At 70.1% G+C, this 45,568-nt stretch carries 45 protein-coding genes, 1 tRNA gene and 4 pseudogenes; 25 read left to right on the forward strand and 25 right to left on the reverse strand.

All coding sequences use genetic code 11. The features are described from left to right. Positions 1-43: 43 nt before the first annotated feature. The gene (locus tag ACWENR_RS10055; RefSeq protein ID WP_007457244.1) at positions 44-475 is read right to left on the reverse strand and encodes an SsgA family sporulation/cell division regulator; all 432 of its coding nucleotides are present in this window, start codon (positions 473-475) and stop codon (positions 44-46) included. Between the two features lie 304 nt (positions 476-779). Here ACWENR_RS10055 and ACWENR_RS10060 point away from each other — a divergent pair, with 304 nt between their 5' ends. Both ACWENR_RS10060 and ACWENR_RS10065 read left to right on the forward strand, forming a co-directional pair. After that, positions 780-1,325: a TIGR02611 family protein gene (locus tag ACWENR_RS10060; protein ID WP_452276714.1), complete on the forward strand. Its 546-nt coding sequence runs from the start codon at positions 780-782 to the stop codon at positions 1,323-1,325. An 82-nt stretch (positions 1,326-1,407) separates the two neighbouring features. Further along, positions 1,408-1,479, forward strand: a tRNA-Val gene (locus tag ACWENR_RS10065). Positions 1,480-1,581: 102 nt separating this feature from the next. Here ACWENR_RS10065 and ACWENR_RS10070 read toward each other — a convergent pair. Continuing rightward, positions 1,582-2,102, reverse strand: a pseudogene (locus tag ACWENR_RS10070) (tyrosine-type recombinase/integrase); the annotation flags it as partial. 256 nt (positions 2,103-2,358) lie between these two features. On the opposite strand from ACWENR_RS10070, the gene ACWENR_RS10075 reads away from it, so the two are divergent. Continuing rightward, the gene (locus ACWENR_RS10075) at positions 2,359-3,120 is read left to right on the forward strand and encodes a DUF6928 family protein (protein WP_452276671.1); all 762 of its coding nucleotides are present in this window, start codon (positions 2,359-2,361) and stop codon (positions 3,118-3,120) included. 638 nt (positions 3,121-3,758) lie between these two features. On the opposite strand, the gene ACWENR_RS10080 is transcribed toward ACWENR_RS10075, so the two are convergent. After that, positions 3,759-4,679 (reverse strand): hypothetical protein, encoded by a 921-nt coding sequence (locus ACWENR_RS10080; RefSeq protein WP_452276672.1) that lies wholly within the window; start codon positions 4,677-4,679, stop codon positions 3,759-3,761. 211 nt (positions 4,680-4,890) lie between these two features. Between ACWENR_RS10080 and ACWENR_RS10085 the strand changes: the two genes are divergently transcribed. Beyond that, positions 4,891-7,365 (forward strand): hypothetical protein, encoded by a 2,475-nt coding sequence (locus tag ACWENR_RS10085; protein WP_452276673.1) that lies wholly within the window; start codon positions 4,891-4,893, stop codon positions 7,363-7,365. 257 nt (positions 7,366-7,622) lie between these two features. Here the strand turns inward: ACWENR_RS10085 and ACWENR_RS10090 are convergent, their stop codons facing one another. Further along, on the reverse strand, positions 7,623-8,183 hold the full coding sequence (locus ACWENR_RS10090) for an SMI1/KNR4 family protein (protein WP_452276674.1): 561 nt from the start codon (positions 8,181-8,183) through the stop codon (positions 7,623-7,625). Between the two features lie 282 nt (positions 8,184-8,465). Continuing rightward, on the reverse strand, positions 8,466-9,215 hold the full coding sequence (locus ACWENR_RS10095; RefSeq protein WP_452276675.1) for a helix-turn-helix domain-containing protein: 750 nt from the start codon (positions 9,213-9,215) through the stop codon (positions 8,466-8,468). Between the two features lie 127 nt (positions 9,216-9,342). Here ACWENR_RS10095 and ACWENR_RS10100 point away from each other — a divergent pair, with 127 nt between their 5' ends. Then, positions 9,343-9,537: a hypothetical protein gene (locus ACWENR_RS10100; protein WP_452276676.1), complete on the forward strand. Its 195-nt coding sequence runs from the start codon at positions 9,343-9,345 to the stop codon at positions 9,535-9,537. Next, positions 9,524-10,726 (forward strand): helix-turn-helix domain-containing protein, encoded by a 1,203-nt coding sequence (locus ACWENR_RS10105; RefSeq protein ID WP_452276677.1) that lies wholly within the window; start codon positions 9,524-9,526, stop codon positions 10,724-10,726. Before ACWENR_RS10100 ends, ACWENR_RS10105 begins: the two co-directional genes overlap by 14 nt. Positions 10,727-10,935: 209 nt before the next feature. Here the strand turns inward: ACWENR_RS10105 and ACWENR_RS10110 are convergent, their stop codons facing one another. Beyond that, entirely contained in the window at positions 10,936-11,322 is a 387-nt protein-coding gene (locus ACWENR_RS10110; RefSeq protein ID WP_452276678.1) for a hypothetical protein, read from the reverse strand. A gap of 916 nt (positions 11,323-12,238) precedes the next feature. Further along, positions 12,239-12,733, reverse strand: a complete 495-nt coding sequence (locus tag ACWENR_RS10115) for an Lrp/AsnC family transcriptional regulator (protein WP_452276679.1) — start codon at positions 12,731-12,733, stop codon at positions 12,239-12,241. A gap of 92 nt (positions 12,734-12,825) precedes the next feature. Here ACWENR_RS10115 and ACWENR_RS10120 point away from each other — a divergent pair, with 92 nt between their 5' ends. Both ACWENR_RS10120 and ACWENR_RS10125 read left to right on the forward strand, forming a co-directional pair. Next, positions 12,826-13,791: an alcohol dehydrogenase catalytic domain-containing protein gene (locus ACWENR_RS10120; protein ID WP_452276680.1), complete on the forward strand. Its 966-nt coding sequence runs from the start codon at positions 12,826-12,828 to the stop codon at positions 13,789-13,791. A 292-nt stretch (positions 13,792-14,083) separates the two neighbouring features. Then, positions 14,084-15,325 (forward strand): MFS transporter, encoded by a 1,242-nt coding sequence (locus tag ACWENR_RS10125; protein WP_452276681.1) that lies wholly within the window; start codon positions 14,084-14,086, stop codon positions 15,323-15,325. A 173-nt stretch (positions 15,326-15,498) separates the two neighbouring features. On the opposite strand, the gene ACWENR_RS10130 is transcribed toward ACWENR_RS10125, so the two are convergent. The 4 genes from ACWENR_RS10130 to ACWENR_RS10145 all read right to left on the reverse strand — a co-directional run bounded on the left by ACWENR_RS10130 (position 15,499) and on the right by ACWENR_RS10145 (position 19,072). Continuing rightward, positions 15,499-15,918, reverse strand: a complete 420-nt coding sequence (locus tag ACWENR_RS10130) for a hypothetical protein (protein ID WP_452276682.1) — start codon at positions 15,916-15,918, stop codon at positions 15,499-15,501. Between the two features lie 258 nt (positions 15,919-16,176). Continuing rightward, a complete protein-coding gene (locus tag ACWENR_RS10135; RefSeq protein WP_452276683.1) occupies positions 16,177-16,764 on the reverse strand; it encodes an exonuclease domain-containing protein in 588 nt (195 codons plus the stop codon). Positions 16,765-16,979: 215 nt separating this feature from the next. Beyond that, positions 16,980-17,324, reverse strand: a complete 345-nt coding sequence (locus tag ACWENR_RS10140) for a DUF6086 family protein (RefSeq protein WP_452276684.1) — start codon at positions 17,322-17,324, stop codon at positions 16,980-16,982. A gap of 275 nt (positions 17,325-17,599) precedes the next feature. Then, positions 17,600-19,072, reverse strand: coding sequence for an MFS transporter (locus ACWENR_RS10145; protein WP_452276685.1), 1,473 nt, complete (start codon positions 19,070-19,072; stop codon positions 17,600-17,602). A gap of 175 nt (positions 19,073-19,247) precedes the next feature. On the opposite strand from ACWENR_RS10145, the gene ACWENR_RS10150 reads away from it, so the two are divergent. The 5 genes and pseudogenes from ACWENR_RS10150 to ACWENR_RS10170 form a co-directional block, all read left to right on the forward strand. Continuing rightward, positions 19,248-20,054: an SDR family NAD(P)-dependent oxidoreductase gene (locus ACWENR_RS10150; protein WP_452276686.1), complete on the forward strand. Its 807-nt coding sequence runs from the start codon at positions 19,248-19,250 to the stop codon at positions 20,052-20,054. A 171-nt stretch (positions 20,055-20,225) separates the two neighbouring features. Beyond that, a complete protein-coding gene (locus tag ACWENR_RS10155; RefSeq protein ID WP_452276687.1) occupies positions 20,226-21,764 on the forward strand; it encodes an FAD-dependent oxidoreductase in 1,539 nt (512 codons plus the stop codon). 98 nt (positions 21,765-21,862) lie between these two features. Further along, complete coding sequence (locus ACWENR_RS10160; protein ID WP_452276688.1) at positions 21,863-22,444, forward strand: RNA polymerase sigma factor; 582 nt, start codon at positions 21,863-21,865, stop codon at positions 22,442-22,444. Beyond that, complete coding sequence (locus ACWENR_RS10165; protein WP_452276689.1) at positions 22,441-23,262, forward strand: MGMT family protein; 822 nt, start codon at positions 22,441-22,443, stop codon at positions 23,260-23,262. Before ACWENR_RS10160 ends, ACWENR_RS10165 begins: the two co-directional genes overlap by 4 nt. Before the next feature lie 110 nt (positions 23,263-23,372). Then, positions 23,373-23,522 (forward strand): annotated as a pseudogene (locus ACWENR_RS10170) (metal-sensing transcriptional repressor); the annotation flags it as partial. 118 nt (positions 23,523-23,640) lie between these two features. Here the strand turns inward: ACWENR_RS10170 and ACWENR_RS10175 are convergent. Continuing rightward, the gene (locus tag ACWENR_RS10175) at positions 23,641-24,045 is read right to left on the reverse strand and encodes a MerR family transcriptional regulator (RefSeq protein ID WP_452276690.1); all 405 of its coding nucleotides are present in this window, start codon (positions 24,043-24,045) and stop codon (positions 23,641-23,643) included. 109 nt (positions 24,046-24,154) lie between these two features. Between ACWENR_RS10175 and ACWENR_RS10180 the strand changes: the two genes are divergently transcribed. The 4 genes and pseudogenes from ACWENR_RS10180 (at position 24,155) to ACWENR_RS10195 (ending at position 26,768) form a co-directional block, all read left to right on the forward strand. After that, on the forward strand, positions 24,155-25,117 hold the full coding sequence (locus ACWENR_RS10180) for an alpha/beta hydrolase (RefSeq protein ID WP_452276691.1): 963 nt from the start codon (positions 24,155-24,157) through the stop codon (positions 25,115-25,117). A 26-nt stretch (positions 25,118-25,143) separates the two neighbouring features. After that, positions 25,144-25,584: pseudogene (locus ACWENR_RS10185) on the forward strand (DUF7507 domain-containing protein); the annotation flags it as partial. Between the two features lie 23 nt (positions 25,585-25,607). Beyond that, positions 25,608-26,057, forward strand: a complete 450-nt coding sequence (locus ACWENR_RS10190) for a hypothetical protein (RefSeq protein WP_452276692.1) — start codon at positions 25,608-25,610, stop codon at positions 26,055-26,057. A gap of 180 nt (positions 26,058-26,237) precedes the next feature. Continuing rightward, a complete protein-coding gene (locus ACWENR_RS10195) occupies positions 26,238-26,768 on the forward strand; it encodes a GNAT family N-acetyltransferase (RefSeq protein ID WP_452276693.1) in 531 nt (176 codons plus the stop codon). Positions 26,769-28,128: 1,360 nt separating this feature from the next. Here the strand turns inward: ACWENR_RS10195 and ACWENR_RS10200 are convergent. The 3 genes from ACWENR_RS10200 to ACWENR_RS10210 are packed head-to-tail and all read right to left on the reverse strand — an operon-like array spanning position 28,129 to position 30,782. Next, on the reverse strand, positions 28,129-28,908 hold the full coding sequence (locus tag ACWENR_RS10200; RefSeq protein ID WP_452276694.1) for a GNAT family N-acetyltransferase: 780 nt from the start codon (positions 28,906-28,908) through the stop codon (positions 28,129-28,131). Positions 28,909-28,956: 48 nt separating this feature from the next. Next, positions 28,957-30,249 carry an MFS transporter gene (locus ACWENR_RS10205; protein ID WP_452276695.1) on the reverse strand — a complete coding sequence of 431 codons (1,293 nt, stop codon included), beginning with the start codon at positions 30,247-30,249 and terminating at the stop codon, positions 28,957-28,959. After that, complete coding sequence (locus ACWENR_RS10210; RefSeq protein ID WP_452276696.1) at positions 30,246-30,782, reverse strand: ArsR/SmtB family transcription factor; 537 nt, start codon at positions 30,780-30,782, stop codon at positions 30,246-30,248. The genes ACWENR_RS10205 and ACWENR_RS10210 overlap by 4 nt, the downstream gene beginning before the upstream one ends. A gap of 164 nt (positions 30,783-30,946) precedes the next feature. Between ACWENR_RS10210 and ACWENR_RS10215 the strand changes: the two genes are divergently transcribed. After that, positions 30,947-31,639 carry an MOSC domain-containing protein gene (locus ACWENR_RS10215; protein ID WP_452276697.1) on the forward strand — a complete coding sequence of 231 codons (693 nt, stop codon included), beginning with the start codon at positions 30,947-30,949 and terminating at the stop codon, positions 31,637-31,639. A 135-nt stretch (positions 31,640-31,774) separates the two neighbouring features. Here the strand turns inward: ACWENR_RS10215 and ACWENR_RS10220 are convergent. From ACWENR_RS10220 to ACWENR_RS10230, 3 genes and pseudogenes are all read right to left on the reverse strand, one after another. Next, positions 31,775-32,185, reverse strand: a pseudogene (locus ACWENR_RS10220) (MFS transporter); the annotation flags it as partial. After that, positions 32,152-32,757 (reverse strand): MFS transporter, encoded by a 606-nt coding sequence (locus ACWENR_RS10225; RefSeq protein WP_452276698.1) that lies wholly within the window; start codon positions 32,755-32,757, stop codon positions 32,152-32,154. The gene ACWENR_RS10225 and the pseudogene ACWENR_RS10220, both read right to left, overlap by 34 nt. After that, positions 32,729-33,409 (reverse strand): SDR family oxidoreductase, encoded by a 681-nt coding sequence (locus ACWENR_RS10230; protein ID WP_452276699.1) that lies wholly within the window; start codon positions 33,407-33,409, stop codon positions 32,729-32,731. The genes ACWENR_RS10225 and ACWENR_RS10230 overlap by 29 nt, the downstream gene beginning before the upstream one ends. Before the next feature lie 55 nt (positions 33,410-33,464). Here ACWENR_RS10230 and ACWENR_RS10235 point away from each other — a divergent pair, with 55 nt between their 5' ends. The 4 genes from ACWENR_RS10235 to ACWENR_RS10250 all read left to right on the forward strand — a co-directional run bounded on the left by ACWENR_RS10235 (position 33,465) and on the right by ACWENR_RS10250 (position 37,667). After that, a complete protein-coding gene (locus ACWENR_RS10235) occupies positions 33,465-33,836 on the forward strand; it encodes a winged helix-turn-helix transcriptional regulator (RefSeq protein WP_452276700.1) in 372 nt (123 codons plus the stop codon). A 165-nt stretch (positions 33,837-34,001) separates the two neighbouring features. Beyond that, positions 34,002-35,273: a low temperature requirement protein A gene (locus ACWENR_RS10240; RefSeq protein ID WP_452276701.1), complete on the forward strand. Its 1,272-nt coding sequence runs from the start codon at positions 34,002-34,004 to the stop codon at positions 35,271-35,273. A 246-nt stretch (positions 35,274-35,519) separates the two neighbouring features. Continuing rightward, complete coding sequence (locus ACWENR_RS10245; RefSeq protein ID WP_452276702.1) at positions 35,520-37,061, forward strand: MFS transporter; 1,542 nt, start codon at positions 35,520-35,522, stop codon at positions 37,059-37,061. A 42-nt stretch (positions 37,062-37,103) separates the two neighbouring features. Beyond that, entirely contained in the window at positions 37,104-37,667 is a 564-nt protein-coding gene (locus tag ACWENR_RS10250) for a TetR/AcrR family transcriptional regulator (RefSeq protein ID WP_452276703.1), read from the forward strand. Between the two features lie 182 nt (positions 37,668-37,849). Here the strand turns inward: ACWENR_RS10250 and ACWENR_RS10255 are convergent, their stop codons facing one another. The 5 genes from ACWENR_RS10255 to ACWENR_RS10275 all read right to left on the reverse strand — a co-directional run bounded on the left by ACWENR_RS10255 (position 37,850) and on the right by ACWENR_RS10275 (position 41,196). Next, a complete protein-coding gene (locus ACWENR_RS10255) occupies positions 37,850-38,341 on the reverse strand; it encodes an HXXEE domain-containing protein (RefSeq protein WP_452276704.1) in 492 nt (163 codons plus the stop codon). Between the two features lie 49 nt (positions 38,342-38,390). Continuing rightward, positions 38,391-39,290, reverse strand: a complete 900-nt coding sequence (locus tag ACWENR_RS10260) for a cation diffusion facilitator family transporter (RefSeq protein WP_452276705.1) — start codon at positions 39,288-39,290, stop codon at positions 38,391-38,393. After that, positions 39,290-39,430 carry a hypothetical protein gene (locus ACWENR_RS10265; RefSeq protein WP_452276706.1) on the reverse strand — a complete coding sequence of 47 codons (141 nt, stop codon included), beginning with the start codon at positions 39,428-39,430 and terminating at the stop codon, positions 39,290-39,292. Before ACWENR_RS10265 ends, ACWENR_RS10260 begins: the two co-directional genes overlap by 1 nt. A gap of 272 nt (positions 39,431-39,702) precedes the next feature. Then, a complete protein-coding gene (locus ACWENR_RS10270) occupies positions 39,703-40,107 on the reverse strand; it encodes a RidA family protein (RefSeq protein ID WP_452276707.1) in 405 nt (134 codons plus the stop codon). 84 nt (positions 40,108-40,191) lie between these two features. Next, entirely contained in the window at positions 40,192-41,196 is a 1,005-nt protein-coding gene (locus ACWENR_RS10275) for an Imm1 family immunity protein (protein WP_452276708.1), read from the reverse strand. A gap of 168 nt (positions 41,197-41,364) precedes the next feature. Between ACWENR_RS10275 and ACWENR_RS10280 the strand changes: the two genes are divergently transcribed. Both ACWENR_RS10280 and ACWENR_RS10285 read left to right on the forward strand, forming a co-directional pair. Then, positions 41,365-42,039: a uridylate kinase gene (locus ACWENR_RS10280; protein ID WP_452276709.1), complete on the forward strand. Its 675-nt coding sequence runs from the start codon at positions 41,365-41,367 to the stop codon at positions 42,037-42,039. A 70-nt stretch (positions 42,040-42,109) separates the two neighbouring features. Further along, on the forward strand, positions 42,110-42,700 hold the full coding sequence (locus tag ACWENR_RS10285; RefSeq protein ID WP_452276710.1) for an NmrA family transcriptional regulator: 591 nt from the start codon (positions 42,110-42,112) through the stop codon (positions 42,698-42,700). 171 nt (positions 42,701-42,871) lie between these two features. Here the strand turns inward: ACWENR_RS10285 and ACWENR_RS10290 are convergent, their stop codons facing one another. After that, on the reverse strand, positions 42,872-43,261 hold the full coding sequence (locus ACWENR_RS10290; protein WP_452276711.1) for a hypothetical protein: 390 nt from the start codon (positions 43,259-43,261) through the stop codon (positions 42,872-42,874). Continuing rightward, entirely contained in the window at positions 43,258-44,145 is an 888-nt protein-coding gene (locus tag ACWENR_RS10295) for an SDR family oxidoreductase (RefSeq protein WP_452276712.1), read from the reverse strand. Before ACWENR_RS10295 ends, ACWENR_RS10290 begins: the two co-directional genes overlap by 4 nt. Positions 44,146-44,215: 70 nt before the next feature. On the opposite strand from ACWENR_RS10295, the gene ACWENR_RS10300 reads away from it, so the two are divergent. Then, positions 44,216-45,217 carry an AraC family transcriptional regulator gene (locus tag ACWENR_RS10300; protein ID WP_452276713.1) on the forward strand — a complete coding sequence of 334 codons (1,002 nt, stop codon included), beginning with the start codon at positions 44,216-44,218 and terminating at the stop codon, positions 45,215-45,217. The last annotated feature ends 351 nt before the right edge of the window (positions 45,218-45,568 follow it).

The following is a 45,568-nucleotide window of genomic DNA, read 5'->3' on the forward strand; positions in this document are numbered from 1 at the left end:
CGGCAGATCCGCGCGGCCCCGGACGGCCGGTGTGGCCGGTGGTTCAGCGGCCGGCGAGCAGCCGGTTCACCGCGGTGTCGACGTCCAGGTGCTCGGCCTCGCGGCCGCGCGGGACGACGACGTAGGTGCGCCGCAGGAAGCGCACCAGGACGCTGCGCGGCACCTCGAACAGGGCGTTGCCGTCGGGCGACGACAGCGCCAGCGCGACGAAGTCCCCGCGCGGGGTGGCCCAGGGCCAGACCCGCACGTCGCCGATGCCGGCCGGCTCGTCGAGGCCGGTGACCAGCAGCTCGCGGGCGAAGGACCAGCTGACCGCCTCGCCGCCGGCGGATTCGGCGTGGAACAGGACATGGACCGCATACGGATCAGCAGGGTCGTAACGCAGGCTGGCACGCACCGGCAAGGCGGTGGCGTCAGGCGCGACGAGCCTCAGCGACGTCTCGACCTCGACGGTCGTCGGTCGGATTACACTCATGGACGATCTCCCCCCGGCACCGCTGCGGAACGCGCGTGTCCCGCTTTTCCCATACTCAGGTGCTACTCCTGGCTACGCTCCGCCATACGCTGACTTCACCCAGTGGTGGGAAGGGGGTCGGAAAGTCCGCGTGAATGTGAGGATTCATGTAGGGTTTTCCGGTTCTGCCCAGTGCGCGATCCCGCCCGGCATCGGGTGGTTCAGTCGTCGACTTACTCCGGTAACGTCCAGTCGACCGTTGCAGTGACGGGCGCGAGCCACACTGGGGGAGGAAATGGTGGCGAAACGATCCTCAGTGGATCCGATGGCCGCGCCGGGCCCGCCGAAAGTCGCGGTCGGGGCAGCCGAAAAGCGGGGGTACGGAGTGCCGATGGAGCAGCACGGGCGGTCCGATCGGCCGGGGCCCGACCGGACGGGCGCCGGCGGCACGGCGCTGGCCGAGCGGCGCCCCCGGCCGCGCTGGCGGCAGCGGCTCGCCACCACCCTCGACCTGATTCGCGCCAACCCCACCGGCCGGGTCACCCTCAAGATCTTCATCGCCATCGCGGGCGCCCTCGTGGTGACCATCGGCATCGCCCTCATCCCGCTGCCCGGGCCGGGCTGGCTGCTGGTGATCGCCGGCCTCGGCATCTGGGCCGTCGAGTTCCACTGGGCCCGCCGGCTGCTCGGCTTCACCCGCCGCCACGTGCACAACTGGACGCAGTGGGTGAAGCGCCGGTCACTGACCGTACGGTTCGTGCTCGGCGCCGTCGGCATGGTCTTCGTCGGCACGGTGGTCTGGCTGTCGCTCAAGTACAGCTTCGGCATCGACGTGGTCGCCGAGGCGCTGCACTACCTGGCGACGCACTGACCCCTCGCCCGGCCCGGGGTCCGACGCGCGGACCCCGGATTTCCGGTCCGGTCCCTCGATCAGGTAGAGTCATCGGCGCTGAGGGCGATTAGCTCAGCGGGAGAGCGCTTCGTTCACACCGAAGAGGTCACTGGTTCGATCCCAGTATCGCCCACGCAGGTCAAAGGCCACTTCCCGGAAACGGGAGGTGGCCTTTCTGCTGTCGTACAGCAGCTAAGTACAGCAGCGGTCAGTGGCCGAGTGAATCGCCCAGGCGTTAAAGGGCGTCTCTGGTCGCCTTCGTCGATACCTGGGTGTAGATCTCCATCGTTACCGAGAACTGGCATGCAGGAGCACCTGCATGGCGACTCCTGGGTGGACGTCGAGGTCGGCCAGGAGCGTCGCGCAGATCCTCCTTGCATCGTGAACGGTGATCGGCCTGATCTTCGCCATGTCGTGCCTGGTCTGCCACGACCGTTGGAAGTTGCGCGGCTCGATGGGTGTGCCGTAGCGGGTGGTGAAGACGAGTCCGGTTTCGTGCCAAGCCTTGCCGGCGGCTGCCTCAGCCTCGTCGCGCTGTTCCTGGGCGGAGGCGGCGTAGAGGGGATCCTCGTCTGCTCTGGCGGATTCCAGGAACTTGCGGGCCTCGTCGCTCGACCAGGACTTGCCCCGGCGGCGGCGGACGGTGGCGAGGGTGACCGGCACGGCCGCGTTCTTGGTGATGAGGTCTTCGGCCTGGGCGCGGGTGAGGGCGGCCCGCAGTGCGGCCCGGATGTCGCTGACCGTCCTGATGATGGGCCAGTCAGGGTGGAGGAGCCTGCTTGTCGGCATCCGGCGGGAAGGCCGCGCTGGCGTGCTCGGCGATCGCCGGAGTAGCACCGGATCCCGACACGTCAACCCGCCGTGATCTGCCTGGAGGCGGCTGCCGCCCGTGTCGGGTCTCAACATCTCGGTTACAGATCGGTTTCAGGAAGTCCGTGACACCTTCGGCTAGACGATCCTGTTCGCCAGGCGGCGTGCGGGAGGTGGCTGCCGCTGAACTGTGAGGAGCGACGTGGGCGCGAAGACGGCTCTACTAGCGTTCACCGACGGAGACATCCGTCCCGTGCTGCGTGACGGAAAGCGTGGGGAGCGAGCCGAGACCGAGGCGTTGGTACGTCAGATTCACCCCGGCTACGTCGTCGAGCCCGCCGACGACAACACGTTGCTCGACGGCACCTACCCGCCAGATGAACTCACGTACGCCACTGTGCTGACCGGGGCAGAACTGTATTGCGACCGGCGGCTCATGCTCGATCGCCCGTCTGAGTTGCCGGAGCACCTGCGCCGAGTTGGTGCGGGTAGGCGAATCATCATGCACGGGATGCACTCGGTCGTGGACTGGCTAGGCTTCGCGGTTTGGGAGGACGGCGTGCTGATCAGATCGCTGAGCTTGTCGCCCGACGGCGGCATCCAGGAAAACATCGGCAATCCGTACGACTTCGAACTGCCGTACTGGGCCGGCGAACATCCCGTCGAGCCCGTACCAGGCTGGCACAACCAGGACCCTTACCCGCTGCCGTTCCATCCCCTCGACTTGGGCGAGGAAGCGTTGCGTGCGCTTTTCGGCTTCAGCATCGAGGGACTTCGTTCTCCCGGCGATATCGACGCCGACGCTGTTCACCTGGACGGCTTTCGCGTGACCGACCCGTCCGGTGAGGCACAGCTCGCCCGTGAGGCCGCACACGCGGAGGTGCTACGGAGCATGGGGCCGCCACGGATGTACCGCATGGGACCGGACGGAACGATGCACGAGGTCACCCCCGACAGCTACTGATCCGCCTACCCGCAGACCGGCAAGAGTGTCACGCAGGTCCTGATACCGATCTGTCACGCAATTCCCGAGACGCGGGCAGACGGCTGCCGGCTGCCGGCCAGTGTGGGAGGACTTTCTGTACATCTATCAAGGCGGCCCTGAACAGGCCGCACGCGCCGCCGCCTGGGCGCGCGTCCGTCGCTGCGCTGGCGCTCCGACTCCGGCCACGCAACACACCCGGCGGCTGGCGCGGAGAGCGGAAAGCCCGGAGGGGCCGCCACATGACGACAGCAGCGTTGACCGGGTGAGGGTTGGGCCGGCAGCCGGCCGGGCCGCGCGGCCACGAGCCCGCGCGGCGCAGGGAAGCGCACGCCGGCCGCGTCGGCAGACTGGCGGCGGTCGCGGGGTTGCGGTTACTGCGCCTCCGGCGGGGGCGCTCCGGCTCCAGGATGGCCGGGGCTGCGTCGGCGGGTGCCGGGTCCGTGGGTGGTTGCGGTAGGCCATCCCGCCTGCCATCGACCCGGACCGAGCCGAGCAGACCACCGCCTGACCCGCCAGCGTCCGAGCGTGTGTCAAGGCCGTCTTGACGTGGCGGGCCGGGCGGCGGCCCGCTCCCCAGAGGGCGGGTCGACGGCAGACGGGATGGCGTCGGCCGGTGGCTACTGGAGTTCTTTGCAAACCGGAATTTTGTCGGTTCTCACGCTGCGGCCGAACAACTTAACAAAGATCGGTTCTTTCTCTGTGCGATCATCACAGAGTTGGCGATTAACCACGTCGTCAACGTGAAAGTGTTCAACACCTAAACCGTCGCGGCGAAGGATGGTTACGCGATCATCTTTCTCTTCGAGAACATATCCGATTATCGCCGTCCTCTGGCTGCGTATTCCGATTGATTCGGTTGGAAGCCACATTCCTGGAGGGAAAAGAACCTGCGCAAGGAGAAGGAGTGCTAATCCGCCGTAGATGAAATGGCGTCCCCCGTGCAACATTTTGCGAGCAATGCGACTTCTCCTTAGCATTTCCTTGGAGGGGGTGAACCTCATCTCCGCAGCCACGCTCTCCGAGATGCCGAAGAAGGGCACTCGCGTGCCCGGATGAACCGCCTTGGCGAGAATTCGCCTACGCAGAATCCAGCCGACGGCGTCCGCGACAACTATGGTAACTACAGTTGCTGCGACATACAGGACCACCGTCATCGCCTGCTCGGCATCCAAGAGCATCGCGCCGAATGTGGCCAAGAAAGCCGCTATTCCGACGTGTCGCCACTGTTCAGTCCTAGTCGGGTATTCGGTGAACGACGCATGGAGTGCCAACGACATAGCGCCGAACAAAAAGAGAACTGGGATAATTCCTAAGTATGCGCCAAGTAGCAGACTTTGTATATTGAGTGTGGCGCCAAGTGATTTGATTACTGAAAGATTGCCGTTTGCTACAACGTACATGCGCATGGCGGCGATGAGGAACGGTAGGACTGTTATGGTGAGTCCGATATAGGCAATTCTATGGTCCGGCTTATCCTCTAGGGTTGGGGCGCGCTCTTGGGGTTGGCTGTCGTGGCTGTCTCGGCTGTCGTCAGACACGCCATGCATCGTCGCAGACGTTGTCAATTGCGGGCCGTGATGGCGACCGGGTGTCGTCGGCTAACCAGTTGCGGTTCTGACCGTACTGGCGGTGGGGTAGGCCGGCGGGGGACAGGGAAGCAAGCTTCCCTTCAACTGGTAGGGTCGCTCTCTTTGAGGAACATTGATTAGGCAGGTGGGTGTGTCTCGGCCTCTCCAGCAGGCACTTGGCGTGATCATCACTGCGGTAGGCGCAGCCGCAGTTGGCGCATGGACGAATATTGCAACATCAAAACCCACCGCTGTCGCCAGCGCTGGACTTGTCGCTGCTCTCCTCATACAGTGCGTTGCACAGTTTTTGATAGCTAGATCTGAGCAAACAGTTGCCCCTCCAGCGGAGATCGAACCGGTGCGACCCAGTGCATCAGAACTTCTGATGCAAATGGACAAAGAGGCAACCGTCCGCCTTCGGGAACGGTGGCAAGCGTTACAGCTTTCAGATGAGACAGTCAACAAGCTGCAGGAGGTTGCGCCGAGCTTGTTCTCGGATCTGAATCTGCCGAGCGAGGGCGTTGTCCTCGTTACCGCTGAGCTTGGAACCGGAAAGTCGACCTATGCGGATATTCTTCATAGGAATATGATTCAAGACGCGTATAGCGGAAGGTCAGATTTTTGGCCAGTCTTCCTAGACGCAAGATCCCTTGAAAGAGTGCCGCTGGCGGAGGCAGTAAAGGAACTTCTCCCACCCGTTCCGCCTAGACAGTATGCAGTCATCGTTGACGGCTGCGATGAGCTTGCGCGTGACGCTGCGAACCGGCTTCTCCGTGAATCTCGTCTACTTGTAGGATCCAATGCGGGATCACTCGTCGCGCTGTTTTGTCGCCCGGGTTACCTGACTTGGCGTGATGAGATAACTTTACCCGAACTTGGCAACGAATCGGCGGAGCTCCTGATGGAGGTTGCCTCCGGTCAAGAGCTCCGAGTGTGGCGGCTTCCCGTAGAACTCCGCAAGATTGTTGGTCGCCCTCTTTTTGCGATCCTTGCGGCACGCTATTTCAGTGACCTCAGGCGTGGGCCAACAACTGAGGCAGCCCTGCTAAGGGCGCTTGTGGAGGATGTAATCAGGCGTGACGGAGCGCCGGACGAGATTGTTTTCTCTCAACTCCGAAGGCTGGCTTCGCAAACTATTACGCATGGTGGGCAGGTGCCGGATAGTGAGGCGGGTGCCCTCGATGTAAGAGAATCCCTAATCGCCACACGTCTCGTGGTTTCCCACGCAGGAGTCGTTCGGTTTGCCGCCCCTGTAATTGAGCAGTATTTCGCAGCCCTCGCGCTCCTGCGCAGAGAGGTTGACCACTCCAGTCATTTGCGGTCCCTCGCCGAGTGGGAGCGCTGGCGAGCGGTCTGGGTGGCAGCGATGACCATTGGTAGTTGGCAAGAGCTCCAATCAATCCTCCCCGATCTGATTTCCCGACACCCGGGGGCAGCGGCTTGGCTGGTTGGGGAAACAGTGCCGGTGCCTGAATCAGGACATAACGATGCATCGCAGAACTTACAGCCTCTGCCTCAGTCCGATTTGGAGGCGAGGATGAACCTCGCCTTTCGTGCATGGGCGGCAGCATTTCCGAATATTGCTTTGCGTTTTGGCATGCTTGATGGTGTCGATGGTCGCTGTGTGCGAATCGTCGTAAGGTCATCGTCGGAATCGGGCCTCTACATAGCGGGCTGGTCGGGGTTAGGTGAGCCGACGGAACTGCAAGTCGACCGGTCTCGCGACATCTTCTCGAGAGCCGAACCGGGGTGGCTATTTAGATACGCTGCAAATCACAAGCCTGTCCCAACGTGGCCATGGCGCTTCACGCTTGAGCGTTTTGGAGCGGAGTTGTTCGGCCACCTTAAGCGCCTTCGTTGGAGCCCCGACGTTCCTGCGCTTGCCGCTGAGAAGCAATGGGACCAAATCCAAGTCCTCGCGGCTAGAGTTACCAAGCAAGCCATTCGCAATAAGGACTACGGGGCCGCCATCGAGTTACTGCTACGAGACGTTGACCAGTTGTTAGATATCCTCGGCGAGGAAGCGGCCGGCTGGGACCTGGTCCACGTGGACCGGAGAGTGTTCGAGATCGCCGAACTGCGTGAGCTGAGGCAGTTTTTACGTCACGCGGATCCTCGTGAAATCTTGACCCCTCCTTACCCTGAGCCGGACCTGGGCGGACGGGTAGGCCAGGGCTGGGGTGGCTATAGTGTGGAACAACTCGCTAGGAGAGCCGAGGCTGTCTACCGAGCCGCCTTAAATGGTTACATCGAACTGGCTCAGACCTTGATGCCTGCCGTCGTCCCGACGCTCGGTCTAGGGGCAATATTGCCGGTGCATATGAAGGGCAACGTCGGGGTAAAAGAGAAATCCTTGCCGGTCGCCTTAATGAAATACGACATGTTTCCGTTGTCGGCCGGCCAGGCGAGTCGGGTAGAGATGACGCCAGGCAGCCTGGACGTAGCCAGCGGGGAAGACGAGAGCCAAAGCCGCAAGAAGCAGTGGCGTTTGATTCAGACCTACAGACGCGAGACGGCGGCGTGGGTTGGCTACGTCAGCGGATACTCCAGCCTGGACGTCCACCTAAGAATGCCGGCCACTCGAATCGCAATTCGATGGCTTGCCGACGATTTGCGCCAAATACACGTAGTGAATGAGTTGTTTCCGTATGATTGACGGCTTGCGGTACTTCGGAGTTTGCTGGCCCGGTCCGTAGCGGACGCAAGCGGCCTTCCGCATCTATGCCGGGCGCATGACATGCCGTCTCAAGTTAGCAAAAAGTCAGCAAGAAGCCTTCCAGTATCCAACGCAGGGCAGGGTTCGACCATATCCGGAGTAAACAGGATGGCAGGGAACGGCATCGACTGGGACGCCGTGACATGTGAGATCAACATTCACACCGAAGTGTTCGGTGAGCCGGGAGTTCGGCGGCGTTACATGGCCGCGCGGCTCTTTGCTGCTGGCCAGGGTGGCATGTCGTCCAGGTCCTCGCCTTCCTCGGCTTTGACCCACCAGCCTGTGTCGTTGACATAGTGCTCAAACCATGCCGCGAGGCTGGGTGAGTCGATCCACCAAGCAGCATCGGGATCTCCAGGGTTGGGCTCGAAGAGAAGGACGCTTCCCTGGTCGTTTCGGCAGTCGACGCACGCGTACATGCCGCAACCCCAGGTCAAGATTGGAAGAACGCCTTCCGGCCAGGCCCACTCGGTGCCGGCGTATCTGGTTCGAGCTTGGAGGTAGCACTCCACCGCCTGCTCGGACGTTGGCCCGTCCGTCAGGCTGAGGACCTGGTAGTCGGGACCGAAGCCGCCGTTCGCGAAATCTCTGTAGATTGCCGCCAACAACGGGTGTAGCCCAAACCCCAGTCGCTCCTCAACACTGTCAATCGTGCTCTGGGGAAGTGGAGCGGGCAGGCCGGCGGGAAGGGGCATCATCGGCTCATCCCTGCGAGCCCGCCCAGCGATGCGCGCCAGAAGGTCGGTGTAGTCCGTCACGAAAAGCGATCATGCCGGATACGTGTGTCAGTTCCGTTCGGGTGGGCTGAGGCGACCAACCGTGCCGCAGCTCTCGGAAGGCATTGCTCCTGTCCTGTCCGCTCCGTGTCCAACGTAGGGGGCCGTCAGGGGCGGCTGCCGACAGCAACGAACCCGGACGAGGACAGCCGCCGGGGGTTGAATGCGGACAGTTGCCTGAGGCCGCGGATGCGGACGGACCCCGCCATACGAAGCGCCCAGAACTCACAAGCGAGGGGTCGAGGCTCCTACGCGGTCGCGCGCCTACGTAGCCGACGTGTTGTAGCGATCGAGCGTCGCCTTGGACGTCGAGGCGTCTTGGAAGACAAGCTCCCATGGGCCGGTGTTCACGTCCATGTCCTTACCGAACCCGACCCACTTTCCGGCCATCCGTCGACCCGTGGGCTCGGCGAGGAGTTGGATCGCACCGTGGTACCGGGCACCCCGGTAGTAGCCGGTCGGGTCGGTTTGCTCCACCCATGTGCCGGTGACGACGGCACCGTCGACGGTCAGGTCCAGCGAGAGAGACGACGCCGCCGAGCCGGGCAGGCTGCGTGCGGTCAGTCGATCGCCGTGCTGGAGCAGGACCACGAAGTGCTGTCCGGCGAACGAGTCGCCCCGGCCGCTGGAGTAGTACTGGTAGCGGCTGAGCCACACGCCCTCGTACGACCTGTGGGACGTGGCGGACTTGGACGTCGGCGTCGGCGTGGCCAGGCTGGACATGGGGGAGGACAGATCGTGGCCGCCGCGTTCGTCGTTGGCGACCTCCCCACCGGGCACCGCGGCGAAGCCCAGCAGCGAGATGGGTAGGCCGGTGACGACCTCCAGGGCGCGGGCGTAGACGGGGCGCGGCGCAGCGATCGCGCCGGACTCCCATCGCTGGACGAGTCTTTTGTTGGCGTCGTTGGGCTCACCGACGCGGTGGCCGGCGGCTTGGAGTGCGCGAGCGAAGTCGTCCTGGCTCATACGCATCCCGGTACGGACGGCGCGGAGGGCGGTGTTGGGGGCGACCATGACCGCCACGATAGCGCCATGTCGCCTAAATGTCGTCGGCAATGTGGTCGGGTTGTCGCATCTTGTGCCGTCGCGGTCGGTGACACATTGACGTCAGGGTGAACATGCGACGGTCGAGCGTGCCGCCGTGCTTCTGCTGACGGAGGTGGAGATGCCGAGTAACGGCGGCGAGCCGGCGGTGAGCCGAGGCGAGCAGATCCAGGTGGCCGAGCGGGAGGCGGCCAAGCGACGGCTTCTCGCCGAGGCTGAGGCGGATCGGATACCGGCGGAGGAGACGACCCGAGCGATGCCGGATCGGCGGTGGCAGCGTGGGCAGCGTTGAGCTGTTGCCGGTGGGGCGGCGGGTGGCGTACTGGCGAGGGCGACGGAAGCTGTCGCAGCAGGTGTTCGCCGACCGGCTCGGCAAGTCGAAGAGCTGGGTCGACAAGGTTGAACGTGGCGTCCGGTCGCTGGACAAGCTGTCGACGCTCCAAGAGATCGCCCGCGTGCTGCGTATCGACGCCGCCACGCTGGTCGGCCGCGATGTTGCGCTGGTAGAGGCGGCCGACTGTGTCGAGGGCGTCGACCGGATCAGGGCGGCGCTGTCCCGGTACGAGGTCCCGTTGGGCCAGCCAGTGGCTCGCCGACTGGTGTTGCCGGTGGACCGGATGCTGCGGGATGTGGAGTATGCGTGGACGGCGTTCCAGCATGGCCGCTACCCGCAGGTGACCGACTTGATGCCTGACCTGCTTACCAATGCGCAGCGCACCCAAGCGCAAGCTCCGGTAGCGAGTCGGGTGCTGCTGGTGGGGGCGTACCGGGTCACGGCTGCTCTGCTGGTCAAGCTCGGGGAGGTCGGGCTTGCATGGTTGGCCGCCGACCGGGCGATGCTCGGCGCCACCGGCGAGCCAGAGTTGGTGGCCGCCGCAGCCGTGCAGCTCGGCCAGGTGCTGCGCGCGTCAGGGCGGGCCAGGGAGGCGAAGTCGGTGCTGCTCGCCGCCGCGTACCGGATCGCCCCGCGCGAGGTCGAGCACGGCACACCGGCAGAGCTGTCCCTGTGCGGAACCCTGCTCCTCCAAGCTGCACTGGCAGTGGCACCGGATGGGAACGAGGTCGCCGTCAGCGAGCTGATCGACGAGGCCGCCGGCATGGCAGAGCGGGTCGGAGACGGGCGCGATCATCACCGCACCGCGTTCGGGCCAACCGCCGTTGACCTGGCGCGCGCCGCTGTTGCCGTTGAGACCGGCGACTTCCACGAGGCGATCCTCTGGCACGAGAAAGCCACCGAGCGGGACGGCTGGCGGTGGCTGCCAGCAGAACACCGCGCCGCGCATCTGCTCGGCGTCGCGCGTGCCTACCTGCACGCTGGCGATGCGGTCAGCGCCGCTCGCATGCTGATGGAGGCCGAGCGCACCGCGCCGGCAGAGATCATGTACCGACCTGCCGCCCGGGATGTCCTCGCCGGGGTAGCGCGTGACCCGCGGGCCCCGACCACGATCACGCAGCTCGCCGTCAGCCTCCGGTTGGGCTGAACGGTGAAACCGCCATCTAAGCGGCCAGGAGTACAGCAGCGAAGTGCAGCAACCGCGCCGGCCCGAACCGGCCCGAAAAGCACCTCAGCAGCCCGTCTGACCTCGTATCGAGTTGATCCGGGTCTGCCTGCCCTACGGCGAGACGGTCTGCCGCCCGTCGCCCCACCACATGCTTGACGGATCGGTCCCAGGACATGCTTGACGTTTGGCTAGTTGCCCTGTTCCGTCCTTGTTCGCTTGGGCAACTCCTCAAGGAAGAACGTCACATCGTCCAAGGCAGAGAAGACCCGGCCGTCGAGGTCCGCCCGCTCGGCGAGTTGGCGGACGAGCATGACGGACTCGGGCTCCAGACACCCGAAGCGTCGAGCGAGATGGCCCAAGCAAAGCGACGCTGTGCCGACGAGCCATAGGTCAGCGCTCTCTTGCGCGATCCGGTAGCACCATCGCTCCACGAAGACGCGGTCGTCGTCGTAGAGCGCCAGCCCCACCAACACCGAGTTCGGCGAAAGCGCTTGTTCACTGCCCTCCAGAGCAGCAGTGAGCGCCTCGTCCGCCAGACCGTGTGACACCAGCGGCGGATTCTCGTAGATGTCCACGCCGGGAGGCTACGACAGCACCAAGCACATGGTGAGACACGAGTGTCGAGCCGGTCAGCAGCTCCGATCCCGGAGAACCGGGTCCGTGCCGGGCGAGGTTGGGTCAACTGCGCCATGGGGCGGTGTCCGTCGGGGCGCGGTCCGTGACACGAGAGCCGACTCAGTCCGTCCCGGCAGCGTCCGTACGTGCGTCAAGGTCCGCTTGACGCGGTGCGGGCCGAGCGGCGGCCCGCTCGCCAAGGCGGCTGATCGGCGGCAGACAGTGAGTCTTGAGGCAAGCAGCTACTCAAGCAGTATGCGCGGAGAGGCTCCTACGGAGAGGCGGCCATCTTGGGCGTTCACAGCCGCTGCTCCCACCAAGGGGCGCGGGGGTCGGCCCAGGGATTAGCCAGGGTTCGACTGAGGAACAGATCATCAGCCTCACCGATGACGCGGCGCAGCTCCCGCGCCGCTCGTCTAGGTAGCGACCGCAGAGCAATGTCCAACACTTCCCGATAGTCCGAGGTGCAGCCGCAGGGGCACCCGCCAAAATCGACCAGCAGTTGACGGGCCGGACCTCGCGCTATGCCGGTCCAACCCTGAAGGGCGCGGCCGATATCACCGGGGCGCAACCTATTGTCTTGGCGCTCCAGCCGAACGATGCTGGCGACGACCTTGCCAGAAATCCCCTGGAGGTGCGCACGGGACTTGTGCGCCTGCCGACGACTGGGTTTAGCGGCGCGTAACGCCACAGGCCGCCTACGCGGCACGATCCCTTCGCTGTAGAGCCATGTCGGGAAGTATGACAGACAGAACGACGCTCGCCCGAAGCCAGACAGCGCCTGGAGGGCGTGCCTGAGTGAAGTGACCCCCTGATTCGCCGGAGGATTTGGTGTTTGTGGCTTGACCACCCGCTTCCCGGGGGAGGTTCCCTTCCCTACCCTTGCCTGGCTGGCGGGATCCATCCGGCGATGTCGACGTCACGTGGGTGTACGGGTTCGGAGAGGACGACGCCGGTGGTGGTGTCGCCCAGTTCCGCGAGGCGCTCGATGACCTGCTCCAGGTGCTCCGCGTCCCGCACGGCGATGGTCAGCTCGTAGCAGTTGTGCCCGGTGACATGGACGCAGGACAGCACGTGCCCAATGGTGAGCAGCCGTTCACGCAGAGCCTGGGAGTTGCGGACGGAACGGTGCCGGGGCCGCAGGGACACATGGGCGCGCAGGCCCAGCCCGAGCCGGGCGAGGTCGAGGTGGACTCCGTAGCCCTTGATGACGCCGGAGTCCTCGAGGCGGCGCATCCGTTCGGCGACCGCGGGGCGGCTCAGGGAGACACGGCGGCCCAGCTCGGCGACGCTGATCCGGCCGTCACGGGAGAGCTCGCGGAGGATGGCGAGATCCGCGGCGTCCCACGGTGACGATCTGCCGGTTGCCATGAGAGATCAGCTCCACAACGACGGTCATTGCTCGCCGATGCCGTCGAAGTGGCATGGGCGAAGGGTCCAGCCGCAGCCTACTGCCATCGACCATGAAGGCGACGGTGCTGCACGAGGCTGGCAGGGTGGACGTCATCGAGGTCCCCGACCCGATGATCGAGCATCCTGGTGACGCCGTGGTGAGGGTGTCCCTGGCAGCCGTGTGCGGTTCCGATCTCTGGCCCTACCGTGGCCAGGAGTCGTTCACGCCCGGCGATCGCATGGGCCACGAGTGGGTCGGGCTCGTCGAGGAGGTCGGCGCGGACGTCGCTCGTGTCCGGCCGGGCGAACTCGTCCTGGCCCCGTTCGCCTTCGCGGACGGAACCTGCCCCACGTGCCGCGACGGCTGGCACACCTCCTGCCCGGCCGGCGGCTTCTGGGGTGGCGCCAACGGCGGCGGTCAGGCTGAGGCGGTCCGCGTGCCGTTCGCCGACGCGACGCTCGTCCCGGTGCGTGCGGATGCCGACGCGGAACTGTTGCGCCGACTGCTGCCGCTGACCGACGTGATGGCGACCGGCACTAACGCCGTCTCGCTGGCCGGAGTTCGGCCGGGTACGACCGCCGTCGTCCTGGGCGACGGTGCCGTCGGGCTCTGTGCGGCGCTCGCCGCACGCCGTGCGGGAGCAGACCGGATCATCCTCGTCGGGCGTCACCCCGACCGGAACGCTCTCGCCACACGGATGGGAGCGACTGATGTTGTCTCCGCGGACAATCCCGTGACCGTCGGCCTCATCCGGGAGGCGACCAGGGGTGGCGCGCCCGGTGTTGCCGAATGCGCGGGAACCCAGTCCGCCCTCGACCTCGCGATCGACCTCGCGCCAGGCAGTCAAGATCGCGATCCGGCCCTGACCCGAGTACGGCCGGAGAAGTCGCATGATGCGAAGGAAGCGCACGCCGGCCGGATAGGCGAGGTGGCGGCGGTCACGGGCTGCGGTTACTGCGCCGCGGGCGGGGGCGCTCCGGCTCCAGGTTGGCCGAAGATCGTCGGCCGCCGCCGGGTCCGTGGGTGGTTGAGGTAGGCCCCCGCCCGACGTCGACCCGGGCAAGCCGAGCAGGCCACCGCTCGCAGCATCCGTACGAGCCGTCAAGGTCCAGCTCACGTGGTGGCCCGGGCGGCGGCCCGCTCCACAAGCGAGCGGGTCGCCGGCGCACGGGATGGCAGGTGGGTGGGTCATGCCAGTCCAGCGACACGCACAGGCCATCACACTGCGCCTGGAGTGCAGTAATCTCGCGCCATGACTTCCGGACCGCCCTAGTGACGGTGTGCCCCGCACACCGTCACTGGTCGTCTTCGCTCACCGGGAGTCTTTCATGTCCGCCGAACGTGCGGGCACGTCTTACCGTGCCCTCTTGTCCCTGCCACATGCACTGCGGCTGTTCCTGCCCGCCACCGCCGGCCGCCTCGCCTACGGCGTGCTGCCGCTGGGGATGTTCTTCTCCATAGCCGACGCGAGCGGGTCGCTCGGCACCTCGGGACTGACCGCCGCAGCCCTCAACCTCACCGTCGTACTCTTCGGTCCGTCGCGGGGCAGGCTCGTCGACCGGCTCGGACGCCGGATCCTTCCGGTCATGGCCATCGGGTACGCGCTGAGCACCGCCCTGCTCCTGGTGGCAGCTCACGCCAGGGCACCGCTGCCGGCGCTGCTGGTGCTGGCGGCGTTGACTGGCGCCTGCCCGCCGCCGCTGGGGCCGGCGATGCGCACCGCCTGGGCCGAGCTCACGCCGGAGGGCCCACTTCGGATGCGCGCATTCAGTCTCGACGCCGTCGTCGAGGAAGTGCTGTTCACCGCGGGCCCGTTACTGACCGGGTTGGCGATGGCCGTCGCCGACCCGCAGATGGCGGTTGTCCTCGGGCTTGCCTTGATGATCGGCGGCGGAACGGTGTTCGGGTTCGGCCCGGCGCCCCGTCCCGCCACCGTGCCCCTGGCCGGCGGCGCAGCCGAGGCGGCCGGTGCGCGTGCGGGGGTGCTGCGAACGCCGGGCTTCGTCCCGATGCTGATCACCCTGGCCGGTGTCTTCTGCGCCCTCGGGCTCATCCACATCGCCGTTCCGGTGACCGCCGCGCACGCCGGCAACCCCGCAGCCGCGGGCTGGCTGGTGGCCGGGCTGTCAGCCGGCAGCGCCGCAGGCGGGCTGCTGTTCGGCCGCCGGGCCTGGGCGACTCCGTTCGCCGTCCTCCTGCCGAGGCTCACGCTGCTGCTTGCCGGCCTGGTCGCCGCGTTGACCCTGGCCGGGTCCGTCGAGGTGCTGGCGCTCGGGCTCGTGGTGACCGGAGTGCTCGTCTCTCCCAGCTTGATCATGGCTTACGCCCTGGCGGACGCGCTGGCCCCGCAATCAGCCAGGACGCAGGCCTCGACCTGGGTGAACACCGCTGGCAACGCTGGCGTCACCGCGGGCACGGCGTTGGCCGGGGTGCTCGCCGACCGGGTGCCCAGCTGGCTGCTCTACCTGCTGGCCGCAGTGGCGCTGCTGGCGACCGCAGCAGGCCCCGGTCGGCTGCTCGCCCGCCTTCACCGCGCCGAGCGGCCATCCACCGCCGCGGCGCTGAGCTGACAACCACATAGGCGGCGCGATTGCCGGGCAGAACTGATGTCGCGGCGAAAAGGCTCCCCGGGCCCGCGCCCGGGGAGCCCTTTTCGCGATCTGCCGCTACACGTGCCGTTTTGGACGGGGTGGGAAGATCCGATGTGCGGTGCGGCCCCTCCGCTGGCCGAACCTTGTCGGCCCTACGCCACACCCCGGGCCCGGGCGCAGTTGCCGACCCAGTCGCCGGCGTATTCGCAAACCTCGACGTAGACGTAGTGTCCGTCGGAGAAGATGTTGCCGGTGGACGTGCCACAGACCCCGTTGTTGGACGGGTCGATAACGTCCCACGTCTGGACGTATTCAGTGCCATTGATGATGGTGGTGCCGGAGAACGTGGCCCGGACGCCTCTGCCGTTGGACGAGTTGTCGCACACCGTCAGTTTCTCCTGCGACGGGTAGCCGGACAGGTCAGCGTCGAAGAACGCCGCGCCACCCTTGCCGACGGTGTACAGCCAGCCCACGTTCTGCGGATCCACCGCGGCGTTCGCCTGCGCGGCGACCCCGAACACCAGGATCCCCGTGGTGGCCGCCAGCAGACTCACGCGCCGTAGCCATCTCATCCGCATCTCCTTCGCTCTGTCGCGATGGTCGCGGCCGAGGCGACCAGCGCCAGTTGATCAACTGACGTGAGGGAACCACAGATGTACGGCCCTGTCCATTGCGGACAGCCCTCCGGTGGCGACGCGGCCCGGGCGACGCGTCCGGTCGCGAGCCGCCCATTCGAGGTGCCACGACTCGGGAGCGCGCAGGCGATCGGGCAGCTCACTCAGCGGCGAACCACCCGTCACCCGCGTCGACAACGCTCCTGAGCATGACAGCTAGGCGACCGTGGCGGTGGCCGGCCATGCGCCACGCCCCACCAGATCGAGGACGAGCGCGGCGATGTTCCACGCGTCGTCCTCGCCGCGGTGATGGCGTCCATCCAGCGGCAGCCCGGCGATCTGCAGCGCGTGGTGCATGCCGGGTTTCCTGCGCAGACCGTAGGCGGTGGCGAACACGGCCTTCGCGTTGGTGTGGGTCCGCTCCGTCGGGTAGCCGAACGGGTAGGCCACCCCGTCGGCTCGGCTCTGCCGGGCGAACTGCCGGCGGTCGTACTCGCCCCAGCTCGCCCAGGGACGGTGCCCGGCCTCGTGCTCCTCGACGAGGATCCGGCAGGCCTCGGCGAAGGTGACGCCCCGGTCCACCTCGGCCTGCGTCAGCCCGGTCAGCGCGGTGCAGAAGCCGCTCACCGTCGACCGGGCGGGGCGGACCAGGACGCGGTGGCGGGACAGGCGGCGTCGCGCCGACACGTCGACGACGGTGAGGCCGATCTCGATGATCTCGTGGACGGAGCCGGGCGGCGGCTGTCCGTCCCAACAGGTGGCCTCCACGTCGACGACGTTGAGCAGGGCGGGTTCGCGGCGCATGAGAGCCGAGGATAGGGCGGGCGCCCGGCTCCGGCACCGCGTTTTCGTACGCCCGCACCGTCGCCGCGGACCGGCCGCCCGACGGCGAAGGCCGTCGGCGGCGCGGCAACGGCCGGCGGGTCCGCCGTCAGGCGGCGGGTCTGGTAGGGATCGGGTCCCTGGTGGTCGGGGCACGGGCGGCGGTGCCACGACAGACACCGGGGCATCGGCATCCCTCAGGTGATGCGGTCAAGACCATCCGTGATGTCCTGAAACCGGTCCGGCACCGCCAGCCAGTCACCGCTGGCGCGGTGGTCCAGGAACAGTCCCACCTGGACCACCCCGCGCACCATCACCCTCAGCGGCCAGGAGCCGCTTCGATCCAGGTATGCGAACACGGCGTGCAGGAACGCCCGCAGCGCCTCCGGATCGACGTGCACCTCGTCCTGCCCGGTGTCGTGGATCCCGCTCGGCGTCCCGACAAGCTGCTCAAGCAGCAGGACCTGCCCGCAGAACATCTGCGAGGTACGGAGGCCGCGATCCCAGATCACCTGGTCGCCTACCTTGAAGAGCATTCCCATGACCGCCCCCCCACGTCGTCGGGCGGCCAGCACTCTACTACCAGTAGCTCACTCGCCGGGGGCAGCCGCAAACTGACCGGACGTGGTGGGGCCACGCACCAAGGGCCAGACGGCGGCCGAGGTTACGAGACATCGCCTGGAGAAACACCGGAGAGCAGCCAGGTGAGCGCCACCTGGGTCACCGCGAACGTGGCGGGCAGGGCGACCCGCGCTGTGATCGTAATGGCGCCGAACCTACTTTCCATGCTTGCCGCTGCGCCGTGGTCGACCGCTGCTCAGACCCGTGCCGGCTCCGCCTGGGGGTCCGGATACCCAGCCCCGGTGCCGCCGGACGCGCGGGTCGGACCGACTCGACGCGCCCGGCCCGGCCGCATGCCCAGCTGCGCGGTGAGCGCCACGCAGAGCATCAGCGCCGAGCAACACCAGAAGGCACGCGTCGCACCCTCGGTGAGCGCCGCCGGGCTCGCCGCTCCGCCCGCGCCGTGCCCGGTGCGGCTGTACACCGTCACCGCCAGCGCCAGCCCCAGGGCGGCGCCGATCTGACCGGCGCACTGCACCACGCCGGCGGCGGTCCCGACCGCCCTGGGGCCGACCGTCGACACGGCGGACAACTCGCACGACATCCAGAGGACCGGCAGGCCCGCCCCGACCAGCACGAGCCCGGGCAGCATCCCGGTCGGATAGCCCGAACCCGGGCCCAGGGAGGTCAGCCAGAGCAGGCCCGAGCCGGTCAGCCCGCAGCCGACCAGGCAGGACAGCCGCGGCCCGCGCCGGCCCAGCAGGCGCGAGGACCACCGGCCGACCACGATCACCCCGCCGACGACGGGCAGCAGGGCGCATCCTGCCCCCCACGCGGTGTACCCGTGTGCCTCTCGCAGGTACACGCTGCCCACGAACACCACCGGGCCGGTCGCCGCGGCAACGAACAGCACGCCCAGGGCACCCGCCGCCAGCGACCGGTCCCTGAGCAGCACCACCGGAACGAGTGGCTGCCTGGACCGGGCCTCGCGTCGGAGGAACGATCCGCCCAGCACCACCGCGACGGCCAGCAGCGCCCACGTGGACGGCCCGAGCCCCTGCTCCGCGATGTCCACCAGCGCGTACACCAGGGTCAGCAACGTACCGACCAGGAGCAGCGCCCCCGACGCGGCCACCGACGTGCCCCGCGAGCGCCGCTCCGCACCCAGCTCCAGCCGCCGGCTCCCGGCGAGGGCGCCCAGGGCGAGCGGCACATTCAGCAGGAAGGCCCAGCGCCAGCCCAGGTGCGTCGCCGCGAAACCGCCCACCAGCACGCCCGCGACCGACCCGATCCCCCCGGAGGCGGCCCACAGCGCCAGTCCAGCACGCCGCTGCGCGTCCTCGGGCGCCACGGTCAGCAGTACGCACATGGCCGCCGGCACCATCATCGCCGCCGCCACCGCCTGGCCGGCGCGGGCCGACAGGAGCACCCACCCGGTGGGTGCCACCGCGCAGCACGCCGAGGCGACGGCGAACGCCACGAGCGCACCGCGCAGCAGGCTGCGCGGTGCGTGGCGATCGCAGAGCCGGCCACCGAGCAGTTGCAGCCCGCCGAGGAGGAGCACGTACACGTTGGTCACCCAGTGCGCCTCGGTCAGGCTCATGGACAGCTCGCGCTGAATGTCCGGCACGGCGAGGACGACGAGTCCCGCATCCGCGTTGGCCAGCAGCGGGGCGAGACACACCAGCGGCAGCAGGAACCTGTGCGGCCGGGTCACGGCGGTGGACATGCGGAGCTCCTGGGAGAAGGCGGGACGCGTTGCCGTTGAGAACCCCGCGCTCCGGCGGCCGGTTGCAGCCGGGCCCGTGCAACCCGTTCGCCGCCGTCGGGGTTCCACCACCGACAGCGCACCGCAGGGCTCCACCCGGTTTCCCGGGTGCGGGCCCCGACCCAGAAGGACAATGATGGATCTCAACCTCTCCGGTCGCGTGGCCGTGGTGACCGGCGCCTCCAAGGGCATCGGCCTGGCCGTGACCCGCTCGCTGCTCGAAGAGGGCGCCAAGGTCGTCGCGGTCTCCCGCAAGACCACGCCGGAGCTGGAGCAGCTGGCCGGCCCGAACCTGCTGCACGTGTCGGCGGACCTGATGGACCCCGACGCCCCCGGCCAGGTCGTGGCGCGCGCGGTCGAGCACTTCGGCGGGCTGGACGTCCTGGTGAACAACGCGGGTGGCCCGCCGCCCGGCGTCGCCATGCCTCGCACCGGCTTCTTCGACAGCAGCGACGAGCAGTGGGCCTCGATCTTCGAGTTCAACCTGTTCTCCGCCGTCCGCGCGATCCGCGCGGCCGTCCCGCAGATGATCGAGCGCGGTGGCGGCTCCATCATCAACATCTCCACGGGCATGGCACGTCAGCCGGCACCGGTCAACATCGAGTACGGCGCCGCGAAGGCGGCCCTGTCCAACCTGACCAAGGCCCTGTCGGAGGAGTTCGGCGCCAAGGGAATCCGGGTCAACACCGTCTCCCCGGGCGCCGTGCGCACCGCCTGGTGGACCGAGGAGGGCGGCGCGGCCGACATCATCGCGGCGATGGCGGGCGCCGACCGGGACAGCGTGATGGACAGCATCGCGCCTCAGATGATGGGCCAGGTCACCGGCCGCCTCGTCGACCCGCAGGAGGTCGCCGACGCGGTGCTGCTGCTGGCTTCCCCCCGTTCGGCGAGCACCACCGGCTCGGACTACGCGGTCGACGCGGGCTTCCACAAGAGCGTCTGATCCGGGGGAGCGCGGGACCGGGCCCGACCGGGGGCCTGCCTGCGCGCCCAGCACGACCGAGATCGCGTTGCGGCACCGGACCCCGGCGGCTCACCGCGCCGCCGGGGTCCTTCCGGTCCGCCGGCCCGATGTCGATCGTCCGAGGCGTACCGGCCATCGAGGAGAAGAACCTTGCATGCCAGGTCTCAGCCGCCAACCGGCGGCAGCGTCGACACCGACGTCGCGGTGGTGGGCGGCGGGCCGGTCGGCACCCTCGTCGCGCGCGAGCTCGCTCTGCTGGGCATCGATGTGACGATCATCGAGAAGCTGCCCGAGCCGGACGGGATCTCCAAGGCGAGCACCCTGCACGCCCGCACCGCGCAGACCCTCGACCGTCGTGGGCTGCTGGAGGCGGTGCAGCCGGGCCGGTACGCCGCGTCGCGCGACACCCGCGGGCCGGTGCGCTTCCACTTCGCCTCGATCTTCGAGCTCGACCTGTCCCGGGTCGTCGAGGAGGGCCCGGTGCTCGTCGGCAGCCCGCAGGCCTACGCCCAGGAGGTCTTCGCCGCCGACGCCGTTCGGCTGGGCGGGCGGCTGCGGCGCGGCGCGGAACTGGTCGGCCTGGTGGAGAACGACGATCGTGTGCGGCTGCACCTGAGGTCCGCTCCGGGCGTCGAGACGACGCTGACGGCCCGCTGGGTGGTGGGCGCCGACGGCGCGCGCAGCGCCGTACGCAAGCTGGCCGGCATCAGGTTCCTCGGCGACGGACCGACCGTCGCCGCGCTCATGGGCGAGGTACGGCTGCTGGAGCCCGCCGCCGCACCCGGCGGGTGGCGACGCACCCCGCGCGGCTGGACCCTGCTGTGGGTCGACCCGTACGGGTCGAGCCGCGTGTGCACCTACGACTACCGGGGGCCCCATCCGGACCGGCACTCACCTCCGACGCTGGAGGAGTTGCGGGGTGAGGTGGAGCGCATCGCGGGCCGCCCCGTACCGATGGACAGCCCGGCCTGGATCTCCCGGTTCAGCGACGCCTCCCTGCAGGCGGAGCAGTACCGCAGGGGCCGCGTCCTGTTGGCCGGGGACGCCGCGCACGTGCACTTCCCGGCGGGCGGGCAGGGCGTGAACCTCGGCCTGCAGGACGCGGTCAACCTGGGCTGGAAGCTGGCCGCCGAGATCCGCGGCTGGGCGCCGGACGGGCTCCTCGACACCTACCACGCGGGGCGGCACCCGGTGGCGGCCGACGTGCTGCGCAACGTCCGGGCCCAGGTCGCCCTGATGGACCCCGACCCGCGTACCGACGCGCTGCGGGAACTGTTCGCCCGGCTGATGCGCGTCGACGAGGTGAACGCCCACCTGAGCACCATGATCACCGGCGTGGGAGTGACGTACCCGGTGGGGGCGCGCGGCGACGACCGGTTGGCCGGGCGCATGGTGCCGAGTCGGCCGCTGAAGACGGCCGACGGCCCGACAACCCTGGCCGCGCTGCTGCGCGACGGCCGCCCGCTCCTGCTCGACCTGGCCGGGGACTCCGGCCTGCGGGCCGTGGCTGGCCCGTGGGCGGACCGGGTGAACGTCGTGCCGGCCGTTCCCGTCGGGGACTCGTGGGGTGCGCCGGCGCTGCTGGTCCGTCCGGACGGCTACGCCGTCTGGTCGGCGCGCGGGGCCAGCGGCGACACCGCCGCCCTGCGCGCCGCCCTCGCCCGCTGGTTCGGGCCGGAGACGTGGTGACGCCGCGGCCGCCGACGAGCTCGTAGGCTGGGGACTCCCACCTGTCGGGCTGCGCCGCGTTCGGCAACCATTTCTCCGACGGCGGGGTTCTAACAGCGATGGACGAGCTTGCCGAGCAGTTGACCGACCTGCTGGCGCAGGACCTGGAGGCCGGCTTCACGGAGCTGGTCCGGGTCCACGCCAGAGCTGTGCACGCGTTCCTGCTGCGCGTGTCCGGATCGGCCGCGGAGGCCGATGATCTGGGACAGGACGCTTTCCTGCGGGCCTACACGGCGTTGCAGGGCTACCCGCCGGAGCGGCGCCGGGCGTTGCAGCCGCGCGCCTGGCTGATGACGATCGCGGCGAACGTGTGGCGCAACCACGTGCGCAGCAGTTCGCGCCGCCCGATGTCGGTCATGCGGGTGGACGACGCACCGGACATGTGGTCGGACGCGGGTCCGGGCCCGGCGGAACGTGCCCTGAACGCGGACGACCGGGGCCGCCTGGTCGCCGCGCTGTCCCGGCTGCCGGAGTATTACCGCGTACCGGTGGTGCTGAGGCATGTGGTGGGGATGAGCTACGCGGAAGTAGCCCAGATCCAGGGCTGCCCCGTGGGGACGGCCAAGGCACAGGTGTCACGTGGCATGAGCGACCTGCGCCGGCTGCTGACCTGGGAGGAAGAGGGGGAGGTGGCGACATGAGCGGGGGAGAGGACAACCAGCTGCCCGCGTCGCAGGTCGGGCCGGAATCGCCCGGCCAGCTGGGCGAACCGCCCGCGCCGGTGGACTTCGCGCTGAGGATCCTGCGGCGCGTGGGCATCCCGCGCGATCGGTACGACACGTACGTACGCCTGGAGACGGTAGCGGGCGGACTGTTCGTGGCCTTCACGCCGGAACTCGTCACCGGGGCCGTACTGGCAACCGGTGGGCTCACCGCCGAGCGGTTCGAGGAACTGCACCGCTCGCGCACCGGTCGGTCCGCCATCCCCACCGGCACGCCCCTGCCCGGGCTGGTGACAGCCCTGCGCACCGGCCGGTTCGGAAGGTTGTCGCTGGACTTCGGTCCGGTCGACGCGTTGGGGGCCGAGGTGCTGCGGGCGGTCCGGACCATCCCTGCCGGGCAGTTGCGTCCCCTCTCCTGGCTCGCGCGTGAGGCCGCGCTGCCGCCCGCGCAGGGCGCCGACGCCGTGCTGAACGTCCTGGCGCACAATCCGTTCGTCGTGCTGGTCCCCTGCCACCGGGTGACGTACGAGCACGGGGCGCCCTGCGACGCGGCCTACCTGCCCGCTGCCGGAGACGCGTTGCGGTCGGCGGAGGGCATCGACATGGCCGAGGTGCACCAGTGGTCGCGCAGCGGCGCGGTGTTCCTCGGCAGCGACACCACCCACATCTACTGCCATCCGACGTGCGCCAACGCCCGGCGGATCACGCCGGCGCACCGGGTGCCGTTCACGAACGCCCGGGAGGCCTGTCGCGCGGGCTACCGCGCCTGCAAGAGCTGCCGGCCCGTGGCGGCCTGAGCGGCGCCGCCGCTCGGCGTCGCGGTGACGGGGGCCGGGCGGCGTGGAAGCACGGGCCGTGGCAGCCGCCGGTGGAATCGGGCGGTGCTCCGCCGCGGCCCAGCTCCGGGGCGCGGCAGGCCGCCCTGGACAAGGTCGCGCTCGGCCTGCTCGACGGGCACGCCCGGCACTGCATGCACGAAGGCGCGGCGGAGGGCCGGGCCGACGAGATGGCCACCGAGATGATGGCCGCCGTCGGCCGCATCATGAAGCGCGGCTGACCGTCGGGCGGCATGCGTCGGGCGCGCCCCGGCGGCTTCGCGAATCGGCCGGCCACCCCGATCTGTGCGGTCAAACCGCGCAGATCGCGATGCCGCCAGCCTGTTGAGCGTGTGATCGCTACCGTGCCGCGTCCCCCTCCCTGATCTGGGACTTGAACTCCGGGCATTCGACCAGTGGGGTGTGGGTGCAGACGGAGGCGTGTCGGAGGCTGTCGCGCATGCGGGTGAGGCGGGCGATGTCCTGGTCCAGCCCCCGGGCCTTCTCCGCCATCCGCTCGCGCAACTCGGCGTCGCCGGGCCTCGCGACGAGGAACCGTGCGATCTGCGCCAAGGTGAACCCGGCAGCCTGCGCACAACCGATGAGCGCGATCCGGTCGACGATGTCGGGGCTGAATGTCCGGCGTAGGCCGTTGCGCCCGCTCGACCGGATCAGTCCACGCCGTTCGTAGAACCTGAGCGCCGACGCCGTCATCCCGGTCTGCTCGGCGACCTCGGCGATGTCCAGTTCTGCCGTACGCGACACGTCGCAGCTCCTCTCCGACCGCCTCCGGGTGGGCGCCCTTGACTTGAACCACGGTACAAGTCGGAGGCTGTGGGAACGCATCCCGCTCCGGATTGGAAGATCACTCACCATGCCACTTCACCCCCAGGTCAAGGCACACCTCGATCGGCTCGCCGCCGTCAACTTCGGCAGCCTGCACACCGTCTCGCCCGAGCAGGCGCGGGCCGGGGCCCGCCGCTTGACGGCCGCGTCGGTCGGTGAGCCGGAGAAGGTCGCCGAGGTGTCCGATCGCGTGGCCGCGACCGAGGCCGGCGAGGTGCCGATCCGTGTCTACCGCCCGCTCGGCGCTTCGGCGGACGGCCGGCCACTTCCCGTCGTGGTCTTCTTCCACGGCGGCGGCTACGTGCTGGGTGACCTCGACTCCCACGACGGTCTCGCCCGCGCGCTCTCCAACGGTTCGCAGAGCGTGGTCGTGTCGGTCGACTACCCCCTGGCGCCGGAGAACAAGTTCCCCGCCCCGATCGACGCGGGCTACGCGGCGACCACGTGGGTCGCCGACAACGCCGACGAGCTGGGCGTGGACCCGGCGCGGCTTGCCGTTGCCGGCGACAGCGCCGGCGGCAACCTCGCCGCCGTCGTCACCCTGAAGGCACGCGCCGCCGGGCGGCCGCACATCGGGTTCCAACTGCTCATCTACCCGGACCTCGACTTCCGGCGTACGAACCAGTCGATCACCGAGTTCGCCGGAAAGTACGGCAACATCACCCGGGAGGCCCAGGAGTGGTTCATGAACCACTACATCACCACCGAGGACGACAAGCTCCACCCGCTCGTGTCCCCGCTCCTGGAGCCCGACCTGACCGGACTCCCGCCCGCCGTCATCATCACCGCGGAGTACGACGCCCTGCGCGACGAGGGCGAGGAGTACGGCCGGCGTCTGGCCGCCGCAGGCGTGCCCGTGACCGTCAAGCGCTACGACGGGATGATCCACGAGTTCCTGCGCCATCCGTTCGACGACGCGAGAGTTGCCATCGACGACGCCACGGCCGCGCTTCGGAACTTCTTCAACTCCGGGGCCGCCCTCGATGCCTAACTGGTAGGCCCGCGCTCACCAAGACCGGCCAGGCCGTCGATCTCAACGGCGATCACCGGGTCAACCCCGGCGACCGGATCGACTGGACGATAACCGTCACCAATCTGGGCACCACCAGCCTGAACAGCATCGTGGTCTCCGACCCGGATGCGGGCCCGGTGACCTGCCCCCGCACCGAACTCGCTCCCGGCGAGTCGATGACCTGCTCGGTCCCGTCACACGTCATCACCGCCGCCGACGCGAAGGCCGGACGCGTGACCAACGTCGCGACGGCCACCGGCCGTACCGACGACGGCACTCCGATCACGTCCGACCCGGCCCGAGCCTCGATCGAGGTGAAGTCCGTTGGCCTGCCGGTGACCAGAGGCGACCTCGGCAGGCTGCTCGCCATCGGCGCAGCGCTCGTCGCCCTCGGCGGCCTGCTCGCACTCGCCAGCCTGCACCGCACCCGACGCCGCGCGTCGTGACCGTCACCCACTGAGGAGGAACCGTGCTCATGTCGAGAAAGAGGACCAACCTACTGATCGCGACGCTGGCGGTGGTCGCCTGGGGCGCGGCCGGATGCCAGGGCGGCTCTGGCGATGAGGCAGGCGAGAGCCCCCCGCCCAGCAACGCCCCGGTGGCATTGCCGTCTGGCGTCGCCGGCGCCACCGCGGTACCCACCGCCGTGCAGAACAAGACGGAATCCCGGAAGAACGTGAAGGTCTCCGACTGCAAGGCCACGCCCGACGGTTGGCAGGCGTCAGGCACCGCGAACAACCCCGGCAAGGCGAAGACCAAATACACGATCACCGTCTTCTTCACCACCAAGGGCGGCACGGTCATCGGGACCGGTCAGACCAAGGTCGACGTGAAACCACGCGCCGACAGCGAGTGGAGCATCGCCAGCAAGTTCAAGCCGGCCCCCGACACTCAGTGCGTGCTACGCGGCGTGAGCTGACCAGCGCGGCCGGGATCCCCGCAGGACCGACCAGGCAATTCGAGCAGATCAGCTCAGCCGATCGATCTTCATGCCCGTGAGGTCGTAGGAGCCTGGCTACGTAGCGTTCGGCCTGCTACGTGGCCAGGCTCCTGGTCGACCCCCTGAGAAGGAGGGATGCGAGGTTGGGACGATGGGTGGGTGAGGATCACCCGACTCGTCACCCCCGAGGACGCGCCGGCCCTGGCCGAGTTGCTCCGCGCCAACCGCGAGTTTCTCGCGCCGTGGGAGCCGATCCGGAGCGACGACTACTTCACGGCTGACGGTCAGCGGGCCGTCATCGCAGCCGATCTCCAGCAGTACGAGCAGGGGGCGAAACTGCCCCACGTCATTCTCGACCACTCCGGTCGGACGATCGGCCGCATCACGCTGAACGGCATAGTGCGTGGCCCGTTCCAGTCGTGCGCCATGGGCTACTGGGTGAGTGCCAGCCACAACGGCCAGGGATTCGCGACGAGGGCGGTGCGCGAGATCGTGCGGGTGGCCTTCGAGGAGCTGGGGCTGCATCGGGTACAGGCGGAGACCCTGCTGCACAACGCCGGCTCGCAGCGGGTGTTGGAACGCAACGGGTTCGTGCGGTTCGGCATGGCGCCGGAATACCTCAACATCGCCGGTCGGTGGCAGGACCACGCCATGTACCAGCTGGTGAAGCCGTTGCCGGCAACCGACTGAACGTCATCGCCCTACCACGGTGCCCATGGACCCGCGACTCGGCGATCATTGGGTGTCCGCAGAGGAGGTCACCTGCGTCGCAGGTCCAGTGCCCGTGAGGGCCTCAACCACGTCTGCAGGTAGGCGCGCGCTGGGCAGGACACTTCCAGGAACACGGTCTCATCGGCGTCAAGCTGAAGGGCGAGGGGTTCGCTGCGGATCCAGTCCAGAGTTGCCTGGACGGCATGCTCGCCCCCGCCGAGGCTGACTCTGGCCGACTGCCCCGGCCGCAGCCCAGCGACTCGTCGCCCGTCAACCCTCACCCAGATTCGCCTGAGCAGGGAACCTGAATCATGCGGTCGACTGAGGAAAAGCTCCGCCATCCGTCCTCGGTTCTCAAGCGCGTTGCCGCAGTACGGCAGCCAAGAGTACCGAACGCTTGGCGGCCAACTGGCCGCGCGCGCTGACTGTACGGAGGGCTACCCGGCGACGAAGACGCCCACGCCTGGCAGGGTCGAGTAGCCCTCGGCGAGAACGCACCCGCCGAGCGTGGGCGGCGCCGCGCCCTCCGCGCTCGGCACCGGGACGAAATGGGTGGCCCCGCCCGCCCGTCCCGTCCTACCTTGCAACTGCATCTTCCCCTCCGACCCGCGAGAGGACTCACCCCGCGTGACGCCGCCTGCCCTCTAGACCTGACAGCTTTCCCGCGCATCGGTCGCCGACGTCGCCGTCGGCTCTCTTTCCATGCCTTCCGTCAGGTCTCAAGGGAGATCATGTCTACGCGTCCTCACATCGTGCTGTCCTGGGCTCTTCGGCGCGCGAGCCTCGCCCCGCTCCCGTGCCGCTGCGTCCACTGTCATTCCGGCCTTCCCGACACCGCCGACGGGAAGTTCCGCGTCGATACCACCCCCGAGCTTCTCGACATCGGTCGCCCGGTCGTCCGCGTCCCCAGCGACCGCACCGGCAGAGTCTGGGTTCGCGACCGTCTCCCGGTCCGGTACCCGGATCCGGCGAGCCGCCGTGGGCCTCGGCCGGGGCGAGAGGCGCGGTGGCCCCGCCTCGGACCGCGGCACCCGGCGGTCCGTCCGTGGTCGCTCATCACCGGGCCCGGACGGGTGTCAGGGCCGGCCCGGTACCGGCGACGAAGGTGACCGTCCGGCTGCGTACGTCCGGGCCTGTCGCTGCCGGTGCCGGCTCGCGGCATCGGGTCTCCGCCAACGCGTGAGGGCCGTCGGGTTCACACCCGACGGCCGGCGCGGGACGGCGGGGGAGCCCGGCGGGCCGCCGCAGAGCGACGGCCCGTCAGGGCGACCGACCGACGGGCCGGCATCCGACCGGCAGCGGCGGCCGGCGCGCCGCCGCCACGACCGGACTTCGTCGCTCAGACGGTGCCTTGCGAAAGCGGCGTCAGCCGCTTGCCCATGCTGATGTCGTCGACGTAGGCGCCGTCGATGAGGAACTCGTCGACGTATCGGCCTTCGACGGCGTAACCGTGCTGTTCGTAGAGCCGGATGGCGCCGGTGTTGGTCGCCAGGACGCGCAGTCCGATCTTCTTCGCGCCCTGTGCGGCGGCGCGGCGTTCGGCGGCCGACAGCAGGGCTGAGGCGACACCCAGCCGGCGGGCCTGCTCGGCCACCAGCAGGTTCCACAGGCCGAAGACGTGGGCCCCCTCCGGGAACGGGGTCGTCCGGTGGACGCTCACGGCGCCGATGACCTGGCCGCCGAGAGCGGCGACGAGGTGGGTCTCGGGCTTCCGCGGTTCGTTGAAGTACGCCGTACGCTCCTCGGCCCGGGTGGAGGGAAGCCCGGAGCCGGCGGTCCACGCCGCACGGTCGAGGGCGAGGAGAGCAGCGTCGTCCTCGATCGTGGCGGGGCGTACCAGGGGCAGCCAGTCGACGGTGAGCGTGTCCTTGGTCGCGAACCGCAGCAGGTGGCGGGTGATGGTGTCCTCCACCGCCGCGACGTCGTCCGTCGTGTCGGCGTTCACGATCATGTCGAAGTGGCCGGTCGAGGCCACGAGCAGGCAGCCGCCGATGCTGAACCTGATGGACCCGCGGTCCTCGTCGAGTGCGGTGGGCACCTTGCGGCCCATGTGGGAGACCAGTTGCTTGATGTAGCGGTGGGGGCGGTCGGTGACGACGCGTGCGGTCGTGTGGAGCATCTGTTGCCTTCCCGGCAGTGGTGACTTCGGAACTGGTGAGTGCGCCGATCAGGCGGAGACGACCGCTTCGGTGACCGGGGCGGGGCGGCTCTCCGTTGCCGGGCTCTCCCGGTCGCGGGAGCTACGCAGCGCCGCCTCGACCCGGCGGTTGCTGGTCATGGTCGACGTGACGACGGTCATGGCGAGGAGGAGGCCGGCGGCGGCGTAGAGCGGAGTGCGTACGCCGTAGGTGGTGGCCAGCCAGCCGCCGAGGAAGGCACCGAACGGGGCGGCGCACATGGCGAGCATGCGGGACGTGGAGGCGACCCGGCCCATCAGGTGGGCGGGGACGATGGCCTGTCGGAGGGAGGGGCCGAGCACCATCGTGGCGCCCATGCCCGCTCCGCAGACGGCGAGTGCGAGGCCTGCGACGTACGGGTTCGGGGCGGCGGCGAGGCCCAGGATCGCCAGCCCCTCGGCCGCGGCCGTGCAGGTGAGCGCGGCGCCGGTGCCGAGCCGTCGGCCGAGGAAGGAGGCGATGCCCGCGCCGAGCAGACCGCCGGTGGCCTCCGCCGTGAGCAGCAGGCCGAAGCCGAAGGCGCCGATGCCGAGACGCTCGTGCGCGAAGAGGGCGAGGACGGTCCCCATGGCGAGGAAGGCGACGTTCCCGACCGCCGGGCGCAGCGCGAGCCCGAGCAGCAACCGGTCCCGGAACACGTACGAGGCGCCGGCCCGAGCCTGCCGCAGCAGCGACTCACGGACCTGCGGTACGGGCCGGGGCACGGCAGGCAGCGACCGTACGAGCAGCGCGGAGATCGCGAACGACAGCGCGTCGGCGAGCAGCGGAACCGACCGTCCGAGCGCGAGCAGGGCACTGCCCGCTGGCGGCCCCGCGAAGCCGGACGCGGCGGTCTGGGCGCCGCGCAGGCGGGAGTTGGCGCGTTGCAGGAGCGCGGGGTCGCGGCCGAGCAGATCCGGCAGGTAGGCCGTGGCGGCCGTGTCGAAGAAGAGTCCGCCGAGGCCGAGCAGGAAGGCGACGGCCGCGAGCAGCGGAATGCTCAGCATGTCGAGCGCGGCCGCCGCCGCCGGTATCGCGAGCAACACCGCCCGCGCCGCGTCCACGACCCACATCGTGCGCCGGCGGTCCCAACGGTCCACCAGCGCACCGCCCAGCACCCCGAAGAGCAGCCACGGCAGCGTGCCGGCGGCCGTGACGACGGCGAGCGCCATCGGATCCCTGGTCAACGCCAACGCGAGCAGCGGCAGCGCGGCGTGCGACACGCCGTCGCCGAGCGAGGAGATGGTCTGCGCGGTCCACAGCCGTCCGAATCCGGTCGGCAACTGCTGGGCCTCCGAGGTCACTTGGCGTCGCCCTCGGCATGCTCGCGCCGCGCCGGGTGGAAGAGTGCGAAGACGAGGGACGCGTCCGGCAGCGACGGATCCGACAGCTCCCGGTATTCGTCCGCCAGCGCCTCCAGCCGCGCCCCCAACTCCGCGAACTGCTCGTCGGTGAGCCGCAGGTGCGCCATCCGTACGTGCCGCTCGCCGTCCCGCGCTGCCTCCAGGTCGGCGACCGCGTGCCGCATCAGCACGTCCGGCCCTCCCTCGCCCGGGTCGGGCAGCACGATCGACCGCGCGGCCATCGCGTAGTACCGCTCGGTGACCCCCCGCACCTTCCGCGTCCGCACCACCTTCACCAGGCCGGCCCGCTCCAGCAGTCGTAGGTGGTAGCTGGAGCTTCCCTTCGCGAGACCCACCCGCTCGGCGATCTGCGTGATCGTCGCGGGCTCGAAGCGGAGCACGGCCATGATGCGGTGACGCGTGAGGCTGGAGACGGCGCGTAGCTGTTCGGCGGTGGTGACGTGGAACGTCTCGGGAAGATCGTCGGCAGGCATGGGAGCAATGGTCAACGATCCTTGACCATTGCGCAAGGGGGTTCCCCGCGGTTTTTCCGGGTCGACCGACGCGGAAGGTCGACTCCGGACGGAAGCCCCTCCGCAAGGGGTGGCCCGTCCCGGCCCGCTGATCGTGTCTGGTCCGGTGATCTAGAGTCAGGCCCGTGCAGGTGGCGGAGATCCGCAGGTATCCGATCAAGTCGCTGCTCGGCGAGCAGTTGACGACCGTGGAGGTCGAGCGGCGTGGACTGGTCGGCGACCGGTTGTGGGCGGTGCGGGACGCGGACGGGAAGCTGGGCAGCGGGAAGAACACCCGTCGCTTCCGCCGGATGCCGGGCCTGTTCATGCTCCGCGGGCACCTCGCCGATCCTGCGCCGGTCGTCGGGTTGCCTGACGGGCGTCGCTTCCACGCCGATGACCCGGCCGGGCACGAGGCGGTCAGCGAGGTGCTCGCTCGCCCCGTCACCATCGGGCGCGAGGCGGAGGTCAGGCACCACGACGAGGGGCCGGTCAGCCTGATCAGTACGGCGGCGCTGCGAAGACTCCACGATCTGCTCGGGGAGCCGGTCGACGCGGCGCGGTTCCGGGCGAACCTACTCGTCGACGCACCCGGGAGCGACTTCGTCGAGGACGGCTGGCTCGGCCGGGCGATCCGGGTCGGGCCGGAGGTCGTGCTGCGGCCGTGCCAACGGCTGACCCGGTGCGTCATGATCGATCTCGCTCAGGACGACCTCCCCGAGCACGGGCAGCTCTTGCGGACCGTCGCGGAGCACAACGACATGACGCTCGGCGTCTGGGCGACAGTCGAACGCCCCGGTCGAATCGGATTGCGGGACGCCGTCGAGCTGCTGTCGTGACCCGGGGCACGGGTCGGCACCTCCGCCCCGACCGCTGAGCCGCGTTCCCCGGTCCTTCCCGGTGGCGACGGCGGAGGCGGAGAGGAGCGTCGCGGCGGCGAGGCTGCCCCAGAGGGCGACCGGGCCGCGGGCGGCGAGAGCGGTGATGACCGCCGGGGAGACCGCGAGGCCGAAGCCCGTGGAGAGCTGGAAGCGGGCGAGGGCGCGTCCCAGGACGCGGGCCGGGGCGAGCGCCGTGACGAGCGCGGTGGCGCTGCCCGCGTAGACGATCTCGCCGAGGGTGCAGACCACGGACACCGCGACGACGGCCGGGGCGCCCCAACCGTGCCCCAGGAAGGCGGCCGCGAGGAAGCCGAGGTAGGACGCGGCGATCACCACGCCGGCGAGAGCCAGCACGGTCTGCCGGTGGAAGCGGGACAGCAGTACGGTGACCGGAACCTGCAGAGCGACCACCAGCACCGTGTTCAGCACGAAGATTGCCGCCGACCACACCGGGGAGGCGTGCAGCTGTGTCACCAGGACCAGGGGGAGCGCGATCTCGGGCACGTTGAGGCGGTGGTGCCGCCGGTCAGGAACACGGTGGCGAGGAGCGCGCCGGCGCCCAGACCGGCGTTGCGCAGGGCGCGGCCCCCGGCGAGGGCGGCGTCACGTTCCCGGCCGTGGGCGACCGTGGCCACGAGGGCGGCGTGGGCGGCCGGCCATGCCTGGTTGCCGATGCCGAGGAAGAGTGCCGCTGTCGCGAACAGCCAGACGTTCCCCGTCGGGGTGGCCAGCAGCAGCGCCGCGCCCAGCACCCGTACCAGCATCGACGCTGCCACGACCGTGCTGCGTGCGCCGCGGTCCAGCCATGCGCCGACCGCGGGCACGCACACCAGACCGACGACGATGCCGACCGTCATGGCGATGCCGGTGGCAGGCGCGGACAGCCCGAGGACCAGCACACCGTAGAGCAGCAGGAAGGGCCGCAGCAGGCCGGTGCCGAGCGCGTCCACGGCCAGGGCGACGGCGTAGCGTGGACCGCCGGAGGCGCGGACGAGGGCGCGCGCCTGTTTCTTGGTGGTGGTTGCCATGGTGTCGGTGGCGCCGGGATCAGCGGTGCCGGGAGCCGCCGTCGACATGGACCGTCTCGCCCGTCACCCATCCCGCACCCAGGAGCCACAGGACGGCGTCGGTGACGTCTGCGAGCGTGCCGACCCTGCCTGCCAGTGAGGCCGCGGCGGCTCTGTCGTACAGGGCGCGGCGACGGTCGTCCGGAAGCCGGTCCCAGGTGCCCGAGTCGGTGATGCCGGGCGCGACGGCGTTGACGCGCAGCGGCGCGAGCTCGACGGCCAGGTGGGTGACCAGCGCGGCCAGGGCGGCATTCGCAGTGCCTTTGACGACGGTGCCGGGCTTCGGCTGCCAGCCCACGATGCCGGAGAAGAACAGGAACGACCCGCCGGCGGGCATCCGTGGAGCGAAGTGCTTGGCCAGCAGCAGCGGGCCGACGATCTTGGCGGCGAAGGCGGCCTGGATCTCGTCGTGTTCCAGGTCGGGCACCGGTACGTCGTGGTGCGCCGACGCGGTGGAGATGACGTGGTCGAAGGCGCCGAGCGACTCCGCGGCCCGCGCGATGGTGGTCTCGTCGGTGACGTCGATCCGGACCTCGGGGCCGGACCGCGCGGCGACGACGACCTCGGCACCGGCCTGCCCGGTGCGTCGGACGATCTCGGCGCCGATCCCGCGGGCCCCGCCCACGACCAGGATCCGCCTGCCTGCCAGGTTCTCGCTCATGGGCGCGACGGTATACATTTGCTACCGGTATCTTCAACGCTACCGGAGGGGCCCCATGGGCAAGGCGTACAACGTCATGGCGGCGACGTGCCCGAGCCGCACGGTGCTGCACCGCATCGGGGCGCGCTGGACGGTGTTCGTCGTCAACGCGCTGGAGGACGGACCGATGCGGTTCACCGAGCTCAAGGCGCACATCCGTGGGATCACCCCCAAGGCCCTCACCGAGACGCTGCGCGCCATGGAGGCCGACGGACTGCTCACCCGTACCGACCTGGGCGGCAACCCGCCGCGCGTCGAGTACGCCCTGACCGAGCTCGGCCGTTCCCTGCTTGTTCCGCTGCGTGCCGTACGACAGTGGGCCGAGACGCACGTCCCGGACATCCTCGCCGCGCGCGAACGGGCCGGCGTCGGGAATGCCTCGGGCTGACGCCTGCCCGAGCGTCCGCGAAGATGCCCGAACCGGGGTGCGTCGTGGACGGCGGGGAAGGCCCGCCGAGCCGGGCCAGGCCCGCCCGGAAGGGGTGGATCGACGGCGGGCAGGACGGCTGTCGATTTTTCTGCAGTCGCGGACGGCATCGGCTGCGATGAGGGGGTGCAGGGAGACCGCGATCGGTGGGATCGACAGCGGGCGGCGGGGCTGTTGCGTACCCGGGAGAGCAGTGAGCAGGCCAGCTACCTCGAGCTGTTCTTCGATCTGGTCATGGTGTTCGCGCTCAACCGGCTGGTCGGCTTCGTGGTCGAGGGCGCCGGTAGTGCCGACTCCTCCATCCGATGGATCGCGGTCGGGAAGGCCCTCCTGCTGTTCATGCCGCTGATCTGGACGTGGACGATAACGACCTACGTGACTGCCAGATTCGAGCCTGAGACAGCGAAGACCCAGCGGTCGGTCCTGCTGACGGCGTTCGCCATGCTGGTGATGGGCACCAGCCTGACGACCGCCTTCGACGGTGGCGCGATCGTGTTCGCGCTGGCATACGCGGTGGCGCAGGCGGGCCGGGTCGCGATCCTCGTCTGGGTGCTGGGCGCACATCCACTCCACGAGCTGTACTACCGGAACCTGGCCTGGTTCGGGGTGGCGGCGGTGTTCTGGGTCGCTGGCGCGTTGACCGGCGGCGCCGGGCAGCTGGTGTTGTGGGGCGTGGCGGTGACCGTCGAACTGGGGTCGGCACGGTTGGGTTGGCCGCTGCCGCGCCGTGGGCGGGAGCGCGCTCTGGTGTGGGCTCTACGGCCGCACTACCTGACCGAGCGGTATCAGCAGCTGACTCTCATCGCCCTGGGAGAGACAATTCTGTCGGTCGGCGCCACGTTCGCGAGTGGTCGCCGAAACGTCACGCTCAACGAGATCCTCGGCCTGCTCGTGGCGTTCCTGACCGCGGTGTTGCTGTGGCGGATCTATTTCCACCGGGCGGGTCTGGTGCTCGGCGACGCGGTGTCCAGGGCTCGCGATCCGGCACGCGTCGGCCGGTTCGCCGGATCCGCACACTTCGTGATGATCATTGGCATCGTCGGTACCTCGATCGGGCACGGCATCGTCCAGACGCGCCCCGCCGGGCACAGCCATCCGGCGTGGCTCGCCATGATCCTCGGTGGCCCCGCCTGCTTCCTGCTCGGCCGGGCCGCCCTCGAACTAGCCGTCTTCGCCCGAATCTCCCTCCGCCGTTGGGTAGGCATCGCCGTCATGCTCGCCGCCGGCCCGCCGTTGCTGGCCGCTCCGCCGCTCGTCGCGGCATCCATCGCGGCGGCTGTCCTGTTCGGCGTGGTCCTGGGCGACAGCCGGCAGGCCGCCGGCCGCCCTCCGGAGCCGCCACGACCGGCTGACCGGGAGGCCACCTGGCTGCGGCTCGCACGTCGCCGGCCGAGGTGACGGGCGCTCCGCACGCCCCGCGCTGACCGGTCGGCCGGACGGCCTCCTCCGTGCCTGCGACTCGCCGCCGACCGCCGCCGACCGCCGCCGACCGCCGCCGACCGCCGGCGGCGTCGTCGTCGGTCCGCGTGCCTGAGCCCCGACGGTCCCCGCTCGTCCGGGCCGCGTCCGTCGCCGGATCTAGTTGTACGATCGTTCTAGTTGTACGATCGTTCAACTGATGGCTTCGAGGTTGAGGAGGATTCGATGGCGGGACGGGTCACCGCGTCGGCGGGCGTGCGAGCGTGGGCGGGCATGGCGCTGTTGGCGCTGCCGACGGTGCTGCTCGGACTGGACGTGACGGTGCTGTACCTGGTGCTACCGGCCATGGCGGCCGACCTCGGGCCCTCGGCGGCGCAGACGTTGTGGATCATGGATGCCTACGGCTTCCTGCTGGCGGGCTTCCTCGTCACCATGGGCAGGCTGGGGGACCGGTTGGGGCGGCGCCGGTTGCTGATGATCGGGATCTCCGCGTTCGCGGCGGTCTCGGTGTTCGCTGCCTTCGCCCCGAATCCGGAACTGCTGATCGCCGCGCGGGCGCTGTTGGGGATCGCGGGTGCGACCCTGATGCCCTCGACGCTGTCGCTGATCTCGAACATGTTCCCCGACGCGCGGCAGCGGGCGGTGGCGATCGGGGTGTGGGCCACCATGTTCGCGGTGGGGATGGCCGCCGGTCCGATCCTGGGCGGCGTACTGGTGGACAGGTTCTGGTGGGGTGCCGCGTTCCTCGTGGCGGTGCCGGTCGCGGTCGTCGTGCTGATGTCGGGTCGGGCGCTGCTGCCCGAGTACGCCGATCCGCGGGCCGGGCGGCTCGACCTCGGCAGCGTGGCGCTGTCGTTGGCGGTGCTCCTGCCGATCGTCTACGCGGTCAAGCATGCCGCCGCCCAGGGACTCGACGCGGGCGTCGTCGTCGCCGTGGTGGTGGGGTCGACCGCCGGGGTGGTGTTCTGGCGCAGGCAACGCCGCCTGGCCGATCCGCTGCTCGACGTCACCCTGTTCCGGAACCGGGCGTTCGGCGTCGCGTTGACCGTGCTGCTCGTCGGGCTCGTCGGGGTGGGCGGCACCATGTACCTGGTGACCCAGTACCTGCAACTGGTGGAGGGACTGAGTCCGTTCGTGGCGGGCCTGTGGATGGGGCCCCCGGCACTGGCGATGTTCGCCGCCGGCATCGGCGCGCCGGTGTTGGCGCGGCGCATCCGACCCGGTTACGTGATGGGCGGCACCCTGGGCGTCTCGTTGATCGGCTACGGGCTGTTGGCCACCTCCGGCCCGCACGACGAGTTGCCGGTCGCGGCCGCGTTCGCCCTCGTCTATCTCGGCCTCGGGGCGATCGCCGCCCTCGGCACCGAGATCGTGGTCGGCGCCGCTCCGGCGGCGAAGTCCGGCTCGGCCGCCTCGCTGTCGGAGACCGTGCAGGAACTCGGCATCGCCATCGGCGTCGCGATCCTGGGCAGCCTCACCACGGCCGTCTACCGCGCCAACCTCACCCTGCCCGAAGCCCTCTCCGAGAGCCAGCGGGCCGCGCTCGCCGACAGCCTCGGCGCGGCCGCCGCGATCGCCGACGACCTCCCCGGCGGCGCGCTGGTGGACGCGCGGCTGGCCTTCACCACGGGCGTGAACGTCGCCTCCCTGGTCGCCGGGCTCGCGATCGCCGCCGCCACCGTGCTGTGCCTGCGCATGCTGCGCCACCTGCCGCGACTCGGACACGAGCAGCACGAGCAGGAGGCGGAGGCGGAGACGGTCGGTTGAACGATGGTCCGACTACCCTGGGGACGGGTGGAGGGAGGTGCCATGGCCGACGACGGCGCAGAGCACGTCGACGGGCGTCTCGCCCGTGGCACCAGACGCCGGGCCGAGATCATCGAAGCCACCCTGGCGGTGGTCACCCGCGACGGCGCCGCGGGAGTCACCCATCGCACCGTCGCCAAGCAGGCCGGCGTCGCCACGAGCCTGAGCACCTACTATTTCGCCACCCTCGACGACCTCCTCGTCGCCGCCCTGACCAGCGTCGCCGACGGCTACACCGCCCGGATCCGCCAGATCATGGACGCCCCGGGCGACAAGATCGCCGGCCTGGCCGAGCTCATCGCCGAGACCGCCGGCCCGGGACGCGAACGCGCGTTGGCCGAACGCGAGCTCGCCACCCTCGCCGCCCGCCGGCCCGCCCTGCGTCCGGTGGCGCGTCGGTGGCGGGAGAACGTCGCCGAGCTAGCCGCCACCCTCACCGACGATCCGACCGCCATCGCCGGGGTGGTCGCCGCCTCCGACGGGCTCTGCACGGCCATCCTGCTCGACAACGGCCCCGCCGATCCGGGCTACCTGCGCGACGTCCTGCAACGAGCCCTGACGGGCTGAGAGCCGCCCGGCGTCGTCAGGGACGGCGCCCGACGACACGGCAGCGGGGCGCGGCATGGCGCACGGCGTACGCGTGCGGCGGATGGACCGGCCGACCAGCCGGCGGGCGCGGCCCCTGCCGGCGGCGCTGCCCGGAGGCCGCGCCCGACCACGAACGGCCCGGTGGCGGCACGACCGGACCGTCAGAGGAACAGGAAGCCGATCGCGGCGGCCGCGATGAGCGTGCCCAGCGGGATGGCCAGGGCGATCTGTCGGCCAGTGGCGCGCCGGTGGCGCCACAGCCAGGTCAGGTAGTAGGCGGTCGCCGGCAGGGAGACCGTGGCGGCGGTGACCGCGCCGGGGGAGTAGTCACCCAGGACGACCCAGGTGGCCAGGTGGAACACGGCGTTGACGGCGAACTGCCACTGGAAGGCGGTCGCCGCCACCACCCAGCCGCCACCGCCGGTCCGCGCGGCCCGCCAGGAACAGGCCAGCACCAGGAGGATGAGCGGGATGTGGTACGCGGCGAAGGTCCCCGTGCTCTCGGGCCCGAAGTGCCGGGTGGCCCAGGCGGCGAAGCCGGGCAGCTCCTCCAGGGTGTGCAGCACGTACACGCCGAAGGGCAGCAGGAACGGCCAGGCGAGGCGGGTGTCGAGCGTGCTCGGCAGGCCGGCGGAGTGGCCGGTGGAGGCCATGACGATCTCCCGATGGTGAGAGGGAAGGGCAGGACGGGCGGGGTGGTGGCTACCAGCCGAGTTCGTCGCAGCCGCGATGGTCGGCTGGCTCGACCTGCAGGGTGGCGTGGGCGATGCCGTGGCGGTGGCGGAGCAGGTCGCGGGCCTGGTCCAGGACGCCGTGGTTGACGCTTTCGTCCGTGGTGACCAGGTGGGCGGTGGCGACGTTCATTCCGGAGGTCAACGTCCACAGGTGCAGGTCGTGCACGTCGCGTACGCCGTCGATGGCCGCCAGGTCGCCGGCCACCGCGGCGACGTCGACGCCCTCGGGAACGTGTTGGCCCAGGATGGCGAAGACCTGCCGGCCCAGCATGACCGCCCGCACGGCGACGAACGCGCCGATGGCCAGCGCGACGACCGTGTCCCACACCACCTGACCGGTGGCGGCCACCAGCCAGCCGGCCGCGATGACGCCGACGGAGCCCACGGTGTCGGCCACGACCTCCAGGTAGGCGCCCTTGACGTTGATGCTCTCGCGCGACCCGGACCGGAGCATCAGCAACGCGACCACGTTGACCAGCAGGCCGATGGCGCCGACGACCAGCATCGACCCGGAGGACACCTCGGCCCGGCTGCCGAGGCGGCCGATCGCCTCCGCGACCACGTAGACCGCGACGCCCAGCATCAGCACCACGGCCAGCAGGGACGCGAACACCTCGGCCCGATAGGAGCCGTAGCTGCGCCGGCCGGTGGAGTCCGGACGGGTGGCGATCCGGGTGGCGACCAGCGCCGCGGCGAGGGTGACCACGTCGGCGGCCATGTGGCCGGCGTCCGAGAGCAGCGAAAGCGACCCCGACAGCAGCCCGAAGGTCAGCTCGACGACGAAGAAGGTGCTGATCAGCGCGAACGAGACGGCCAGCCGCCAGCGGTGTCGGCCGCCCGCATGCCCGTGCCCGTGCCCCGCCCCCATCAGGCGGTCCCGTCGTGGCCGGAGCGTGGGGCCTCGGCGGGCGGCGTCAGGTCGCTGACGGGGGTGACCCGGTCGGCGTCGACCACCCGGACGGCGCAGCCGCCCAGCCCGATCGTATGGTCATCTGCGTACTTATGCATATGTGCATGCTAGCGAGAGGTACTCGCGCCTTGTCAAGATCTGGTCGGCCGCGAAGATCCGCCCCTGTCGACGGCAACGGCGACGGCAACCGGCGGCGGCGGTCAGTCGCGCCGGTTGCGGCAGCCGGACCGACCGAGCCATCGCCCTGTCGGGCGCGGCTTCGGCCTGCGGGAGACGTACGGCGATGTGCGGGCCGCCGGTCGACCGGGCGGTGCCGGCGATTCGATCGGCGGCCGGCGCCGGGAGGCCGAGCCCGTCCGGGGCGTGCGCCTCAGCGGTCGGCGACCGCGGCGACCGCCTCGACCTCGATCAGCAGATCCGGTCGGAACAGACCGGCCACCTGGACGAGTGAGCTGGTCGGCGGCCGTTCGACGTTGATGAACTCGTCCCGCACCGCCCGCACGGCCGCCAGTGCGGTGGTGTCGACGACGTAGAAGGTCAGCTTGAAGACGTCGTCCCACGTCGCGCCCGCCGCGGTCAGGGCGGCGCTGACGTTGTGCATGGCCTGCCGGGTCTGGGCCGCCCAGTCGCCGGCGGGCGCCGCGGTGCCGTCGGCGGCGATGGGCACCTGACCCGACGTCCACACCAGCCTGTGACCCGGACCGATGCTGGCTACGTGGCTGTATCCGTTGGGCTGCGGGAGCGTCGGCGGCGTGGTGAGCTCGATGTCGGCCATGGTGATCAACCTAGTACCGCGCACCGGCACCGACCCGGAGAGGCTGCGCCCGCTCCGAGTCGTCGCGCCTGGTCGCCGGGCCGACTAGGGCTTGTCGACCCACTGGACGTTGGTGGGCCGGCGGCCCGTACGCAGGAACTCGTGGCCGGCCTGGCGGGCGTGTCCGTCGGTGATCTCGAAGGGGTCGGCGTCCTCGACGGTGAACCACGGGTCGGAGAACGCGTAGTCGGCGTCGCCGGCAGTCATGCCGGGTGGGGCGCCCGGCGGTACCGGCCCCCAACTGAGCATCATCTCGTCCTCGTCCTCCCAGGCCAGCCCGGATCGGCTCCCGGCGAGGGTGATGTGCAGGGACCGGACGCCGTCCTCGCTGACCAGCGTCAGGCCGCTGGACGTCACCCGGTCGAGGACGGCGTCGAGGTCGGCGGCGCCGGCCAGGGTGGTGCGGGTGCCGTCGATCCACGCGTGCACCGGAGCGTTCCCCGGCCGCTCGCGAGCCACGGGGTCGCGCAGCCACCCGGGCAGTACGGTGAGCTGGTTGCCGGCCAGGTCGAGCCGGGTGAGTGCGGCCACGGACCCCAGTGACTCCGGCAGCGTGGTGAGCTGGTTGTTGGTCAGGTACAACCGGGTGAGAGCGGGCAGATCGCCCAGCGACTCCGGCAGCGTGGTGAGCCGGTTGCCGCTCAGGTCCAGCCGGGTCAGCGCGGCCAGGTCACCCAGCCATTCCGGCAGCACCGACAGCTGGTTGTCGGCCAGGTCCAGCCAGGTGAGCGCCGTCAGGCCACGCAGCGACTCCGGCAGCACCGACAGCCGGTTACCGGAAAGGCCCAGCCAGGTCAGGGCCCTGAGGTTGCCGAGCGACTCCGGCAGCGCGGCGAGCCGGTTGCCGCCCAGGCCCAGCTCGGTGAGGCCGGTCAGGTCACCCAGCCATTCCGGCAGGGTTGAGAGCTGATTGCCGACCAGGATCAGCCGGGTGAGGGTCGTCAGGCCGGCCAACGACTCCGGCAGGGTGTGCAACGAGCGCCCGGACAGATCCAACGAGGAGGCGCCACTGCGCCGTGCCGCCTCGATCTGGTCCTCGAGCAGATCCATCTCACGCCCACCTTCTGCCGTCGTCGCCGGTCATGATCGAGCGCCGCGATCAGACCACCCCCGTGAGCGGCAAGTCTCGCTCACTCGGGGCGGGCAGCGCGAGCGGCCCGGCGCGCGTAGGGTCGGCTCGACACGGCGGCCTTCGCGAGACCGGGACGGGGCAGGGGCGTGGACCAGGGCACCCGCGAGGAACTGCTTCGCCGCCTGGCTGAGGCGGTCTCGTCCGTCACGGTCGGACACCCGACGCGGGTCGCCGTCGACGGACCGCCCGCCGCCGGCAAGACCACCCTCGCCGACGAGCTGGCCGTCGTCCTGCGGGAGCAGGGCCGCGACGTCATCCGCGCGACGATCGACGACTTCCTCCGCCCCCGGGCGCAGCGCTATCCGCGCGGCGAGTACTCGGCCGAGGGCTGCTACTTCGACGCGCACGACCACGACGCGCTCAACCGGGTCCTGCTCGATCCGCTCGGCCCGGGTGGTGACCGACGCTTCCAGCGCGCGGTCTACGACCGTGCGGCGGATGCCGTGTCGTCCCCGCCGGTCACGACCGCCGCCGCCGACGCCGTACTGGTCTTCGACGGCGTCTTCCTCATGCGCCCGGAACTCGTCGACCGGTGGGACCTGCGCGTCTTCGTGTCGACCACGTTCGAGAAGACCGTGGAACGTGCCGTCGTCCGAGAGCGCCGGGCGTCGACCTGGGCCGAGGTCGAACGGCGCTGGCGCGAGCGTTACATCCCCTCGCAACAGTTCTATTTCGCCGCGGCCCGCCCGACCGACCACGTCGACGTCATCGTGCACAACGACGAGCCCCGGCAGCCGGTCTGGGAGAGCCGGGTCCGCTGACGGCGCTCAGTTCGCCCCGGCGCGGCGCACCGCCGCGGGCGCCCATCTGGACGTCGATCAGATCCTCAAGGTGAGCCGGGCCGGCGGGGTCGAGCGGGTGGTGCTGCTGTCGTCGCAGGCGGCCGGAACCCGCCCGGAGTCGGTGTCGCACGCGCCGCTGCGCGGCATCGAGCGGGCGGTCGAGGACTCCGGTCTGGCCTGGACGATCCTGCGGCCGGGAGGGTTCGCCTCCAACGCGTACGCCTGGGTCGAGTTGGTCCGTGCCCGCAGGATGGTCGCCGCACCGTTCGGCGACGTCGGCCTGCCCGTCATCGACCCGGACGACATCGCCGGTGCGGCCGCCACCGTCCTGCGAGACGCGGCGCACGGCGGCCGCAGCTACGAGCTGACCGGGCCCGTCCTCAGCACGCCCCGGCAGCGCGCCGCCGACCTCGCCGCCGCGCTCGGCGAACCGGTCGAATTCGTCGAGCAGTCACGCGACGAGGCACGCGCGCAGATGCTGCGGTTCATGCCCGAGCCGGTCGTCGACGGCACGCTGTCCATCCTCGGCGAGCCGACGCCGGCGGAGCAGCGCGTCAGCCCGCACGTCGAGCAGTTGCTCGGCCGGCCCGCGCACACCTTCGCGCACTGGGTCGAGCGCCACGTCGACGCGTTCCGCTGACGGCCGGAACCTGGGTGAACACCGGGGCGGCGGCCCGTGGCGATGCCATGGGCCGCCGCCCGGGAGCCGTGGTCCGCGCTCGCGTGCCGGGCGCCGACCATCGTCGCCGCGCAGCGGGCCGGTCGGTGTGGTGCGCGCTCGCCGCGATCCTGGACCGTCCTCGGTCCTGCTTCAGGTGATCCAGGTTTCGTGCAGGTGACGCCAGCGCAGGCCGTTGCGGGCGTCGGGCGCGGCGGCGAAGATCACCACGGCTCGGCGGGCGTTGGACGACGTCGGCGTCCGCTGGTGCTCCTCGTAGGCGGCCACGACCATGCCGTCCTCGTCCAGCAGTACGCGCGGGTCGCGGATCTCCAGGACGAGGCCCGGGACGGCTCCGTGGGCCTCCGTCATCATCGGCGCCATGTCGGGCAGGGTCTTGAGTGAGCCGTCCGGGTCGTACCACGTGAAGTCCGGCGTGTGCATGTCGAGGAAGGGACGGACGTCGGCCGGGTCCGCGTCGCCACGCAGCCAGCTCTCAATGAAACGATGATGCTGGACGATTTCATCGACGGCGCCGTTCACGGCATGGCCCCGGCGTTCCGCTCGATCCTGAAGTTCCTCTCGATCCAGGTGCGCAGAGGTGTCAGTTCGACGCCGAAGAGCGCTTCGACCTTGTCCGCGTCGCCTTCGTAGAGACCGATGCCCTCGGGCGCGGCCAGCCATCGGTACGTGCCGGCCACGCCCGCCGCGACAGCCGCGCCGAGCACGGGTGCCATCTCCTCCTCGAACGTGTCGGCGTGCACCGGCACGTACCGGATCTCCCGGCCGAGCACGGAGGCGAAGGCGGCCGCCAGTTCGGGGCCGGTCACCGCGTCCCTTCCGCCCACGTCGATGGCCGTTCCGGTCAAGTCGTCGCGATCGAAGGCGGCGGCCGTGAGGGCGCCGAGATCGTCGTGGGCCAGCCAGGCGACCCGGTGGCCCTCCGGGAGCGGGTAGGGAAGGAAGCCGTTGGCCAGGGCCGCCCGCGCCCAGGGGGCGACCAGGTTGTCCAAGTAGACGGGTGGGCGCAGCACGACGGTCGGGACGCCGGACGACAGGAGGGCCTCGGCCGCGTCCCGTTTCGACTCGAAGGCCGCAACGCCCGTCCGGGTCACCGGGATGCGGTTACCGGTGTTGTACACCAGTCGTTCCAGGCCGTCGGCCGCCGCGACGATGTTGTCCACCTGCCGGGCCACCGCTGCCGGATCGAATTCCATGGGCAACGTCACCGAGGCCCGCGTCACCCCGTCGAACGCGGCCCGTACGGCGGCGGGATCCGCGAGATCGCCGCGCACCCAGACCACACCGGACGGCCCCGCCGCGCTCCGGCCGAAGCCGCGCACTCGGTGCCCGTCCCTCAGCAGCCGCCGGGCGACCGCTCCGCCCTGCGCGCCGCCCGCGCCGATCACCAGGTAGGTATCGCTCATGCCCTCCAGACTGCCGGGAGCCCGCTGTACGTTCTATAAGCATGAGTCCTGTCTCGTTTAAGGATCGTCCATGACCGTGGAGGTGCGGCAGATCTCCTCGCCCGGGGCCGATCTGCTTGGAGAACTGCTGGCGCCGCTGCGTCTGGAGGGCGTGTTCGCCAGCCGCTGGAAAGCTCGCGCGCCCTGGGGCCTGCGCGGCGACCAGGAACGGAACGCGATCCTGCACTACGTGCACTCCGGCGAGTGCGCGATCACCATGCCCGGCAGATCCGATCCGATCACCCTGGGCGCGGGCGAGCTCGCGGTCTTCCCGTACGGCACCGCGCACGAGTTGGCGGACCGGCCCGGCCGCGCCACGACCCCGATCGACCTGCTGCTCCCCGGCCGCCCTGCCGGGACGACCACCGAGGTCCGCGTGGACGGCCCGGGCCCGGCGACCGAGCTGCTGTGCGGCGGGCTGCACTACGACGAGAGCGCGGTGTCCCCGCTGTATCGGGCGCTGCCGGAGATCCTCGTGCTCGACCGTGAGATGCTCGCCGGCGAGCCACTGCTGGCCGGCACCCTCGACCGTCTGGCCGACGGAACGCGCGACGACGCGCCCGGCGCCCAGCTGGTGGCGCTGCGCTCGTTCGAGCTGGTCTTCGTGTTGGCGCTGCGGGTGGCGGTGGGCAGGCTCGCCGACGTCTCGCCCGCGCTGCAGGCGTTGCGACACTCGGCGATCGGCCGTGCCCTGCTGGCGATCCAGACCCGCTTCGACGAGCCGTGGACGCTGGAGTCACTGGCCCGGGAGGCGAACATGTCACGGTCGGCCTTCGCGACCACGTTCACCCGCCTCGTCGGCGAGGCCCCGGCCCGCCACCTGACCGGCCGCCGGATGCGCGAGGCGGCCCGCCTCCTGAACGAGACCGCCCTGCCGCTCGGCGTGCTTCCCGAACGGGTCGGCTACCGCTCGGCCGTCGGCTTCCACCTGGCCTTCCGGCGCCATTTCGCTGTGACGCCCGGCGAGTACCGCCGCACCCGCACGTCCCCCCGACAGGACACCGACCATCCGGACGCGGCTCTCTCACGCTGATCTACAGCGAAACCGTCTCGTCCTCGGGCGGAGGCTGGCTGATCACACCCTGATCGCGGGTTGCGGGTGACGCCCAGGCGTTGATCAGCACGAGCTTCGCGTCCGGGTCAGGGGCTGCCACGTGCTGATCTACCCGGGAGGCCGGGAGGGCGCGTCGGGGTCGGGGTGCGCCGGAGCCAGGAAGGAGCGTCGGCGTCAGGAGGGCTGGGCAGGGAATGCCGGGGGTGGCGGGAAGGGGCGGGGGGGGGGGGGGGGGGGGGCGCGGGGGGGGGGGGGGGGGGGGGGGCCCCGGGGGGGGGGGGCGGCGGGGCGGGGGGGGCGGGCCCCCCCCCCCCGCGGGGGGCGCCCGGG

The sequence above is a fragment of the Micromonospora sp. NPDC004336 genome (assembly GCF_053602615.1).

Excerpts from the sequence above, each read along its gene's own strand:
- ACWENR_RS10055 (WP_007457244.1), bottom strand. The coding sequence starts at position 475 with ATGAGTGTAATCCGACCGACGACCGTCGAGGTCGAGACGTCGCTGAGG.
- ACWENR_RS10060 (WP_452276714.1), top strand. The coding sequence starts at position 780 with ATGGCCGCGCCGGGCCCGCCGAAAGTCGCGGTCGGGGCAGCCGAAAAG.
- ACWENR_RS10095 (WP_452276675.1), bottom strand. The coding sequence starts at position 9,215 with ATGGTCGCCCCCAACACCGCCCTCCGCGCCGTCCGTACCGGGATGCGT.
- ACWENR_RS10115 (WP_452276679.1), bottom strand. The coding sequence starts at position 12,733 with ATGGCAACCGGCAGATCGTCACCGTGGGACGCCGCGGATCTCGCCATC.
- ACWENR_RS10120 (WP_452276680.1), top strand. The coding sequence starts at position 12,826 with ATGAAGGCGACGGTGCTGCACGAGGCTGGCAGGGTGGACGTCATCGAG.
- ACWENR_RS10125 (WP_452276681.1), top strand. The coding sequence starts at position 14,084 with ATGTCCGCCGAACGTGCGGGCACGTCTTACCGTGCCCTCTTGTCCCTG.
- ACWENR_RS10130 (WP_452276682.1), bottom strand. The coding sequence starts at position 15,918 with ATGAGATGGCTACGGCGCGTGAGTCTGCTGGCGGCCACCACGGGGATC.
- ACWENR_RS10135 (WP_452276683.1), bottom strand. The coding sequence starts at position 16,764 with ATGCGCCGCGAACCCGCCCTGCTCAACGTCGTCGACGTGGAGGCCACC.
- ACWENR_RS10140 (WP_452276684.1), bottom strand. The coding sequence starts at position 17,324 with ATGGGAATGCTCTTCAAGGTAGGCGACCAGGTGATCTGGGATCGCGGC.
- ACWENR_RS10145 (WP_452276685.1), bottom strand. The coding sequence starts at position 19,072 with ATGTCCACCGCCGTGACCCGGCCGCACAGGTTCCTGCTGCCGCTGGTG.
- ACWENR_RS10150 (WP_452276686.1), top strand. The coding sequence starts at position 19,248 with ATGGATCTCAACCTCTCCGGTCGCGTGGCCGTGGTGACCGGCGCCTCC.
- ACWENR_RS10160 (WP_452276688.1), top strand. The coding sequence starts at position 21,863 with ATGGACGAGCTTGCCGAGCAGTTGACCGACCTGCTGGCGCAGGACCTG.
- ACWENR_RS10165 (WP_452276689.1), top strand. The coding sequence starts at position 22,441 with ATGAGCGGGGGAGAGGACAACCAGCTGCCCGCGTCGCAGGTCGGGCCG.
- ACWENR_RS10180 (WP_452276691.1), top strand. The coding sequence starts at position 24,155 with ATGCCACTTCACCCCCAGGTCAAGGCACACCTCGATCGGCTCGCCGCC.
- ACWENR_RS10200 (WP_452276694.1), bottom strand. The coding sequence starts at position 28,908 with ATGCTCCACACGACCGCACGCGTCGTCACCGACCGCCCCCACCGCTAC.
- ACWENR_RS10210 (WP_452276696.1), bottom strand. The coding sequence starts at position 30,782 with ATGCCTGCCGACGATCTTCCCGAGACGTTCCACGTCACCACCGCCGAA.
- ACWENR_RS10225 (WP_452276698.1), bottom strand. The coding sequence starts at position 32,757 with ATGTCGACGGCGGCTCCCGGCACCGCTGATCCCGGCGCCACCGACACC.
- ACWENR_RS10230 (WP_452276699.1), bottom strand. The coding sequence starts at position 33,409 with ATGAGCGAGAACCTGGCAGGCAGGCGGATCCTGGTCGTGGGCGGGGCC.
- ACWENR_RS10235 (WP_452276700.1), top strand. The coding sequence starts at position 33,465 with ATGGGCAAGGCGTACAACGTCATGGCGGCGACGTGCCCGAGCCGCACG.
- ACWENR_RS10245 (WP_452276702.1), top strand. The coding sequence starts at position 35,520 with ATGGCGGGACGGGTCACCGCGTCGGCGGGCGTGCGAGCGTGGGCGGGC.
- ACWENR_RS10250 (WP_452276703.1), top strand. The coding sequence starts at position 37,104 with ATGGCCGACGACGGCGCAGAGCACGTCGACGGGCGTCTCGCCCGTGGC.
- ACWENR_RS10255 (WP_452276704.1), bottom strand. The coding sequence starts at position 38,341 with ATGGCCTCCACCGGCCACTCCGCCGGCCTGCCGAGCACGCTCGACACC.
- ACWENR_RS10260 (WP_452276705.1), bottom strand. The coding sequence starts at position 39,290 with ATGGGGGCGGGGCACGGGCACGGGCATGCGGGCGGCCGACACCGCTGG.
- ACWENR_RS10265 (WP_452276706.1), bottom strand. The coding sequence starts at position 39,430 with ATGCATAAGTACGCAGATGACCATACGATCGGGCTGGGCGGCTGCGCC.
- ACWENR_RS10270 (WP_452276707.1), bottom strand. The coding sequence starts at position 40,107 with ATGGCCGACATCGAGCTCACCACGCCGCCGACGCTCCCGCAGCCCAAC.
- ACWENR_RS10275 (WP_452276708.1), bottom strand. The coding sequence starts at position 41,196 with ATGGATCTGCTCGAGGACCAGATCGAGGCGGCACGGCGCAGTGGCGCC.
- ACWENR_RS10295 (WP_452276712.1), bottom strand. The coding sequence starts at position 44,145 with ATGAGCGATACCTACCTGGTGATCGGCGCGGGCGGCGCGCAGGGCGGA.
- ACWENR_RS10300 (WP_452276713.1), top strand. The coding sequence starts at position 44,216 with ATGACCGTGGAGGTGCGGCAGATCTCCTCGCCCGGGGCCGATCTGCTT.